Annotated in this window: 49 protein-coding genes (2 of these 49 cut by a window edge); 23 read left to right on the top strand and 26 right to left on the bottom strand. The window is 67.0% G+C overall.

The window, feature by feature from the left end:
* Both L5G28_RS10000 and L5G28_RS09995 read left to right on the top strand, forming a co-directional pair.
* Window positions 1-740: the 3' portion of an AraC family transcriptional regulator gene (locus tag L5G28_RS10000; protein ID WP_237001409.1), read on the top strand. 175 nt of this gene lie to the left of the window's left edge; 740 of the gene's 915 nt are visible here — the last part of the coding sequence; its start codon lies off the left edge, out of view; the stop codon is at window positions 738-740.
* Window positions 741-924: 184 nt separating this feature from the next.
* Window positions 925-1,887: an alcohol dehydrogenase catalytic domain-containing protein gene (locus L5G28_RS09995; protein WP_237001408.1), complete on the top strand. Its 963-nt coding sequence runs from the start codon at window positions 925-927 to the stop codon at window positions 1,885-1,887.
* Window positions 1,888-1,957: 70 nt separating this feature from the next.
* Here the strand turns inward: L5G28_RS09995 and L5G28_RS09990 are convergent, their stop codons facing one another.
* From L5G28_RS09990 to L5G28_RS09980, 3 genes are all read right to left on the bottom strand, one after another.
* Window positions 1,958-3,385 carry an MFS transporter gene (locus tag L5G28_RS09990; RefSeq protein ID WP_237001560.1) on the bottom strand — a complete coding sequence of 476 codons (1,428 nt, stop codon included), beginning with the start codon at window positions 3,383-3,385 and terminating at the stop codon, window positions 1,958-1,960.
* 209 nt (window positions 3,386-3,594) lie between these two features.
* A complete protein-coding gene (locus L5G28_RS09985; RefSeq protein ID WP_237001407.1) occupies window positions 3,595-4,128 on the bottom strand; it encodes a GNAT family N-acetyltransferase in 534 nt (177 codons plus the stop codon).
* Window positions 4,129-4,209: 81 nt separating this feature from the next.
* A complete protein-coding gene (locus tag L5G28_RS09980; protein WP_237001406.1) occupies window positions 4,210-5,739 on the bottom strand; it encodes an acyl-CoA carboxylase subunit beta in 1,530 nt (509 codons plus the stop codon).
* A 127-nt stretch (window positions 5,740-5,866) separates the two neighbouring features.
* On the opposite strand from L5G28_RS09980, the gene L5G28_RS19425 reads away from it, so the two are divergent.
* On the top strand, window positions 5,867-6,412 hold the full coding sequence (locus tag L5G28_RS19425) for a sugar O-acetyltransferase (RefSeq protein WP_308191965.1): 546 nt from the start codon (window positions 5,867-5,869) through the stop codon (window positions 6,410-6,412).
* Between the two features lie 219 nt (window positions 6,413-6,631).
* Here the strand turns inward: L5G28_RS19425 and L5G28_RS09970 are convergent, their stop codons facing one another.
* On the bottom strand, window positions 6,632-7,453 hold the full coding sequence (locus tag L5G28_RS09970; protein ID WP_237001405.1) for an ABC transporter permease: 822 nt from the start codon (window positions 7,451-7,453) through the stop codon (window positions 6,632-6,634).
* On the bottom strand, window positions 7,453-8,394 hold the full coding sequence (locus L5G28_RS09965) for an ABC transporter ATP-binding protein (protein ID WP_237001404.1): 942 nt from the start codon (window positions 8,392-8,394) through the stop codon (window positions 7,453-7,455). The genes L5G28_RS09970 and L5G28_RS09965 overlap by 1 nt, the downstream gene beginning before the upstream one ends.
* Window positions 8,395-8,532: 138 nt before the next feature.
* On the opposite strand from L5G28_RS09965, the gene L5G28_RS09960 reads away from it, so the two are divergent.
* Window positions 8,533-8,853 carry a hypothetical protein gene (locus L5G28_RS09960; RefSeq protein WP_372477207.1) on the top strand — a complete coding sequence of 107 codons (321 nt, stop codon included), beginning with the start codon at window positions 8,533-8,535 and terminating at the stop codon, window positions 8,851-8,853.
* A gap of 18 nt (window positions 8,854-8,871) precedes the next feature.
* On the opposite strand, the gene L5G28_RS09955 is transcribed toward L5G28_RS09960, so the two are convergent.
* Both L5G28_RS09955 and L5G28_RS09950 read right to left on the bottom strand, forming a co-directional pair.
* Window positions 8,872-9,483: a class I SAM-dependent methyltransferase gene (locus tag L5G28_RS09955; protein ID WP_237001403.1), complete on the bottom strand. Its 612-nt coding sequence runs from the start codon at window positions 9,481-9,483 to the stop codon at window positions 8,872-8,874.
* A gap of 149 nt (window positions 9,484-9,632) precedes the next feature.
* Window positions 9,633-10,256, bottom strand: coding sequence for an LGFP repeat-containing protein (locus L5G28_RS09950; protein WP_237001402.1), 624 nt, complete (start codon window positions 10,254-10,256; stop codon window positions 9,633-9,635).
* Between the two features lie 225 nt (window positions 10,257-10,481).
* Between L5G28_RS09950 and L5G28_RS09945 the strand changes: the two genes are divergently transcribed.
* Window positions 10,482-11,342 (top strand): alpha/beta fold hydrolase, encoded by an 861-nt coding sequence (locus L5G28_RS09945; RefSeq protein WP_237001401.1) that lies wholly within the window; start codon window positions 10,482-10,484, stop codon window positions 11,340-11,342.
* Between the two features lie 136 nt (window positions 11,343-11,478).
* A complete protein-coding gene (locus L5G28_RS09940) occupies window positions 11,479-12,921 on the top strand; it encodes an MFS transporter (protein WP_372477206.1) in 1,443 nt (480 codons plus the stop codon).
* A gap of 76 nt (window positions 12,922-12,997) precedes the next feature.
* On the opposite strand, the gene L5G28_RS09935 is transcribed toward L5G28_RS09940, so the two are convergent.
* The 6 genes from L5G28_RS09935 to L5G28_RS09910 form a co-directional block, all read right to left on the bottom strand.
* Window positions 12,998-15,232: an NADP-dependent isocitrate dehydrogenase gene (locus L5G28_RS09935; protein ID WP_237001399.1), complete on the bottom strand. Its 2,235-nt coding sequence runs from the start codon at window positions 15,230-15,232 to the stop codon at window positions 12,998-13,000.
* Window positions 15,233-15,589: 357 nt separating this feature from the next.
* On the bottom strand, window positions 15,590-16,330 hold the full coding sequence (locus L5G28_RS09930) for a MerR family transcriptional regulator (RefSeq protein ID WP_237001398.1): 741 nt from the start codon (window positions 16,328-16,330) through the stop codon (window positions 15,590-15,592).
* Between the two features lie 9 nt (window positions 16,331-16,339).
* Window positions 16,340-17,839: a flavin-containing monooxygenase gene (locus L5G28_RS09925; protein ID WP_237001397.1), complete on the bottom strand. Its 1,500-nt coding sequence runs from the start codon at window positions 17,837-17,839 to the stop codon at window positions 16,340-16,342.
* A 12-nt stretch (window positions 17,840-17,851) separates the two neighbouring features.
* Window positions 17,852-18,775, bottom strand: a complete 924-nt coding sequence (locus L5G28_RS09920; RefSeq protein WP_237001396.1) for a ferritin-like domain-containing protein — start codon at window positions 18,773-18,775, stop codon at window positions 17,852-17,854.
* Between the two features lie 30 nt (window positions 18,776-18,805).
* A complete protein-coding gene (locus tag L5G28_RS09915) occupies window positions 18,806-19,711 on the bottom strand; it encodes an SDR family NAD(P)-dependent oxidoreductase (RefSeq protein ID WP_237001395.1) in 906 nt (301 codons plus the stop codon).
* Window positions 19,708-20,709, bottom strand: coding sequence for an alpha/beta hydrolase (locus tag L5G28_RS09910; RefSeq protein WP_237001394.1), 1,002 nt, complete (start codon window positions 20,707-20,709; stop codon window positions 19,708-19,710). The genes L5G28_RS09915 and L5G28_RS09910 overlap by 4 nt, the downstream gene beginning before the upstream one ends.
* A 146-nt stretch (window positions 20,710-20,855) precedes the next feature.
* Between L5G28_RS09910 and L5G28_RS09905 the strand changes: the two genes are divergently transcribed.
* The 3 genes from L5G28_RS09905 (at window position 20,856) to L5G28_RS09895 (ending at window position 23,264) form a co-directional block, all read left to right on the top strand.
* Window positions 20,856-21,392: a hypothetical protein gene (locus L5G28_RS09905; protein ID WP_237001393.1), complete on the top strand. Its 537-nt coding sequence runs from the start codon at window positions 20,856-20,858 to the stop codon at window positions 21,390-21,392.
* Window positions 21,389-22,648, top strand: coding sequence for a flotillin family protein (locus L5G28_RS09900; RefSeq protein WP_237001392.1), 1,260 nt, complete (start codon window positions 21,389-21,391; stop codon window positions 22,646-22,648). The genes L5G28_RS09905 and L5G28_RS09900 overlap by 4 nt, the downstream gene beginning before the upstream one ends.
* Window positions 22,649-22,802: 154 nt before the next feature.
* Window positions 22,803-23,264 carry a carboxymuconolactone decarboxylase family protein gene (locus L5G28_RS09895; RefSeq protein ID WP_237001391.1) on the top strand — a complete coding sequence of 154 codons (462 nt, stop codon included), beginning with the start codon at window positions 22,803-22,805 and terminating at the stop codon, window positions 23,262-23,264.
* A gap of 15 nt (window positions 23,265-23,279) precedes the next feature.
* Here the strand turns inward: L5G28_RS09895 and L5G28_RS09890 are convergent, their stop codons facing one another.
* The 4 genes from L5G28_RS09890 to L5G28_RS09875 are packed head-to-tail and all read right to left on the bottom strand — an operon-like array spanning window position 23,280 to window position 25,929.
* Complete coding sequence (locus tag L5G28_RS09890) at window positions 23,280-23,615, bottom strand: GNAT family N-acetyltransferase (protein ID WP_236996990.1); 336 nt, start codon at window positions 23,613-23,615, stop codon at window positions 23,280-23,282.
* Window positions 23,608-24,597, bottom strand: coding sequence for a pirin family protein (locus L5G28_RS09885; protein ID WP_236996989.1), 990 nt, complete (start codon window positions 24,595-24,597; stop codon window positions 23,608-23,610). Before L5G28_RS09885 ends, L5G28_RS09890 begins: the two co-directional genes overlap by 8 nt.
* Window positions 24,598-24,625: 28 nt before the next feature.
* Complete coding sequence (locus L5G28_RS09880) at window positions 24,626-25,255, bottom strand: LON peptidase substrate-binding domain-containing protein (protein WP_237001390.1); 630 nt, start codon at window positions 25,253-25,255, stop codon at window positions 24,626-24,628.
* A complete protein-coding gene (locus L5G28_RS09875) occupies window positions 25,252-25,929 on the bottom strand; it encodes a VOC family protein (protein WP_237001389.1) in 678 nt (225 codons plus the stop codon). The genes L5G28_RS09880 and L5G28_RS09875 overlap by 4 nt, the downstream gene beginning before the upstream one ends.
* Window positions 25,930-26,010: 81 nt before the next feature.
* Between L5G28_RS09875 and L5G28_RS09870 the strand changes: the two genes are divergently transcribed.
* Window positions 26,011-27,810, top strand: a complete 1,800-nt coding sequence (locus tag L5G28_RS09870; protein ID WP_237001388.1) for an alpha/beta hydrolase — start codon at window positions 26,011-26,013, stop codon at window positions 27,808-27,810.
* Window positions 27,811-27,865: 55 nt separating this feature from the next.
* A complete protein-coding gene (locus tag L5G28_RS09865; RefSeq protein ID WP_236996985.1) occupies window positions 27,866-28,723 on the top strand; it encodes a crotonase/enoyl-CoA hydratase family protein in 858 nt (285 codons plus the stop codon).
* 137 nt (window positions 28,724-28,860) lie between these two features.
* Here the strand turns inward: L5G28_RS09865 and L5G28_RS09860 are convergent, their stop codons facing one another.
* Both L5G28_RS09860 and htpG read right to left on the bottom strand, forming a co-directional pair.
* A complete protein-coding gene (locus tag L5G28_RS09860) occupies window positions 28,861-29,316 on the bottom strand; it encodes a nitroreductase family deazaflavin-dependent oxidoreductase (RefSeq protein WP_236996984.1) in 456 nt (151 codons plus the stop codon).
* A 4-nt stretch (window positions 29,317-29,320) separates the two neighbouring features.
* Window positions 29,321-31,198, bottom strand: coding sequence for a molecular chaperone HtpG (gene htpG / locus L5G28_RS09855; RefSeq protein ID WP_237001559.1), 1,878 nt, complete (start codon window positions 31,196-31,198; stop codon window positions 29,321-29,323).
* Window positions 31,199-31,333: 135 nt separating this feature from the next.
* Here htpG and L5G28_RS09850 point away from each other — a divergent pair, with 135 nt between their 5' ends.
* Window positions 31,334-32,107, top strand: a complete 774-nt coding sequence (locus L5G28_RS09850; protein WP_237001387.1) for a PIG-L family deacetylase — start codon at window positions 31,334-31,336, stop codon at window positions 32,105-32,107.
* Between the two features lie 16 nt (window positions 32,108-32,123).
* On the opposite strand, the gene recD is transcribed toward L5G28_RS09850, so the two are convergent.
* The 4 genes from recD to L5G28_RS09830 form a co-directional block, all read right to left on the bottom strand.
* Entirely contained in the window at window positions 32,124-33,989 is a 1,866-nt protein-coding gene (gene recD / locus L5G28_RS09845) for an exodeoxyribonuclease V subunit alpha (RefSeq protein ID WP_237001386.1), read from the bottom strand.
* Window positions 33,986-37,369 (bottom strand): UvrD-helicase domain-containing protein, encoded by a 3,384-nt coding sequence (locus L5G28_RS09840; protein ID WP_237001385.1) that lies wholly within the window; start codon window positions 37,367-37,369, stop codon window positions 33,986-33,988. Before L5G28_RS09840 ends, recD begins: the two co-directional genes overlap by 4 nt.
* Entirely contained in the window at window positions 37,366-40,746 is a 3,381-nt protein-coding gene (gene recC, locus L5G28_RS09835; protein ID WP_237001384.1) for an exodeoxyribonuclease V subunit gamma, read from the bottom strand. Before recC ends, L5G28_RS09840 begins: the two co-directional genes overlap by 4 nt.
* Before the next feature lie 93 nt (window positions 40,747-40,839).
* On the bottom strand, window positions 40,840-41,295 hold the full coding sequence (locus tag L5G28_RS09830) for an acyl-CoA thioesterase (protein WP_237001383.1): 456 nt from the start codon (window positions 41,293-41,295) through the stop codon (window positions 40,840-40,842).
* Between the two features lie 60 nt (window positions 41,296-41,355).
* Between L5G28_RS09830 and L5G28_RS09825 the strand changes: the two genes are divergently transcribed.
* The 3 genes from L5G28_RS09825 to L5G28_RS09815 all read left to right on the top strand — a co-directional run bounded on the left by L5G28_RS09825 (window position 41,356) and on the right by L5G28_RS09815 (window position 44,235).
* Window positions 41,356-41,973 (top strand): GNAT family N-acetyltransferase, encoded by a 618-nt coding sequence (locus tag L5G28_RS09825; protein ID WP_237001382.1) that lies wholly within the window; start codon window positions 41,356-41,358, stop codon window positions 41,971-41,973.
* Between the two features lie 68 nt (window positions 41,974-42,041).
* Window positions 42,042-43,472: an NAD(P)/FAD-dependent oxidoreductase gene (locus tag L5G28_RS09820; RefSeq protein WP_237001381.1), complete on the top strand. Its 1,431-nt coding sequence runs from the start codon at window positions 42,042-42,044 to the stop codon at window positions 43,470-43,472.
* Window positions 43,473-43,650: 178 nt separating this feature from the next.
* On the top strand, window positions 43,651-44,235 hold the full coding sequence (locus tag L5G28_RS09815; protein ID WP_237001380.1) for a type IV toxin-antitoxin system AbiEi family antitoxin: 585 nt from the start codon (window positions 43,651-43,653) through the stop codon (window positions 44,233-44,235).
* 69 nt (window positions 44,236-44,304) lie between these two features.
* Here L5G28_RS09815 and L5G28_RS09810 read toward each other — a convergent pair whose 3' ends face one another.
* Together L5G28_RS09810 and L5G28_RS09805 are read right to left on the bottom strand one after the other, a co-directional pair.
* The gene (locus L5G28_RS09810) at window positions 44,305-46,080 is read right to left on the bottom strand and encodes a BCCT family transporter (RefSeq protein ID WP_265744038.1); all 1,776 of its coding nucleotides are present in this window, start codon (window positions 46,078-46,080) and stop codon (window positions 44,305-44,307) included.
* A 194-nt stretch (window positions 46,081-46,274) separates the two neighbouring features.
* The gene (locus L5G28_RS09805; RefSeq protein ID WP_237001378.1) at window positions 46,275-46,694 is read right to left on the bottom strand and encodes a PaaI family thioesterase; all 420 of its coding nucleotides are present in this window, start codon (window positions 46,692-46,694) and stop codon (window positions 46,275-46,277) included.
* Window positions 46,695-47,019: 325 nt separating this feature from the next.
* On the opposite strand from L5G28_RS09805, the gene L5G28_RS09800 reads away from it, so the two are divergent.
* The 8 genes from L5G28_RS09800 (at window position 47,020) to L5G28_RS09765 (ending at window position 56,816) form a co-directional block, all read left to right on the top strand.
* Entirely contained in the window at window positions 47,020-47,412 is a 393-nt protein-coding gene (locus tag L5G28_RS09800) for a BlaI/MecI/CopY family transcriptional regulator (RefSeq protein ID WP_237001377.1), read from the top strand.
* Window positions 47,413-47,466: 54 nt separating this feature from the next.
* Window positions 47,467-48,408 (top strand): M56 family metallopeptidase, encoded by a 942-nt coding sequence (locus L5G28_RS09795; protein WP_236996972.1) that lies wholly within the window; start codon window positions 47,467-47,469, stop codon window positions 48,406-48,408.
* A gap of 48 nt (window positions 48,409-48,456) precedes the next feature.
* Window positions 48,457-49,896, top strand: coding sequence for a GMP reductase (gene guaB1, locus L5G28_RS09790; protein ID WP_237001376.1), 1,440 nt, complete (start codon window positions 48,457-48,459; stop codon window positions 49,894-49,896).
* 10 nt (window positions 49,897-49,906) lie between these two features.
* The gene (locus L5G28_RS09785; RefSeq protein WP_237001375.1) at window positions 49,907-51,289 is read left to right on the top strand and encodes a hemolysin family protein; all 1,383 of its coding nucleotides are present in this window, start codon (window positions 49,907-49,909) and stop codon (window positions 51,287-51,289) included.
* A complete protein-coding gene (locus tag L5G28_RS09780; RefSeq protein ID WP_237001374.1) occupies window positions 51,282-52,358 on the top strand; it encodes a hemolysin family protein in 1,077 nt (358 codons plus the stop codon). The genes L5G28_RS09785 and L5G28_RS09780 overlap by 8 nt, the downstream gene beginning before the upstream one ends.
* Window positions 52,358-53,257, top strand: coding sequence for a 3-methyladenine DNA glycosylase (locus L5G28_RS09775; RefSeq protein ID WP_237001373.1), 900 nt, complete (start codon window positions 52,358-52,360; stop codon window positions 53,255-53,257). Before L5G28_RS09780 ends, L5G28_RS09775 begins: the two co-directional genes overlap by 1 nt.
* Before the next feature lie 107 nt (window positions 53,258-53,364).
* The gene (locus L5G28_RS09770) at window positions 53,365-55,527 is read left to right on the top strand and encodes a malate synthase G (protein ID WP_237001372.1); all 2,163 of its coding nucleotides are present in this window, start codon (window positions 53,365-53,367) and stop codon (window positions 55,525-55,527) included.
* 113 nt (window positions 55,528-55,640) lie between these two features.
* Entirely contained in the window at window positions 55,641-56,816 is a 1,176-nt protein-coding gene (locus L5G28_RS09765; protein WP_237001371.1) for a hypothetical protein, read from the top strand.
* A 19-nt stretch (window positions 56,817-56,835) separates the two neighbouring features.
* Here L5G28_RS09765 and L5G28_RS09760 read toward each other — a convergent pair whose 3' ends face one another.
* Window positions 56,836-57,671, bottom strand: the 3' portion of a protein-coding gene (locus L5G28_RS09760) for a DUF7373 family lipoprotein (RefSeq protein ID WP_237001370.1). The gene runs 325 nt beyond the window's last position; the window shows 836 of its 1,161 coding nt (coding positions 326-1,161); the start codon falls outside the window, past its right edge — the gene reads right to left on this strand; the stop codon is at window positions 56,836-56,838.

The following is a 57,671-nucleotide window of genomic DNA, read 5'->3' as shown; positions in this document are numbered from 1 at the left end:
CGTTGGCCCTGCACCAACTGGGCGCCGTCCGACAGTTCGAAGCCGGAAACTACGTCGTATCCGAGGTCCAGACGCCGACAATGGCCGACGCAACAGACTCGTGGCTCGCGCTGATTGTCGACTTCTCCATCGACGAGATCGGCTCTGTGCTCCTCGAGCTGGACGAGGGACCCACCGGCGGCGGTCCGTCAGGCGACGCGTCGCCTGACGGAGATGCGCAACTGCTGGACGCCCTAGCTCGACTCGTCAAGGTCAGCACGCAAACGGACAGCACGTTCATGTCCAAACACCTGCGCCGCGAGATCGTCTATCGACTCTTGATCGGCCGCCACGGTCACGCAGTCGCCGGCACCGTCGTCAACCTGCACGGTGCGTCCGACATCTACCACGTCAACAGCTGGATCAAGCAGAACTACCGGCAGTCGTTCACGGTCGACGAACTCGCGCGTGCGAGTGGGTTGAGCCCGTCGGCCTTTCACCGGAAGTTCCGGAGCGCCGTCCAGATGGGCCCGTTGCAATGCCAGAAGGTGTTGCGGCTCAGCGAAGCTCGTCGGATGTTGCTCGAAGGTACTAGCAGTGTCGCCGACGCGGCCGTCTACGTCGGATACGAGAGCGTCTCCCAGTTCACGCGCGAGTACAAGCGAGAGTTCGGCAGCCCGCCACGCCAGGATCTCGCCCGCGTCCAGGAGCGTTTGCGTGAGATCGCCCAGCGGGACGACCCGGTACCGCCCGCCGATTGAGTGGCTGACTGACTGACTGACGGCAGGGACCGGTCACGACGAGAATGGCGCGGCGGCACTATCAGGCAGATTTCGGCCATGATCGGGCAACCCGCCGGCGGTGCCGGGCTGCGACGGTGTACTCACCGGCCGCACGGTCGGCTCAACTCGCGCGCGGTGCGCGATGGAGCACGAGGAGATTTCGGTGACGAGCAAGACGATGAAGGCTGTCCATGTTCCCGCGGTGGGACAGGCATTGGAGCTCATCAGCGTTCCGGTTCCCGAACCGGACGACGAGCAGGTGCGGATCAAGGTCGAGGCGTGCGGCGTGTGCCATGGCGAGGCGAAGATCGTCGACGGGTGGGCATCGTCGTACCCGAGAATCCCCGGCCACGAGGTCGTCGGTGTGATCGATTCCGTCGGCGCCGGGGTCGACGGGTGGCAACCCGGCCAGCGCGTCGGCGTCGGCTGGCATGCGGGCCACGGCGAGACGACCGGCATGACGATCGACGGCGGCTACGCCGAATACATGACGGCCTACCAGGACAGTGTGGTCGCGATCCCTGACGGCATCAGCCCGGAGGAAGCCGCACCGATCTTGTGTGCGGGCGAGACCGTCTTCAGCGCTTTGAAGAACAGCAAGGCACGCATCGGCGACCTCGTCGCCGTCTCCGGCATCGGTGGCCTGGGCCACCTCGCCGTGCAGTACGCCGCGAAGGCCGGATACGAAGTCGTGGCGATCTCTCGCGGCACGGATAAGGCCGACCTCGCGCGCGACCTCGGCGCCCACCATTACATCGACGCTGCGGCCGACGACGTCGCCGAGCGCCTGACCGAGCTCGGCGGGGCCACCGTCATCATCGCGACCGCCCCGCACGCCGACGTCATCAATCCCCTGCTGGGTGGTCTGGCCACCGGCGGCGAGCTGGTCCTCGCCGCCGTCTCCGATGACCCGATCGGCTGGTCCGCACTCGACTTCCTCGGTGGGCAAGCAACGGTCAAGGGCACCTTCACCGAGGCGGACTCGATGGCAGATGCGATCAAGTTCAGCATCCTCACCGGCGCCCGGCCGGTCATCGAGGTGTTCCCGTTGGAGAAGGCGCCCGAAGCCTACGACAAGATGATGGCGGCGACCGTGCACTTCCGTGCAGTTCTCAAGGTGTCATGACGTCGAGCCTGCGAATAGCCACGCGATCGTTCGCCTGCGACGATCTCTGATGTCGGCCACCGGCCACGGTTCATGCCGGGGCCGGTGCGGCGTCGGTCGGTTCGTTGAGCGTACCGATCGGCTGACGGACATTGATCAAGAGACCCGTGATCACAGCGACTGCGGCGAGAATACCCGCGGCGACATAGAAGCCGACGCTCTCGCCGTGCACCAGGGCGAGAGCCTGCATGTGTGCGACGTCGTCGGGCCCTCGTATAGATCCTTTGTTGCTGGTGATGTAGGCACTCGCCGCATTGGCGGCCAACGTGTTCAGCAACGCGGTGCCGATGGCGCCGCCCACCTGCTGCGACGTGTTCACCATGGCCGAAGCGACACCGGCATCATGCGGTTCCACACCGAATGTCGCCAAATTCATCGCGGTCATGAACACGGTGCCCATCCCCATGCCGAGCATGAGCAGGGCCGGGAAGATCACACTCCAATATCGGGTGGAATCCGCCGATATCTGGGTGAAGAGCAACATTCCGCACGCGGCGAGAAGGGCGCCGGGGACCAAGAGATTTCTCGGCGGAACCCGCGTGATCAGCCGTGCCGCGATCTGCGTGGACCCGATCAACATACCGAGCACCATCGGAAGGAAGGCGACGCCCGCACTGAGCGGCGAATAGTGGTGCACGGTCTGCATGTACAACGTCAGGTACAGGAAGGAGCCGAACATCGCGATCACTGACAATCCGACGGCGAGGTATGCGCCGCCGCGAGCCCGATCGGTGATCACCCGGAGCGGTAGCAATGGATAGCTGCTCCTGGTCTGCCACGCGACGAACAGCGCCAGCAGGACCACAGCGGAGACGAGGCTCGCCACCGTCCCGGTGTCGGTCCAGCTGGTCTCCGACGCCCGACTGAACCCGTACACCACCGCGGCGAGGCCTGCGCCCGCCAGAATGACGCCGAGGATGTCGAGTTTCACCACGTGATCGTGATCTCGCGGTGGTTCCTTGATCTCCATGATGGCCCCGGCCAACGCAACGGCGGCGAACACGACGTTGATGTACATGGTCCAGCGCCAGTCCAGCACCTGCGTCAGCAGTCCGCCCAAGAGAAGGCCCACGGCCGCGCCGCCACCGGCGATGGCACCGAAGATGCCGAACGCACGTGCACGTTCTTTCGGAGTGGTGAACATGACGGTCAGCAACGACAGCGCGGCGGGAGCCAGCAACGCCCCGAATGCGCCCTGGAGCGCCCGCGCCCCGAACAGCATCGCTTCGTTGACTGCGGCGCCGCCCAGAGCGGAGGCGAACGCAAAACCCACGAGTCCGATCATGAGCGCACGTCGTCGGCCCCAGAGATCGGCGATCCTGCCGCCGAAGAGCAGCAGCGCGCCGAAGGCGAGCGCGTACGCGGTGATCAGCCACTGCTGATTCGCATCGCTGATGTTCAGATCGTGCTTCGCATACGGCAGAGCGATGTTCACGACGGTGCCGTCGAGCACCACCATCAATTGCGCAAGGCAGATGAACACCAGCGCCTTCCACCGCCGAGGGTCCGGACCTGCTCCGACTGGTTCGCTCGCAGACGTCACTGGTCTACTCGATTCTGTCGTCGTTGTTGAACTCGCCTGACGACGGTAGCGCTACCTCGGGCCAGGCGACAACACTTTTTCAACAACTATGGAAATTGTCCGATAATCAGAGCGGTATCGATGGGTCACACGTCGTCGAACGCCGCCGCGTAGCGGAAACCTCCAGCCTCGCCGTGGTACGCGGACAGCGTCCGCACCTGGAAGTAGTCGCCCCAAGACGCATCCGGAGCGACGACTCCCGTCGTCGCAGCCGGGACGAAGCCGAACCGGCCGTAGTATGCCGGTTCGCCGAGCAGCCCGACGATCGGGTTGCCCAGAGCGTCGGCCGCGCCGAGGACAGCGTGCATGAGGGCGCTGCCGACCCCGGAACTCTGCCGGTCGGGAGCCACGCTCAACGGGCCCAGGCCAGCGGCCGGCCTACCGTCCACCCACGCACGGGAGCACACGACGTGACCGATGACCTGTTCGCCGTCGACGGCTACCAACGACAGTTCTGGAATCCACTCGGACCCAGCGCGCAGGCTGTCGATCAGGGCCACTTCGCCCGGGTCCGCCCCTGGACCGCTGGGCGGTGCGCTGCGCTCGGCCTTCGTGAACGCTGCGGACGTCACCGAACGGATGGCGGGAACATCGGCGGTACGCTCTCTACGAATGATCATCCGAGGATCGTCGTACGACGGCGTCCGCCGGTCAACGCATTTACGCCCCACGAACGGGCGGCGCCGGTAGCGTGACGGCCGTCACGCGCGACTGATCGTCGCAACGATCAGGGCTCGCGTCGCGATCGGGTCGATCACGTCATCGATCTCGAAATGCCGTGCGGCGTTGAGCGCTTTCGCGTGGTCGCGCATCTCCGCCGTGGCACGGTGGACGACGTCTTCACGCTCGTCCGGTGGCATCGCCGCGAGTTGTTTGGCCATGCCGAGACGGACCGCGCCCTCCAACCCCATCGGCCCCAGGTGAGCGGTCGGCCACGCCGCGGTCATCAGGGGCCGATGGGTGCTGCCACCGAGCATCGCCTGCGCGCCGAGACCGTACCCGCGTCGCAGCACGATGCCGATCAACGGCGTCGTCAACCGAGCTCCCGCATTCACCATGCGCGACGCCTCCCGCACCAGTCCCCCGCGCTCGGCGTCGGGCCCGACCATGAACCCCGGGGTGTCGACCAACGACACCACGGGCAGACGCCACCGCTCGCACAGTTCGAGGAAGTCGGCCGCCTTGCGGGACGCATCCGCGGTGATCGCGCCTGCCTCATGAGTCGATTGGTTCGCGACGACCCCGACCGGGTGGCCGCCGATTCGCGCGAGCGCCGTGACCAGTTCGGGCGCGTACGCCGGACGCAGCCATGTGACGGTGTCCTCGTCCGCGATCGTCTCGACCACCGGGCAGACGTCGAAGGCTTCGCGGTCGTTGGCGGGCAACGCATCTCGCAGCAAGCCCTGTCGGCGGTCGTCGAGGACGGTCGTCGGCGCCGTCTGATCGAGGTATCCGATGATCCGTTTGACGACGGCGACCGCGTCGGCCTCGTCGTCGACGACGACGTCGAGCACACCGTTGGGCTCCTGATCGGAGACGGGCCCGATCTCCTCTGGCGCGAAGTCACCGAGTCCGCCGCCGGAGATCATCGCCGGGCCCGCCATCCCCAGATTGGCGTCCGGGGTGGCGATCCGCAGGTCCGCCGAACCCGCGAGCACCGCATTGCCCGCGAAGCATCGACCCGACACCACGGCGATGCGCGGCGTGGTCAGGGCGCCCCACAACGCAAACGATCCGACATCGAGCGCCGACACCATCGGCCAGTCGACGTCGCCGGGCCGTCCACCGCCGCCTTCGGTGAAGAACACCGTCGGCAGACTCATGCGGGTCGCGACCTCGATAAGCCGATCCGATTTGCGGTGACCACGCATGCCCTGCGTCCCGGCCATCACCAGGTAGTCGTACGAGAGAACTGCGCAGGCCCGGGCGCCGATGGTCGCAGTGCCGCCGATGATCCCGTCCGCCGGGCCGTCGAGGACCAGGTCCATGAGCCCCCGCGTACCTTCCTGAGCGGGCGTGACGAACCTCCCGTACTCGACGAACGACCCCTCGTCGACGAGATCGGCGATGTTTTCACGCGCCGTACGACGCCCCTTCGCGTGCCACGCCTCGACCTTCGCCTGCCGTGCCGCATCCGTCGTCAGATATCGGCGTGCCAGTACCTCGGACACACCGCTCGCCGGCTCCCAGTCCGGCAGGTTTCCCGTTTCGAAGTCTCGTCGCACGCTCATCCTCGCACTGTAGGACAGACCGACCCGGCCAGCCCGTCGTTGGTGCCGCGACGCGGCCGGGCGGAGTGTCGTCGCGCGTAGGTCGCGCGCGGCTGGCATCCTCGTCGGCATGCGCGAGGAACAACGGATGCCGACCCGAACTCCCGAATCCAAGGCGTTCGCGGCGCGCGTTCAGACCGTGATGGCGTTGTGTGCCGAACTCAACGCGTTGGCCTTCACCGACACGGCCGGCCGCGCCGCGAAGTTCACGCAGATCTTCGGGCGACCGGCCCCGGACTCGCTGTCGATTCTGCCGCCCTTCTACTCCGACTACGGCCTCCACACTTCGTTCGGCGACCGCGTGTTCATCAACCAGGGCTGCTTCCTACTCGACTACGGCGGCATCACCATCGGCGATCGGGTACTGATCGGCCCGCGCGTCACGCTGAGCACCTCCGGGCACCCCGTGGAGCCCGACGAACGATTCGACTACATCACCCACGCGCCGATCGTCATCGAAGACAACGTGTGGATCGGTGCGGGCGCCACCATCGCACCGGGTGTCACGATCGGCCACGACTCCGTGGTCGGTGCGGGCACGGTCGTCGCGAAGGACGTCCCCCCGTTGAGCGTCGTGACGGGCACGAACACAGTGGAACGACGGAAGCTGAACCCTCCGTCGTCTCGGCACTAGTGTCGCGTGTCGTTAATTCCTCGACGGTTGGTGGTGTTCCGCTGTGCAGCTGGCAAGGCGGAGGAGGAAGGGATACCGGTGGGTATCGCGACCGACGACAACGCCGCCAGATGTGCAGCGGGGCGCTGCCAACCATTAAGGAATTAGCGATACGAGGCACTAGCACACGTTGGCACTCGAACCGCTCCCCAGGAGCGGTTCGAGTGCCAACGCTGCGGCTTATACGTCGCGCCGGCGGAGCATCACCCACGCGACCGCTAGGACGGCAGCCACTTCGGCGGCGAACACGCCGAACCCGGGCCACGCCGACAGGAGATCCGGTGTGAACGGGACGGGAGTGGAGATGGCCTGCCCCGCGTTGCCCGGCATCAGCTTGCCGAGCCATTCTCCGAAAGCGCCCGGCACCATCATCACCATGTTGCCGAGGATCAGGATGACGGCGAGCACGACGGTGATGGTTCCCGCGGTGTGTCGCACGAGGAATCCGACTGCGACACCGAGCAGGGCGATGCCCGCCAGGAACAGGCCGCTGCCGTACATGGACCGCGCGACTGCGCCGTCGAACGACAACCCGATGCCTTGAGCATCGAGGAAATAGTTGCCCCCGAAGTATCCGAGCAGTGCGGTGTAGGTGCCGACGACGAACATCAACGAACTGACGAGCAGCGATTTCGCGAGCATCACCCGGCCTCGCGACGGGACGGCGGCGAATGTCGCCTGCACCATGCGGGTGCCGTACTCGTTGGTCACACAGAGCGCACCGATGACCACGGCGCAGATCTGGGCGACCATCATGCCCCACGTGATGAACGAACCGGGTGCCTCGTCGGCGGTGTCCGAGGCGAGCCATTCGGCGTTCGCGGCGCACAGGACGATGGTGAGACCGGCTCCGAGCACCACAGTGGCGCCGAGCGTCCACCAGGTGGAGCGGACCGAGAACAGTTTGATCCATTCCGCACGGAGCACGGCTCCGAATCCGGGAGCGGCGGACTCGGCGAACGTCGCGTCGACGCGCCGGGCCGGCATGGTTGCGGTAGTCATCAGAAGGCTCCTTCGAGCGTCGGTTCGGCTGCGGATCGGTCCAGGTGCGCGTGATATTCGACGGCGTCGGCGGTCAGGGTCATGAAAGCCTCCTCGAGTGAGGACTGCACCCCCGACAGTTCGTGGACGCGGACGCCCGCGTCGTACAGCACGTCGCCGACCGACGATGCGTTCACGTTGTCGATGCGCAGTTCGTCACCGACCGGGGCAGCGTTGAGTCCGGCCCGTGCGAGCGCTCGCCGGGCGTCGGCGGGTTCGGGAGTCCGCAGCCGTACATAGCTGGGGGCGTGATCGGTCATGAAGTCCGTCATGGACGCGTCCGCGAGAATCGTTCCCTGCCCGATGACGATGAGATGGTCAGCCATCAGGGACATCTCCGCCATGAGATGGGAGGAGACGAAGACGGTACGTCCCTCGTCGGCGAGTTGCCGACAGAGTCGCCGCACCCACCTGATGCCTTCGGAGTCGAGGCCGTTGACCGGCTCGTCGAGGATCACCACGGGCGGATCGCCGAGGAGCGCCGCCGCGATACCGAGTCGCTGACGCATGCCGAGAGAGAACTTGCCTGCCCGCGTCGCAGCCACGCCTTCGAGTCCGACATGGTCGAGGATCTGTCGTACCCGTGCATGCGAAATGCCGTTGCTCGCGGCAAGCCACCGCAGGTGTCCGAGCGCGGATCGGCCGGGATGCACCGCGTGAGCTTCGAGCAGTGCGCCGACTTCGCGCAGCGGCGCGGCCGACTCCGTGTACGGGTGACCGTTGACGGTGACCGAGCCGGAGGTGGGGCGATCCAATCCGAGGATCATCCGCATCGTCGTCGACTTACCGGCGCCGTTCGGTCCGAGGAACCCGGTCACCTTCCCCGGTTTCACCGTGAAGTCGATCCCGGCGACGGCGGCCTTATCGCCGTATCGTTTGGTCAGTTCGTGTGCTGAGATCATTGCCGGGCTCCGTCGTCGAGGTTCATCATCACGATGAAACTAACGCTGACCAGCAGGTACGCACATCCGGGAGCGCCCTGACCCCGACCCTGGTTCACATATCAGGGGTTTCCCGGGGCCGGTGGGCCGGATCATCTCGTGAAGGCTGCCAACAACGTCATCAGTCCCGGCGGCATGCGCCGCGACTGCGACGGGTTCGCCTGCACCGTCCGCGTACGCGTCATCCACGCTCACGTCCGCGTGGAAGATCTCTACCGGCTGACCTCCCCCGGGCCTGGCGCAGACGACATTGAGTTCGTCACCGCGCTCTCCTCGGGCGAGAAACTCCGCGTCATCGCGGCGAGCGGGCGTGACGAACTCGTCGCCCGCGGGTACCGGCAGCGTGACATCGAGATGGGACGCATGCGCTCTGCGTACGACGTTCGACACCAACTGGTCGACGACGCGCCCCAGGCCTGAGACCCGCAGTCCGGGACTCTAGGCACGACCGGGCGGACCGTAGGGTCTCCGCCAGAGCACCGAGTACCGGAACATGGGCAGACGCTGCCACGTCGCGCCGGGCAACTCGTCGAGAACGTCGCCTCTGACCTGTGTATAGGTCTGCGGTGGCGGCCAGACGGTCGGAGCTGAATGCTCCCAGTATCCGTTGCGCCAGGACAGCCAACGGTGTTGGAAGACTCCGGCGACCGCGTATGCGTAGTCGACTGGATTCGACGGCCGCGCGAGTCCCAGGATAACCAACACACCACCCGGCGCGGTCAGGTCCGCGAGGCGTCGGAGCGCCGCCCGCGGATCCGGCAGATGATGGAACGTCGCCACCGAGGCGACCACATCGAACGTGTCGAGCTCGTAATCCATGACGTCGCCACAGATCCAGCGCACCCCGTCGATCTCGTCGCGTGCCGACCCGAGAACATGCTCGTCGACGTCGATCGCGGTGACGTCCCCGATCCGTGTACGAAGATCGGCGGCGAGCAGTCCGTTACCGGTCCCGACGTCCAACGCCGACCGAGCATCGTCGGGTACTGCGTCGAGCACCACGCGGTGATAGTGGATGTTGTGGTTCCATCGTCCGTGCGCACCGGTCACGTGGCCGACGGTACACCAGCAATTTCACCAGAGTCGTTGGCGCATCTCCCCAATTCGCGCACAACCGCGATAAACCCCACCCGACTGGGATAAGCACAGAAATACCCCGCCTGCGGTCGCAGACGGGGCATTCCGGAGTCGAAATCCGATTACTCGGTGTCGACGACCTTACCGTCGACGGTGACCTCGACCTTCTGAGTCTTGGTGTTATAGGTGATCTCACCGTGCTCGAAGGTCGACTTCTTCATGTCGCCCTCTTCGGTCTCGTCGCTGGTCGGTGCGCCCAACGGACCCGCCGAGCCGCCTTCGCCGTCGTCGGACGGCTTGCCCGACTTGTCGCGGTCGACGTTCCACGCGTCGCGGATCTTGCCCCACGTGACGTAAGCGTTGTCGCCCTTCGCGGTGATGACGCCGCCGTCGAACTGCTGGAACGAGACGCCGTTCTCGCCCTTACCGGACGCATCTTCGCCGGTCATGGGCTTGCCGAGGTCCGTCTTCTGCTTCTCGGTCGCCGACGAGTACTTCGCGGCGATCGGGCCGGTCAGCGTGACCTTCGATCCGTCCGCAGCGTCGAGCGAGACATCCTCACTGTTCTCAGTTCCCGATGCCGAAGCCGACTCCGAACCGCTCATGTCGGCGGACTGCTCGGTGGCGGTGCCCGACGCCTTCGAAGCGTCGTCGTCCTTGTCGTCACTGCATCCTGCGGCGACCAGAGTCGTCACGGCCAGAGCCGCGATGATGCCGGCCGAGCGACGGCGCACGATCTTCGTCATTTGATCCCCTTCAATTCTCTGTCACATCCGGTTCAGGTGAATGCGTCAGCATTGACCCCGCAATGAGGATAGCGGGTATTACCGACCTCGTCACCGAACTACTAGGTTTCGATTTCGAAACATATTCAATCGAGGACCTCGCAAACCGGTCTCACCACCCCAAACAGGAGGCTATTCCGCCTATGTGTAGGTTTGAAATATCGAATGACAACTGAAGGAACACGAATGTCTGACATCTTGCCTGAGCCGTTTGTTCTCGACCGCGGGTCGATGCGGATAGCCGGCGACCGATGGGTCGCTCAGGCATCGTCGAAGGCTCCGATCATGCTGCTCCACGGCGGCGGACAGACACGCCATTCGTGGGATCGAAGCGCATCCGCACTCGCGGCGCGAGGCCGCGACGTCTACACGATCGACCTCCGAGGGCACGGCGACAGCAGTTGGGCGGCCGACGGCGACTACGGCATCGACGCGTTCGTCGGCGACCTCCGCCACATCATCGAGACGATCGGGCGGGCGCCGGTCCTCATCGGCGCGTCCCTCGGCGGAATCACCAGTCTGTGCACGGCGGGCGAACATTCGGGCACCGCTGCCGCCCTCGTGATGGTCGACGTCGTCGTCCACGTCGAACCCGAAGGCATCGACCGCATCAAGGCGTTCATGACCGACCACATCGACGGTTTCGCGACACTCGACGAAGTCGCCGATGCGGTCACCGACTACAACCCCGGGCGTGAACGCCCCAGGAACCTCGAAGGCCTCAAGAAGAACGTCCGACTCCACGACGACGGACGCTGGTACTGGCATTGGGATCCACAGTTCATCATGGCGTCCGGGAACGAACCCCGCCGCCACACCGATCCCGAACGACTCGGTGCCGCCGCACGACAGATCGACATCCCGACGCTGATCGTCCGGGGCGGACAATCGGACGTGGTCAGCGAAGCAGGCGTCGCCAAGATGCGTGACCTCGTCCCCCACGCCGACGTAGCCGACGTCAGCTCGGCAGGCCACATGGTGGCAGGCGACGACAACCAGGTGTTCGCCGCCGCCATCGACGACTTCCTCGACAAGTACGAGTTCTGACCTGCCCGTCCCCGCACCCCAGCGGAATCGAGACTCCTCGAGCCGGTGACGAGAGACACTGCCGAATCGGCGGATCGAGCGGCATGGAATGACGCGGGCAGGCCATAGGGTTGACGATGAATAGTTGTCTAGAAAGTTGAAAACCCTGACTACGTCACAACCGTACCCTCGGATCGCCGTCATAGTCCTGTGCGCGACAGGCATTGTCGTCTCGCTCATGCAGACGATCATCGTCCCGCTCATCCCCCAACTTCCCTCGCTCGTCAACACCACGTCGAACAACGCCTCCTGGGCGCTGACCATCACCCTGCTCGTCGGCGCTGTCGCGACACCGATCGCGGGCAGGCTCGGCGACATGGTGGGCAAACGGCGCGTGATGATCACCAACATGGGGTTCGTCGCGGTCGGCTCGATCATCTGCGCGTTGTCGACCGCACTGATTCCGTTTCTCGTGGGCCGAGCCCTCCAGGGCATCGGTATCGGCACGATCGCCGTCGGCATCAGCATCCTGCGCGACATCGTCCCGGCCAACCGACTCGGGGCGTCGGTCGGTGCCATGAGCGCGTCTCTCGGTGTGGGCGGTGCGCTCGGGCTGCCGTTCGCCGCGATCATCGCCGAACACGTCAGCTGGCACGCGCTCTTCTGGGTCAGCGCGGCGACCGCCCTCGCCGGCGCCGCCGGGCTTCGCCTGTACGTCCCGGAGAGCCCCGAACGTTCCGGCGGACAGTTCGACATGCTCGGCGCCGTCGGACTCACCGCGGTCCTCACGTTCGTGCTCCTGCCCGTGTCGAAGGGCGCCGAATGGGGTTGGAGCGCACCGATCACTGTCGGGCTGTTCGCCGCGTTCGTGGTCGCCTCCGTCGTCTGGTGGCGGTGGGAGCGACGCGCGAGCAACGCCCTCATCGACCTGGACGTGCTGACGAGCAGACCGATCATGTTGACGAACATTGCTTCGATCGCGACCGGCTTCGCGTTCTATGCGTCGCAGATGGCGCCGATCCAACTCCTGATGGCACCCACCGAGACGCCGGGCGGGGTCGGCATGAGCATGGTTCTCGCGAGTCTCGTCCTGATGCCGATGGGCGTGGTCATGTTCGGGTTCTCCTATGTCAGCGCATGGCTCACCGACCGCAGCGGCGCCCGCATCTCCCTCGCCCTCGGGGGCCTCGTGATCGGCGCAGGCTACGTGGTGTTCCTGCTCGCGTTGCAAGGCCCGTGGACCGTCAACTGGCTGTCCGTCCTGTTGTCCGGCGCGTTGGTCGGCGCGGGACTCGGTCTGGCCTACTCTGCGATGCCCGCCCTGATCATGCAGGTGGTCCCGACGTCGCAGACCGGCGAAGCCAACGGTGTCAACGCCCTGATGCGCGCCATCGGCACGTCGACGTCCACCGCGGTCGTCGGCATGGTGCTGACCGCGTCGACCGTCACGACGCACACGCGTGCGGGTGTCGTCGTGACACCGACGATCACCGCGTACTCGATCACGGTGCTCGTCTGCCTGGCGGTCTGTGTGGTCGCGTTCGTCAGCTCGATGGCCATCCCCAAAGCGAAGGGTCTCGTCGTCGACGACGTTCTCTGAGTCGGCCCCTGGCCCACGCGCGACACTACGAAAGCGACCCCCGAGGATTCTCGGGGGTCGCTTTCGTGGTGACAGGTCAGCCGCGAACCGATTCGAAGTCCGCGTTCAGCGTCGCACTCGGACGCATCGCGGCAACCATCTTCTCGACGTCCGCCTCGTAGTATCCACCGAGATCGACCGGGTTGCCCTGCACCGCGGACAGTTCGTCGATGATCATCTGCTGATCTGCGGCGAGCTTCTCGGCGAGCGGGGCGAAGTGCGCCGCCAGCTCGGCGTCGGCGGTCTGCGCGGCCAACTCCTGCGCCCAGTAGAGCGCGAGGTAGAACTGGCTGCCGCGGTTGTCGAGCTCACCGGTGGTGCGCGACGGCGACTTCCGGTTCGTCAGCAACTTGCCGGTCGCCGCGTCCAGGGTCTCGGCGAGAACCTTCGCCTTCGGATTGTCGTTCTTGCGGCCGAGGTCCTCCAGGCTCGCCGCGAGCGCGAGGAACTCACCGAGCGAATCCCACCGGAGGTGGTTCTCTTCGACGAGCTGCTTGACATGCTTGGGCGCACTGCCGCCCGCACCGGTCTCGTAGAGGCCGCCGCCCGCCATCAACGGGACAATGGACAGCATCTTGGCGCTGGTGCCCAGTTCCAGGATCGGGAAGAGGTCGGTGAGGTAGTCACGCAGGATGTTTCCGGTCACCGAAATCGTGTCGAGGCCGCGCCATGCGCGCTCGAGCGTGTACCGCATCGCGCGAACCTGCGACATGATCTGAATGTCCAGACCCTCGGTGTCGTGGTCCTGCAGGTACTTCTTGACCAGGGTGATCAGGTTGTTCTCGTGCGGGCGGTACGGATCCAACCAGAACACGGCAGGCATGCCCGACTCGCGCGAGCGGGTCACGGCGAGCTTCACCCAATCGCGAATCGGCGCATCCTTGACGATGCACATGCGCCAGATGTCACCCGCTTCGACGTTCTGCGACAGCAGGACCTCGCCGGTCGACGCGTCGACGATGTTGGCGATGCCGTCTTCGGGGATCTCGAAGGTCTTGTCGTGCGATCCGTACTCTTCCGCCTTCTGCGCCATGAGACCGACGTTGGGGACGGTGCCCATGGTGGTCGGGTCGAACGAGCCGTTGGTCTTGCAGAAGTTGATGATCTCCTGGTAGATGCGGGCGAACGTCGACTCCGGCATCACCGCTTTGGTGTCCTTCTTGCGACCGTCGGCGCCGTACATCTTTCCGCCGATGCGGATCATGGCGGGCATCGAGGCGTCCACGATCACGTCGCTCGGCGAATGGAAGTTCGAGATGCCCCGCGCCGAGTCGACCATGGCCAGTTCCGGCCGGTGCTCGTGGCAGCGGTGGAGGTCTTCGATGACCTCTTCCTTCTTCGACGCCGGCAGGGTCTCGATCTTCTCGTACAGGTCGGCCATACCGTTGTTGACGTTGACGCCGAGCTCGTCGAAAAGGTCACCGTGCTTGGCGAACGCGTCCTTGTAGAACACCTTGACGCAGTGACCGAATACGATCGGATGCGAGACCTTCATCATGGTGGCCTTGACGTGCAGCGAGAACATGACGCCGGTCTCCTTGGCGTCGTTGAGCTGCTCTTCGTAGAAGTCCAGGAGCGCCTTCTTGCTCATGAACATGCTGTCGATGACGTCACCGTCGTCGAGCGGCACGGTCTTCATGAGGTGCGTCTGACCGTCGGGCGTCACCACCTCCATGCGAGCCTCACACGCATGGTCCATGATCATCGACTTCTCGCCGGCGTAGAAGTCGCCGTGCGTCATGTGCGCGACATGCGACTGCGACGCCATCGACCACTTGCCCATGCTGTGCGGGTTCTCACGCGCGTACTCCTTGACTGCCTTCGGCGCGCGACGATCCGAGTTGCCTTCGCGCAGAACCGGGTTCACGGCGCTGCCGAGGCACGCCGAGTAGCGGTCGCGGATCTGCTCCTCTTCGGGAGTCTTCGGATCCTGCGGGAAGTCCGGTACCGCGAAACCCTTCTCCTGCAGTTCACGGATCGCGGCGTTCAACTGCGGCACCGACGCACTGATGTTCGGCAGCTTGATGATGTTGGTTTCCGGGGACTGCGTGAGACGACCCAGTTCGGCGAGGTTGTCGGGAACCTTCTGCTCGTCGGTCAGATAGTCCGGGAAGGTGGCCAGGATCCGAGAGGCGACCGAGATGTCGCTCGTCTCGACGTCGATTCCGGCGGGTTCGGCGAAGGTGCGGATGATCGGCAGGAACGCTTCGGTCGCCAGGCGAGGAGCCTCGTCCGTCAGCGTGTAGATGATCGTCTGCTTCGTGGAGGTCATTGGTGTCGCTGCCTCTTCTCGATCGTGTTCTTGTGGAACTCGTTGTATTCGTCGCTGACATTGTCCCGCTTGTTGTGACCTGGTGCGCCCGCTCCTCGATATTGCGAGGCAGCACACACACCGTTCGGTCACTGACCTGCGTCGCTTGCGGTAGGCAGCGGTACAGATCTGTCAGCGGATGTCAGATCGGTGAAATCGACTGGCGTCAACCGTCGATTCGCAGTGCCCGGGACGGCGTTGTCGAGCCGGACACTTCCACGAGAATCATACCCGCGAGACCGAACGATCCCTCGGCGGGTGAGCCGTGTCCGCGCGAGTCGGACCCCTGACCAGCCGGGCGTCACTGACCAGCCGCGCCTACGGGCGGATCGGCCGGTCGGCCGTCTCCTCGTATTCGCGGAGTTGCTCGTCGAGCGCGGCATCGAGAGCACGGTCCAGCGCGGTGTACGCGTTGTCCGTGGCGGCCTGACGCATCGCTGCCAGGAGGTCGGTCACCCACGCGAGCTCGTCGGGCGTCCGCGGAACCCAGCCGACGCCTTCGCGGCGGATGAATTCGTCGTGGCCCGCACGCATCAGGACACGCACCGCGTCCGACAGTTTCTCGGTGAACTCGGCGTGTGTGCGAACGACCGCCTCGAACGGCATCCCGCGGTCGATCAGGGTCGCGAGGTTGTCGACGATTCGGGCGTCGACGGCTTCGACGTCGGTCGTACCGTCGATCCTGCGCACGATGCCCGCACGCACGAGTCGGTCGATCGTCGCGTCGTCGGCCGACCCCAGTTTCGCCGCCACCTCGCGCGTCGTCATCCGACGACGCGGCTCGCGCGACCAGTGTTCGCCGAGCACGTCCGGGAGCTCCAAGGCCTCACCAACCCGCGCACGAGGGTTCGTCAGGAACGTCGCGATGTGTTTGAGGTTGAAGCCCTTGCCGAGGAGGTCGTTGATCGCCCGAAGATTCGCCAGATGCCGTTCGGTGTAGATCGCCACTCGGCCGCGACGCAACGGCATCGGCAGCAGCCCGCGCTCCTGGTATCCGCGGATGTTCCGAGTCGTGGTGCCAGACTCCCGTGCGAGGTCGTCGATCCGGTACTCGGTCATCGGTCGAGCTTATCCCGACATGGCGGGCGCAGCGGCCCCGTGGGGAGCCGATTCATGCACGAGAATCCGATAATCGCGAAGATCCACGCGTGCCAACTGGTTGGTGAACTGCGTCGCGAAACCCGGGAACATGGTCGCGTTGAATCCGTCCTCGGTGAGGTACCAGCTCTGGCACCCGGAGTTCCAGGTGGTGGCGCCGAGCCGCTTCTGAATGTTGCGGTTGTACTCGGTCTGAACTTCGTCACGGACGTCGAGCGCCTTCCACCCATTCTGTTCGAGCGTTGCTATCGCCTCCGTCAGATACTCGATCTGCGCCTCCATGTAGACGAGCGCCGAGTTGTGCCCGGGCCCCGAGTTGGGACCGAACGTGATGTGGAGGTTCGGGTATCCGGCGACGTTCACACTGCGATACGCGTACGCGCCGCCCCGCCATTCGTCGGCGAGTATCCGGCCACCGATCCCGGAGACGGGGAACGGCGTCGACTGCTTGCCGACCTCGAAGCCGGTGGCGAACACGATGACGTCCGCCTGATGTTCGACGCCTTCGACCGTGCGGACGCCCTTCGGCGCGATGCGCGCGATCGGCCACGTGACGAGTCGGCAGTTGTCCGCTTGCAAAGCCGGATAGTAGTCGCTGGTCATCAAGAGTCGTTTGCATCCGGCCGAGAAATCGGGTGTCAGCTGTCGCCGTAGCCACGGGTCCTTGACCTGGAGGCGGAGGTTGAGCTTGCTCACCGCTTCGACGACACGCGTGAGCGGTGTGTCCCACACGACGCCGAGGGCGACCGACTCGTGACCCCAGAACCACGCGGCTCGCGCGAGCCGCTGCGCACCTGGGATCCGTCGATAGATGCTCTTCGCGAACTCGCCGGTCTCCATGTCCACGCGCGGGAGGACCCACCCGGGCGTTCGCTGGAAGACTTTCACCGACGCGGCCTGCCGCACCAGATGCGGGACGATCTGCACCGCGCTGGCTCCGGTGCCGATCACAGCGACCTTCTTACCGGTGAAGTCGTAGTCGTGATCCCATCGCGCGCTGTGGATTCGGTGTCCCTGGAAATCGTCGAGTCCGCGGATGCCCGGGAACGACGGGTTCGCGAGCGGTCCGGCCGCCATGATCACCGACCGTGCTTTCACCGCGCGCCGGCGGCCGGTGAAATTGACCGTCCACTCCCCCGCCGTCTCGTCATAGGAGAGCCCGCTCACCTCGCGGTTGAAGCGGATGTGGTCGGCGACCCCGAACTCGGCGACCATCGTGTCGATGTAGTCCAGGATCTCGGCACTGCCGGAGTAGGTGTGCGTCCATTCCGGATTCGGCGCGAAACTGTACGAGTACAGCTGGGACGGGATGTCGCACGCCGCTCCCGGATAGGTGTTGTCCCGCCACGTCCCGCCGACGCGTTGCCCGCGTTCGAAGACGACGAAGTCGTCGATCCCCTTCTGCTTCAACTTGATTGCGGCGCCGATCCCCGCGAATCCGGCTCCGATGACAGCTACTGCGATCGCCATGTGTCGCCTCTCTCAGGCTGCCGGTTCGTAGGTGAGTTCCTGCGACCAGGTGGGGGTCCGGTGGACGAGTTCGAACGGAATCTTGTCGGTGATCTTCACTAGTCCGTCCGCGACGAAGTGGTACGGGAGGTTGTCTCGGTTGATCACCCACGAGCCGTGCAACGAAACCAGCCGGAACATCGGGAGCCGGTTCACATACTTGCTGCGCTCGCCGACCGCACGGTACTTCTTCATCGCCGCGTAGAGCTTCTGCTCGTCGACTCCCATCGCGACGATGTTGTCGCGCATCTTGTTCAGCAACGGCATGTAGCTGAGGAATCCGATCATCAGCGACGGGTTGATCCAGCCGCCGACGAAGTCGGCGATCAGCTTGCGCACGTCCGCATGGCCCAGCATGTCCATCACCTCGTAGTCGACGGCGAGGTGCCGCGACTCGTCGGCGTTGATGTGGCGGAACACGTCCTGCGCGACGGGGTCCTTGACCTCGTCGGTGATGAACTTGATGAGCGCGCCGTCCAAGGCCACCTCGAGCATCGGGATCACCGTCCCGAGGAACGACAGGGACATGCCGTCGGAATGCTTGTCCAAGAAGTTGATGATCAACTGCACGTTGACGTTCGGCGATGGGATCTCGTCGCCGTCGAGCATCCCCCACCGACGCATCAGGGCCAGTTCGGCGTTCGCATGCTTCTGCTCCTCGGCGTGGAAGTGCTCGTAGATGCTCTTGAGCGTCGGGTTCGGAGCCTTCTTGGCCATCGCCGCGAAACCCCGCGCGCCGACATTCTCGATCCACATCAGGTCCGAGAGGAACGGCTTGAGCTTGGCCCAGAGTTCGGGTTCGATCAGTTCCGCGCCGGGGGCGTCCCAGTCGATGTCGGCGAGCGCCCACTGGCGATCCTTGATCATTGTGAGCATGCGGTCCATATCCATGGCCATGACGAGTCTCCTTCGATGCGTCTGAACAGGTCAGTGCTGGTCTGCGTATGCGGTGTCCGGTTGCGACGACGTGTCGGTGTGCTGCTCTTCGGGCAGCAGCCGGTTCAGCAGCCCGGCGCCCCAGGTGTAGGGCGTCGGGAAGTGGCGTTTGAGGTGCCAGATCACAGTGGCGTCGACCTGCGGCACCACGTAGAGCCTGCCGAGGTCGTTGGCGTCGAGCGTGGCCGCTGCGACGCTCTCCGGGGAATGCCCGGTCTTCTCCATGAGCCAGCCGGCCAGCCCTCGGCCGTTGTCGGTGATCCGGCCGTCGCGGGCGACGTTGGTCTTGACGAACGTCGGACACAGCACGGTGACGGCGACTCCGGTACCGCTCATCTCCGCCGACAGCGTCTCCGACACCGACATGACGCCTGCCTTGCCGACGTTGTACGGCCCCATCGTGGGGGCGGCCGCGAATCCGGCGGCCGACGCCACATTGATGATCCCGCCGCGACCCGCGCCGCGGACGAGCGGTGCGAATGTCTCGCACCCGTGGACCACTCCCCACAGGTTGATGCCGAGCGCCCAGTTCCAGTCGTCCATGCCGATCTCGCCAACCGGCAGGCCGCCGATGCCGACGCCGGCGTTGTTGATGACGAGGGTCGGCGGGCCGTCGAACTCGCGTCGTGCGACATCGGCGAGCGTGACGACGTCGTCGTGCACCGACACGTCGCAGACCTGTGCGAGGGCACGACCGCCGGCAGCGGTGATCAGGCGGACGGTCTCGCCGGCCCGGTCCGGGTCGATGTCCGCGCAGACGACGTGACCGCCCCGGGCTGCGAGTTCGAGGGCGAAGGCTCGTCCGATACCGCTGCCCGCACCGGTCACCACGGCGTTCGCGCCGTGGCTGCGTCGGTTTCGGACGAGGCCGGCCAGCAGTGAGTCGATGGCGGTCATGATGTCGCTCCTTGAACGGTCCGACGCGAATCCAGTGCGTCGGTGATGAAGTCGCGCACTCGGAGGAGTGCCGCGTCGGGTTCGGGCCCCAGCCGCGGCAGCGCCTGGAACACGTGCATCTGTCCGGGCCATATCTCGGTGGTGACCTCGCCGCCCTGAGCGGCGAAACAGGAGGCGAAGTGCCGTGCGTCGGCCTGCAACATCTCCGCGCCGCCTGCCTGCACGAGCACCGGTGGACAGTCGGCCGCAGCGGCGTAGTCGAGAGTCAGCCGACGGTCGCTCATGTCTGCACCGACCGTGTACAACTCGACGAGGCCGCGCGCATTGGCCGCGGTGATCATCGGATCGCGGCGGACACGTTCGCGCTGCGCCGCGAGCCCGAAGGTCAGGTCGATGACCGGGGAGAACAGAACGACGCCTGCAGGCAGCGTCTGCTGCGCGGCAGCACGATTCAAGATGAACGTCGAGGCGAGGTGGCCGCCGGCCGAGTCGCCTGCGACGACGATGTCCGACGGGTCGTACCCGCGGCCGACCAACCAGTCCCACCCCGCGTCGACGTCGTCGGCCGCAGCCGGGAAGCGGAACTCGGGGGCGAGCCGATAGTCGAGCACGAATACGGGCAGCGCGGTGATCGCCGACAGCCGCGCCGCGAAGCTCCGGTGCGTCGACGGTGAGCACATCATGTAGGCGCTGCCGTGCAGGAAATAGATGACGCGTCTGGACGCGCGATCGGCGCCGGGGCCGTACACCCACTCCCCGCGCACGGGTCCGTCTGGCCGGGTGCGCTCGTCGATCTTCTCGACGGTCGTGCCCGACGGCGTTGATCCGAACGCTCGCATGAGCGCGGCGATCGTCCGGCGCGACAGGCGGACCCCTGCGGCGTCGGTCCGGAGATGTCCGGTGAACGTTCCGACGCCGTATCTGGTGGCGACTGCGGCCAGCCGCGACCGCGTGGACGCTGTCGTGGGGACTCGCTGTGCGGTCCGCGTTTCAACCATGCCTGAATGTCACCACCAATCGTGCCAGTTGTCAATGGCACGATTGGTGGTGTCAGAGCCGGAGTGGACGGCGAACGCCCGAATGGCGTCGTTCACCCCGTGTGACAGAATGGAATCACGCCAAACACTGCAGAAACGGGGTGCCAGTGCTCGGAATCGTTCTTCTCGCCATAGGCCTGGTCGGCCTGTTCCTGACTCTCCTTTCGCTGATCGGCTTCGAGTTCGGTTCATTCGACATTCATCTCGGCGACTCGGGTGCAGGACTGGTATCCGTCGCGACCCCGTTTCTGACCGGCTTCGGTCTGCTGTCCGGTGGACTCATCGTCTTCGACATCACCGGCACGCCTCTCGCGTTGCTGTCCGGTGCGGTCGTCGGCATCCTGCTGGGCCTGGTGGCATTCGCGCTCCTCGGCTATCTCGTCGGTTCCGAGGAGGAACTGCCGTCCTACGACCTTGTCGGGTCGACGGTCCGCATCGTCGAACCCGTCGTGCAGGGCCGGTTCGGCACCGCCGAGGTCAGGACCCCGTTGGGCGCGCGACAGATCACCGTCACGTCCGATGAATCACTCGCCCACAACGAACACGCGGTCGTCGTCGACAAGATCGATGGGCGCGAGAGTTTCCACGTCTCGTCGATAACGTTCGGCGAGACCACCCACCCCGAAGGGAATGAACACCTATGACCGCGATCATCACGGCTGTAGCCGTCGTCGCCGTCCTGCTCGTCCTCGTCGTGCTCCTGCTCTTGTCGCGCTACCGCGTGCCCGGAGCCGAGGAGGCCTTCATCGTCACCGGCACCGGCAAGGGCCACCAGGGCAAGGTGTACCGCGGGACCGGTACGTTCGTCCTGCCCGTCGTACAGCGCGCGACGCGTGTCCAGCTGTCGTCGATCAAAGCCGATCTGGACACGTCGACGCCCGCCAACGACGGCATCGAGTTGAAGGTCCGCGGCGTCGCCGTGGTCAAGGTCGGCGACACCCCGGAGGACATCCTCAAGGCCGGTCCGCGTTTCGGCGACGACCTGAACCGCGTGAAGACTCTCGTCACCGAACAGCTGTCCGGTGAACTCCGTTCCATCGTCGGCACGATGACCGCCAAGAGCATCCTCGTCGACCGCCAGCAGCTCGTCGACCAGGTCGCGCAGTCGATCAAGGAGATCCTCGGGAACCAGGGCCTGCTCTTGGACAGCTTCTCGATCAACGACGTTCAGGACTCGGACGGCCAGTACTTCAGCGACCTCGCCGCCAAGGAGAGGTCCGATCAGGCCGCCATCGCCGCGCAGTCGCGCGCCGAGGCGCACCGGGTGGCCGAGCAGAGCCGCATCGCCAACGAGCAGGCGATCATCGAGCAGCAGCGCGAACTCGACATCCAACGTGAAGCCGCACGTCAGGCCACCGACCGCGCTGCGGCCGAAGCCGACGCCGTGCGTCCGCTCGTCGAAGCCGAGCGTCGCCGCATCCAGGTGGAGAAGGACAACGAGGTCGCCGAGCAGAGCGCACGCCTGCGCGACACCCAGCTCGACGCCGAGGTCCGTCGCCCCGCCGAAGCCGACCTGTACGCCGCGCAACAACGCGCCGAGGCCCGCAAGGCCGAGATCACCGCGGAGGCCGAAGCGAACGCGGCAGGCATCCGCATCACCGGTGAAGCCGAAGCGGAGGCTCTGGAGAAGCGCGCCGACGCGCTCGGCAAACTCGACAAGGTCGGTCAGCTCGAACTCGTCCTGAACAAGCTGCCCGAGATCGTCAGCGCTGCGTCGCAGCCGCTGGCCGACTCCAACATCACGCTGGTCGGCGATTCCGTCAGCCCGCTGACGCAGAGTGCCGGCACCGGCGTCGCGAGCACGCTCGAGGTGATCCGTTCGACCACCGGCATCGACGTCGCCTCGATGCTGGCCAACCTCGGCGAGTCGTCGGACGTCAACAAGTCGCTCGACGACTGAGTCTCCCGTCGGTCCAGTCCCCTGGCGGGTCCCGGACGAGAATCGCGTTGCACAACGGTCGTGCTGCGACCGTTGTGCAACGCGATCCCCAGGATGAGGGACAGGCCCGATGCGCACGAGACGTACGACGGGTTGAACGCACTACCCTGAACGCATGCCGACTCCCCGTGTGAAGCTCGACAAGCAGAATCCCGACATCTACAAACAGTTCGTCGCCACTTCCGTCGCGGTCGCCGCGGCCGCGGCCGCCGCCGGACTCGATCGACGCGTTGTCGAACTCGTCAACCTGCGATGCTCTCAGCTCAACGGGTGCGCCTTCTGCCTCAGCCTCCACCACGAGGACGCGATCACGGCCGGAGTCACCGAACAGCAGATCGCAGTGCTGCCCGCCTGGCGCGAAGCACCGTACCTGTACGACGATCAAACGAGGGCAGCTCTCGAACTGGCGGAGGCGGTGACCGAACTCCCTGGTCCCGGCGATGCGAACTGCGCCTACGAGCGTGCCGCGGACATCCTGGATGCGGCGCAGATCGCGGCCGTCACCTGGGCGTCGATAACCATGAACGCATTCAACCGGGTGTCGATCATGAGCGAGTACAACGTGCGCCCACGGTGACGGCGCGTCCGTGACCTACCGAGACTTCAGGAACGCGAAGATCTCGGGAGTCGGTTTGTCGACGATATCGCCCACCTCGTCGGCGTGCTTGTCCACATAGTGCGCGACGAGCGGGCACACGGCGACTACGCGCTGCCCCGCGGCACGAGTATCGGCCAGTGCGTCGCGTACCAGAGTCGAGCTCAGACCGCGGCCGGAGAACTCGTCGTCCAACTCAGTGTGTGGAAAGATGCGCTGCCGGTCACGGTCGACAAACTCGGTGAAGCCAGCGAGCTTCCCGTCGACGGTGATCTCGTATCGCCCGGCCTCATCGTTCCGGGCGACTGCGACCTGCTCAGTGGTCTCACTCATGGCGTGGTCTCCTTCTCGGCTTCAGCCGACTGGTGGGGAGCGGCGGTGCGGGAATCCGGTCATCGGGTTCCCAGCCACCCACTGATCCGAAACGCTGTGCGCCGCTCTCCCATTCCGTGCGGTAGGCGACGATCTCGTCGTGGTCGCGGCCGACGAAGTTCCACCACATGACGATGTCCTCGCCGAACGGGGTTCCACCGAGCAGAACGAGGCGAGCCGGGACGTCCGTTGGATTCTCCAGCGTCAACGTCGACGATCCGGGTCCGACGTAGGCAAGGCTTCCGTGTGAGATCTCGACGCCGGCGACGACGAGCCGTTCGGTGTCCAGGATCGCGCCGTGTTCGAATGTCGGATCCACCGCCAGGTCTGCCTTCGCGCGAGGCTCCAGGAGGATCTCGGCGCCGAGGAGCGGCGTCGCGGTGACAACCGGAGACCGCGAGCCCGCGAGCTCCCCGATGAACACCCGCATGCTTCCGACGGTCGTACCGTCGGCGGCCGTCAACGTCGTCGTGTCGGGTACGTGATGCTGGAATCCGTTCGGTTCGTCGCGTACGTCGTCGGGCAGCGCGAGCCACAACTGCAGACCGTGGAGGATGTCGGTGGAGTGGGTCGACACCTCGGAGTGGCTGATGCCGTGGCCCGCGGACATCAGGTTGATCTCGCCCGGGCGGACCATCGCGTTGACGCCTGCGCTGTCGCGGTGCTCGATCTCGCCCTCGAACAGCCAGCTCACGGTCTGCAGACCGGTGTGCGGATGCGGCAGCACACGCATCCCACCGCTGGTCGACACCGGCTCGGGGCCGTAGTGGTCGGCGAAGCACCACGCGCCGACCATCGAACGATCGCGAGTGGGCAACGTGCGTCGGACGAGCATCGCGCGGATGCCGCCGAGCGGCACCTCACGCGGGGTCACCACCTCGACCCCTGCCGACGCTGTTCCCGAGCAGCTGATCTCTTGGGGCCGACTCTCGATATTGCTCATGCCGCCGAGGATAGCGGCCGATGAGGGTTCAGGCCTGGAGTCGGAATCGGAGTGCGGCGATCAGATCGTCGACAGCCGAGACGATGTCGTCGACTCGTGACGCGGCGTCGGGCGCGGTCAGTGCGCGTTGCCGATCGGCGGCCCCGAGCGGCAGGTCCGAGGTCGCCCGGAAGCTCGCCTCCGTCGAGTCGAGCCCGGAGTAGTCGACGGGGTCGGCGAGCCACGACGCGGTCCGCCGGAGGTCGCGATCGCGACGGCCGCCCTGGCCGCACAGCAGTTGCAGCTGCGCTCGCCTCTCCATGAGCGCCGTCCAGTCTGGGTCCTCGCCGGGCGTGTCGGGGAGCCGCCGTGTCCGTGCGTTCGGATACGGCTTGTCCGGCAGCCATTCGTCGACGACGATCCGGTGGACGCCGACACAGAGCAACGAGTGTCGGCGGGGACCGGTCGGTGTCCAGTCGTCCACGCGGGCGAGCGTCCCCACGGCGGACCGGGTGTCGCCCCCGCCCACTTCGGAGCCGCGTTCGATGAGCACGACGCCGAACGTCGAGTCACCGGCGAGCACCTCGTCGAACATCGTCGCGTATCGCGGTTCGAACACGCGCAGCGGCACCTGCTCACCCGGCAGCAGCACCGACCCGAGGGGGAACATCGCGGTCATGACGGATCGTCGGACCTCGGTGACTGCTCGATGAGCAGTGTCGGCGTTCCCAGGACCCGTTCGCGGACGGTGCAGACGCGAGTCCCGGGTTTGCGGCCGACCCGCACCTCACTGGTGTCCAGCCCTGCTTCGACGAGTCGCTCCTGCTCGGCGTCGATGTCGTCGGTCAGCCATGCGATGCCGCCGAAAAGCTCGCGCTCAGCCATCGCCGGCCCGGCGACCACTTCGACGACGAGCGTCGACGTCCGGAAGAAGAGTTGCACCAATTCGTCTCCGAGCGGACGGACACGCCGCAGGCTCATCCCGAACCTGCCCGCGTACAACGCGATCGCGGCGTCCTCGTCGCGGTGGGTGAGAACGATGTGATCGAGCACCGGGCCATCCGGTCGCGGTCGAGTCGATTCGGTGACCCCGATCGACACCTCTCCAGTGGGCGACAGACCCCGGCGTGCGAGTTCCGCCCGTGCCCGGGCCTCGTCGGCGACGACGAAGTCGATCGACAGATCCGCGTCGGCGTCGCGCAGGAGGACAGTTCCGTTCGCCGCCGCCCATTCACCATCGGATACCGGAGCACCGAGCAGGATCTGGTAGGCGCGCGTCGAGGCCCGCTGGTCGGCGACGGGGATCCCCAGGCGGACGTCGGACACGCCGATCGGATCGTTCGAATTGCTCACGGCCCCATGGTTGCACACTGCTTGTGACCTGAAGTGCCCGTTCTGTCTCCGCTCCCCGTAGCGTTATGACCCTCGTACCGTATGACCAGCGTGCTCACCCGCACACTCACAGGAGGCGACGTGCCCGTTGACACCCAGGCTGTACCGGACGGCCCCGATCCTATCGAGGCGGGCCCAGGCGAGGCGGGTCCAGGCGAGGCAGACACAGTCGAGGCCGGAGCCGGGCGGTCCCGAGTCGCACGGTGGGCAGTGACGTACGGGTCGCGCCTGTCGTTCACCGGGGCGGTGATTGCGACCGTCTTCCTGTGGCTGTCGGCCACGCCGTCTCTTCTGCCGCGCGGACCGTTGTTCCAAGGTGTCGTGAGTGCGGGCGCTGCCGCCGTCGGATACATGATCGGTGTGTTCTTCGCCTGGCTGGCGCGCTACCTCGTCTCGCGCACGGAACCGTGGCCGCGGCCGCGCCGCATCGCGTGGGTCGCACTCGGCGCGATCGCTGCGATCGGGACCGCGGTGATGCTCTACTGGTACGCCCGGTGGCAGGACGAACTCCGCGATCTGATGGGTGTGGCGCGCCTGTCGTGGGGAGCATATCCGCAGATCCTGGTGATCGCACTGGTGGCGTTCGCGCTTCTGATCGCGGTCGGTCAGGCGTGGGGCGCGCTGGTCCGCATGTTGACGCGACGCTTGAGCAGGCATGTGCCGCCGCGGATCTCGGCGGCAGTGTCCGTCGCCGTGGTCGTGGTGCTCAGCATGGTGTTCGTCAACGACGTCGTCGCCAAGAACACCATGCAATTGCTCAATTCGACGTTCGCCGCCGTCAACGAGGAGTCGACCCCCGATTCGGAGCCGCCGACGTCACCGCTGCGGTCGGGCAGTCCCGAGTCGCTGGCGAGTTGGGAGAGTCTCGGCAGGATGGGGCGGGCGTTCGTCTCCACGGGGCCGTCCAGGGAGGAGATCAGCGAGTTCAACGGCTCCCCGGCCGAAGAGCCGATACGCGTCTACTCCGGAATCGAGTCGGCGCGCGACATCACCGCGGCCGCCGACCTGGCCGCGCGGGAACTGGTGCGGGCCGGCGGGCTCGACCGGAAGGTGATCGGTGTCGCGTCCACGACCGGGACCGGGTGGATCAACCGAGCGAATCCGGACTCACTCGAATACATGTACAACGGCGACACCGCCATGGTCTCGATGCAGTATTCGACGTTGCCGAGTTGGTTGTCGTTCCTCGTAGATCAGGAGCGCGCGCGAGAAGCAGGCCGCGCCCTCTTCGAAGCGGTCGACGAGGTGGTGCGCCGACTTCCCGAAGCAGAGCGCCCCAAGGTCGTCGTGTTCGGCGAGAGCCTCGGATCGTTCGCAGGCGAGTCGCCGTTCGGTTCCATACCGACGATGGCTGCTCGCACCGACGGCGTCCTTCTGACCGGGCCCACGTTCAGCAACACCTTGTGGCGGGACACGACGGACGATCGTGACGACGGCTCGCCGGAGTACCTCCCGGTGGTCGACGACGGCGAACGAGTTCGTTTCATCTCCGACGCATCCGATCTCGACGAGCCTGCGGGCCTGCCGTGGGCGAGCCCCCGCATCGTGTATCTGCAGCACGCGTCCGACCCGATCTCGTGGTGGTCCCCGGATCTGATCCTGTCCGAACCGGACTGGCTCGACGAACAGCGCGGCCCCGACGTCCTGGCCGCCACCCGGTGGATTCCGTTCGTCACGTTCCTACAGGTGGCCGCGGACATGGCCGTGTCCGTCGACGTCCCAGACGGCCACGGCCACAATTACCTCGCCGCGATCCCGAAGGCGTGGACGAAGATCCTGCAACCGGACGGTTGGACCGACGCAGACACCGACCGTCTGCTTCCCCGCCTGTCTCGCGACTGAGCTATCGGAGCGAGCTGACGAGGCATGACATCTACTAGCGAGTAACATACGAGGAATGAGCAACGAAGTGAGCGCAACCGATTACCGCGACAGCGACCAGTATCAGGCCTTCGACGTGGCCGTCGCCGACCACGTCGCCGAGGTGACGTTGATCGGACCCAACAAGGGCAACGCCATGGGCCCGGACTTCTGGTCTGAACTCGTCCCGCTGTTCAACGGCATCGACTCCGACCCGGACGTGCGGTCCGTCGTCGTCACCGGATCGGGCAAGCACTTCTCGTTCGGGCTGGACCTGCCCGCGATGAGCGGCGACTTCGGCCCCGTTCTGGGACCCGACGCAAAGGCCGGTCCCCGCACTGACTTCCACAACATGATCAAGCGCATGCAGACCGGCATCAACGCGGTCGCCGACTGTCGCAAGCCTGTCGTCGCCGCGATCTCCGGATGGTGCATCGGCGGCGGCGTCGACTTGATCACGGCCGCCGACATTCGAGTGGCGAGTGCCGACGCCAAGTTCAGCGTGCGTGAGGTCCGCGTTGCAATCGTCGCCGACATGGGCTCGCTGGCTCGTCTGCCGCGGATCATCGGCGACGGCCACATGCGCGAGCTCGCCCTGACCGGTAAGGACATCGACGCCGCACGCGCCGAGAAGATCGGCTTGGTCAACGACGTCTACGACGACCAGGACGCGGTGCTCGCCGCGGCCCGACAGATCGCCGCCGAGATCGCCGCCAACCCGCCGCTCGTCGTCCAGGGCGTCATGGACGTGCTCGACCATTCGCGTAGCGCCGCAGTCGACGACAGTCTCCGCTACGTCGCCGCGTGGAACGCCGCTTTTCTACCGAGCAACGACCTCACCGAAGCCATCACCTCGGTGTTCGAGAAGCGTCCGCCGCAGTTCAAGGGCGAATAAGCGCGAGCTGCCGAACCCGCCTGTGCCCTGGGCGCGAGTTTGTGCCCAGGGCATCGGTTTGTGCCGAGGCCCCGGACCTGAGCACAAACTCGTGCCCAGGGCGCAACCCCACCACGGCCCCGGTGACGCTCCGGGGCTCAGCCCGGCGACAGCCGGAAGACAGGGATGACGCGGGCGGTGCGCTGCTCGTACAGGTCGAAGTTCGGCCACACCGACCGCAGAGTCTCCCACGCGTCGGCGCGGGCGTCGCCGCTGAGCTCGACGGCGGCGAACTCCCGGCCGTCGATCGTGACCGAGCCCGCGCCCCGCACGTTGTACACCCAGGCGGGGGCCTTCGGGCCACCGAAGTACGAGCCGGCAATCAGCCAGTCGTCGCCCTCCGGAACCGCCAGCAGCGTGGTGGTCCGCGGTGCACCGCTCTTGCGCCCGACGACCGTCATCGTCACGCTCGGGAGCCCCGCGATCCACAACAGATCGCGGCGTCCACCGCTCGCCTTCTGGATCAGTCCGTCCGTCTTCACGATGGTCGGCAGAAGCTTCGGCATCCATGAGATGGACCCGATCTTGATGGCGAGCGGTGTCAGCAATCCCACGATGTCAGCCCAACGACTCGGTGAGTTGATCGGCGATCAGCCGAGCGACCGACGCCGGATCCTGCAGCTCGCCGCCCTCGGCCAACACCGCCGAGGCATAGACGAGCGACGCGGCCGAATCGAGGCCCGCCCGTTCCTCCGACGCGGCCGCCTTCTCGAGCAGACGCGTGACCAGCGCATGATTCGGATTCAACTCCAGAATTCGCTTACTGTGCGGGACCGGCTGGCCGGACGCACGGTAGAGCTTCTCCAACTGCGGCGTCATCGAGAACTCGTCCCCGACGAGGCAGGCGGCCGAGTCGGTCAGGCGAGACGTGAGCCGCACCGACGAGACCTCGTCGGCGAGAGACTCGCCCAACCAGTCGAGCAGCGGTTTGAACTCCTCGTTCTGCGCGTCGTCGATCTTGTCGGCGTCATCGCCTTCCAGATCGACGACGCCCTTCGCGACCGACACCAGCTTCGTGCCGTCGAACTCGCCGACGGTCCCGACCCACACCTCGTCCACCGGGTCGGACAGGAGCAGCACCTCGATCCCCTTGGCGCGGAACGCTTCCAGGTGGGGGCTCGACTCGATCTGAGTGCGCGACTCGCCGGTCATGTAGTAGATGACGTCCTGGCCGTCGGCCATCCGGGTCACGTAGTCGGCGAGGCGCGTCTGCTCGGTTTCTGACTGCGTCGACGCGAACATCGACGCCTTGAGGATGGCCTGCGCGTTGTCGGCGTCGTTGACCAGGCCTTCCTTGAAGGCGCGGCCGAAGTTCTCCCAGAACGTCTTGTAATCGTCGGGCCGGGTGTCGGCGATCTCCTGGACGGTGGAGATGACCTTCTTGACGAGGCGACGACGGATGGCGCGGATCTGCCTGTCCTGCTGCAGAATCTCACGAGACACGTTCAACGACAGGTCGGCGGCGTCCACCACGCCCTGCACCCACCGCAGGTACTCGGGCATCAGTTCGTCTGCGTCGTCCATGATGAACACGCGCTTGACGTACAGGTGGATGCCGCTGGACCGTTCGCGCATGAACAGGTCGAACGGTGCCTGCGTCGGAATGAACAGCAGCGCTTGATATTCGAAGGTGCCTTCGGCGTGCAGGGAGATCGTCTCGAGCGGTTCGTCCCACGCGTGCGAGACGTGCCGGTAGAAGTCGGCGTACTCCTCGTCGCTGACCTCACTCTTACTCTTGGACCACAGCGCCTTCTGCGAGTTCAACGTCTCGTCGACGGGCTCGGCCGGTTCCGGCGTGTCGTCGCCGTCAGTCGGCTCGGTCGGCTCGGTCGGCTCGGGTGCCTCGCTCAGCATCCGGATCGGCCACGCGATGAAGTCCGAGTACTTCTTCACCAGCTGCCGCAGCACGAAGCGATCGGTGTAGTCGTTGACCGCGTTCTCCTCGTCGACCGGGCTCAACGCGAGGGTGATGCTCGTCCCCTGCGGCGCGTCGTCGACGTCGTCGATCGTGTAGGTGCCGTCGCCGGTCGACGACCAGCGGGTGCCGACGCTCTCGCCGGCCTTACGCGTCACCAGGGTGACTTCGTCGGCGACCATGAACGTCGAGTAGAAACCGACGCCGAACTGTCCGATGAGTTCCTCCGACGCCGCCTTGTCAGCTTCGGCGAGGGTACGGCGCAGTTCCGCCGTCCCCGACTTGGCGACCGTGCCGATGAGGTCGATCACCTCGTCGCGCGACATGCCGATACCGTTGTCGGAAATCGTCAGCGTGCACGCCTGCGCGTCCGGCGTCAATCGGATGTGAAGGTCGGAGATATCAGCACCGAGGTCCTTGTCGGTCAACCCCTCGATTCGCAGTTTGTCGAGCGCGTCCGACGCGTTCGAGATCAGCTCCCGCAGGAAGCTGTCTTTGTTCGAATAGATCGAATGGACCATCAGGTCGAGCAGTTGGCGTGCCTCCGCCTGAAACTCGTGTACCTGTGACGACAACGCTGTTCTCCTCTCTCGGCCCGAAATGGGGCCAGTACCGCCGATCGGCAGATCCGAGTTTACCTTCGACCTGCGCGTACGATGGACGCTGTGTCCGACATAGTCCGCGCAGTGTTCGTCCACGCCCACCCCGACGACGAGTCACTGTGGACCGGTGGTGCGATAGCCGCGCACATTGCGCGCGGAGGCGACGCCGACCTGATCACCGCCACATGGGCTCCGGGAACCCACCGTCACCGCGAGCTGCTCGACGCGGCACGCGAACTCGGTCTACCGCGCCCGCCGATCACCCTCGGGTACGCCGACAGCATGGTGCCCGAGTCCGCACCCGATGCGCCGTCGGTGCTCGAGGTTCCATTCGATGAGCAGGTCGCGCTTCTCGTCGCACAGATCCGCCTGCTCCGACCCCAGATACTCGTCACCTACGACGCCTTCGGCATCTACGGCCATCCGGACCACATCCACGTCAACCGACTCGTGTGCGCGGCGGCCGATGCCGCACCGCTCGTGCACTACCGGCCCGAGAGCGGCCAGCCGTGGCAGGTGAAGTCGTTGTACTTCGCAACGATCCCGGTGACCGTCGTCAACCTTCTACGCCCCTACCTGCCCGACGAACGACACCTGCCGATCATCGGAACCCCCGATGCCGACATCGACCTGGTCCTCGACGTCCAATCCCAGCTGGGCGCCAAGATCCGCGCAATCTACTCCCACAAGACGGAGATGAAACGCAGCGCCTCCATGCGCAACTTCGCCTCCGTGCCCGCCGATCCGCAACGCCAGTTCCTCGGGCGGGAGGCGTACACACGTCGCGACCTCGTGCCCGGCGGCGCAGAGCTGGCGCCGGAAGCCTAGGGTCCGGCGGGAACGCCTAAGCGCCGACCTCGCGCAGCTGGGTGCGGAGGCCGCTGGCGCGGGCGACGCGGCGACCGACAGCGGCGCGCAGTGCGTCAGGTGTGCCGACGATCCGCACCCGGTCGCGAGCACGGGTGATCGCGGTGTAGAGCAGTTCGCGCGTCAACAGCTCGGCGTCCGCGGGCGGCAGGACGACAGTGACCTCCGAGAACTGACTCCCCTGGCTGCGGTGAATCGTCATCGCATACACCGGAACGACGTCGCCCAATTGGCTCGGGTGAAGCTTCTTCACATCGTCGCCCCGCTCGAACACCGCGGCGAGCGAATCGCCATCGGCGATCACCACGCCGGAGTCGCCGTTGTACACGCCTTGTGCACGGTCGTTCGCGGTCACCAGCAGCGGTTCCCCGGCGTACCAATCCCCATTCGACGACACCCCGCCGAGTTCCTCGGTCGTCCATCCCAGGATCCGCCGCGACCAGCCGGCCACCCCGAACCGACCGTCGCGGTGCGCGCACAGCACCCGGTGCGACCTCAGCGCGGCGACCGCGGCCGCCGCGTCCCCCGTCCTGGCGGCCGCACGCAGATCACGCGCCCAACCGACGAGACTCGACCGCACTCCGTCGATGTCGGCCGGGTCGACGAGTGTCACCGTCGGGTCATCTCCCGGCTCGCCGTCTCCCGCCCGGCGTTCGCCTGCGACCAGTTCGAGCACGCGGTCCGCGTCGCCCGCGTTGACGGCTTCGGCGACGTCACCGATCCGGTTGCCGAACCGGTGGCCGCGCCGCAATGTGATCACGCCGTGCGCGAGAGCCGTCCGCTCGGAGTCAGTGAAGTCTCCGTCGTCGATCGACGCCGCCTCCCGGAACGCTGCGGACAGTTCGGCGGCCTCGGTCACCTCGACGCCTCGGTCGACGAGATCGGCCAGGACGGCGCCTGCCTCGACCGACACGAGTTGGTGCGGGTCGCCCACCAGGATCAGGCGGGTGTCACTGCGCAACGACTCCAGCAGACGGCACATCATGGTCACCGGCAGCATCGACGTCTCGTCGACGACGACGACGTCGAACGGGAGCCGATTGCCCGCCCCGCGCACGAACGTGCCGTCCGGACGGGAACCGAGAAGGCGGTGGACCGTGACCGCCTTCGGGTCACTGTGCAGCCTGCGGTGCGTCTGACTGTACTCGCCGATCACCGTCTGCAGCTGGGCGGCGGCACGCCCGGTCGGCGCGCAGAGTCCGATCCGCACATCGTCACCGAGCAACGTCTCCATCATCGCGAGTATCCGCGCGACGGTGTACGTCTTTCCGGTCCCTGGTCCGCCCGCGAGCACCGTCGTCCAGCTCGTCGCGGCGAGCGCAGCCGCCGCCCGCTGCCGGTCGTAGCCGGAGTCCTCGGTGGCACCGAAGGACGCTTCGATCGCGCCGCCAACCGCGGCCGCGTCCACTTCGGGTCGACCGGACGCCCGCGCGTCCAGAATCCGTCGGACGCTCTGCTCCTGTCGGAAGTACTTGCGCAGGTACAGGAGCGGGCCGTCCGCCGACTCGGCGAGCGCGAGCGGCTGCAACGGCCCGGTCGGGGCACCCGTCACCAATTCCGACGCGGCGAGCGCGCGGACCATCCGGTCGACCGGCGGCCACGGCAGCGCGCGCGCCTCGTCGTCGCCGCGGTCTGCGATGGTCTCGGTGATTCGGTCGAGCTGAACGCACGTCGACCCGGTGCGCACCGCGCGAACGGCCAACGCCGTCGCGAGCAGCACGTCGTCGGCCACCGTCGTCCCGGACAGCGCGGCCACCCGCCGTGCCACATGAACGTCGGACGCGGTCAGCACGCCTGCCGCGTTGAACGATGCGAGGATCCCGTCCTCGGAGGCGACGATCATGCCCGATCCTCCTTCTCTCCGGCCAGGAGCTTGCTCATGGCGACGACGAGGCCCGGCGACATCGTCCACTCGAACACGCCACAGCCGGGCGGCGTCGATGGCCCGGCCATGCCACGCACGAAGTGGTATTGGACCGGGCCCAGATGTTCGGCCGGACGGTAGCCAGGTAGCCGACTCGTCAGATACCGATGCAATGCGACCGAGTACAGGAGCGCCTGCAGTGGGTAGTGCGCGCTCATCATCTCCTGCGCCATCGCGTCGCGGCCGAAGTCTTCGACGGCGAGATCGCCCGGCCGCAAGCGGTTCGTCTTGTAGTCGACCACTACGAACCGCCCCTCCGGCGTCCGCAGGACCGAATCGATGCTGCCGGTGAGGAAGCCGCGGAAGCGGTCGCCGGAGACCGTGCGGACCAGGTCCGCGTACGGCGCGAGCAGATCGTCGGCGGGCAGGTGCCGCGCCAACAGGTCGCCGACCGCGTCGAGGCCGAAACCGCCGTCGACCGACGACAGCGGCAGCTCGAAATCCATCTCGGCGAGACGGTCCCGGGGCCCGATGCTCCACAGGTCCCCGAAACCGAGCGGGGTGGTCAACACGGCGACGAGTGCCGCGGCCAGCACATCGACGTCGATGTCGACGCCGCGCCTGGCCGCGCCGGCGACGGTGAGTTCGTGGACGTGTACGTCGATGTCGGCGACCGAGGTGTCGACGTGTTCGAGGACCTCGTGCACCAGGGTGCCGAAACCGGCGCCGAACGGGAGCCCGTTCATCGGAGACGGCGTGCCGATCGCCGAATCCGTCCCACTGCCCGACGGGTCTGCGTCGCCGACTGTCGGATCCGGTCCGTCTGCGGGCTCGTCGGACCGCTCGTCGACGTCCGGTTCGCTGCCGGTGCCGATCACGCCGGTCCCGGCGTCCGGGTGGGCCGCCGCGTGCGCCGCCGCCACGATCGCCGAATACGAGGTACGGCGCCATCCGTCGTCGATCCGTCGGGTGAACCGGGCGACGGCGAGTGTGGGCGCCGGCCCCGTGTCGGCGGCGCGCGGCGCACGCCCTCCGCCGTGCCTGCCCGCCGGCTCGACGACGATCGACCGGTCCACCGCGGCGACCTGCCGGAGAACCCCGACGCAGTCGATGTCCTCGGCCGGGACAGACACGGTGTCCGGGATCGGCGAGTTCCCGCCGTCGCGCGCGGCGATCTGTCGTTCTCCGACGGTGAACAACAGACGATGCAACGCGCCGCGCGGCGTCGTCGTGCTCGGCGCCCACCACAACACGAGCTGGGAACGCGCACGGGTCGCCGCGACGTAGAGCAGCCGCAGGTCCTCGCCCGCGCTCTCGGACCGCGCTCGGCCGTCGCGCCGGGCGTACCCGCGTGCCTGTTTGCCCGCCACGTCGAGATACCGTTCGTCGTCGTCCTCGTGATAGACGAAGGTCGCGGGATTGACGCGGGTCGCGCCGTCCCAGCCGAACGGCACGTAGACGATCGGGAACTCGAGCCCCTTGCTCGCGTGAACCGTCATGATCTGGACCGCCGCGGTGTCCCGGTCCAGACGTCGGGTGGCGTCGCCGCGCCCGGACCACTGAGAGCGGCCCGCGACCTGCTCGCCGAGCCAGTCGACGATCGACGACAGCCCGCTGCCGGTGTCGGCGACGCGCCTGTTGCACACGTCGGCGACCTGCCGGACGTCGGTGAGCAGCCGTTCGCCGCCTGCGGACCCGAGGATCCGCTGCGCAGTGTCGAACTCGTCGAACAGTCGGGCGGCCATCGCCGCGAACCCGCCGTCGACGAATACGCGGCCGAGTTCGCCGAACTGGCCTGCCAAGGTCCCGATGCCGGTGTCCCCCTGTGATTCCAAGCTCTCGGCGGTGTGACCGATGAGGGGGGTCAACGCGGCGAGCCGCACCCGCGGTTGCCGCGACGGATGGTCGATCGCGGTCAATACGTGCCACCAGTGGCGCGCCGCGTCGGTCGCGAACACCGAGGTGCCCGAGGTGACGACCGACGCGACGTCCCGCTCGGACAGCTTCCGTTGCAGCGGCTCGATCGTCCGGTTGGCGCGCAACAGCACCGCGATGTCGCCGGGCTCCACTCGCCGTGTCCGTCCGTCGACGTCGATCGTGGTGTCGGACGCGAGGAGTGCGGCGATGTCGGCCGCGACGTCGTCGATCACGTTCTCCCGCACCTGCGCGACGCGCGGGGTGGTCCCATCCTTCGTGAAGTCGGTGAACTGGTTCTTCGTGAACCCGCGGATGCGGACGGCGGGCGCACCGTGGATGCGGCTGCCCGCGTGATGCGCCTGCACCGGGTGGAACGCGATGTCGCGGTGCCCGAACGTCGCGCCGCCGAACAACACGCCGAGACCGTCGACGACCGACTCGTCGGACCGGCGGTTCACAGTCAGGAGACGACGGTCCTCGGCCGTTTCGACGGCGTTCAGATAGCTGAGCACTTCGGCGCCGCGAAACGCGTAGATCGACTGTTTGGGGTCGCCGACCAGGACCAACGGCAGATGCCCGTGAAAGCAGCGGCGGACGATTTCCCACTGCTGCGGGTCGGTGTCCTGGAATTCGTCGATCAGGACGACCTCGAAGTGGTCGCGGATGCGCGCGCACGCGAGTTCGCCGATGTCCGGGTCGGTGACGATCTCGAACAGCGTGTTCTGCAGGTCGTCGTAGGTGCGGAGCCGCGCGCGGCGTTTGCGCCGCTGGGTCTGCCGACGTACGTGTTCGGCCATCCGCACACGCAGGTCCGACTCGTCGGTCCGCTCGTCGTCGCGGGTGGGCGCGAGGATCGCGTTCGCGTTCCGGACCGCGGCGCGCGCGATCTCCACCGACTCGTCGAAGCCCGGAGCGTCGTCGGGGTCGCCGGCGAACCGGGCCAGGTAGGCGTCGCGGGCCACGTCGTCGACGATGTCGTCGACGTCCTCCACGATCGGATACTGCTGTTCGCGGCCGCCGAGGAAGCCGAGCGCCGCCAGCATGCGGTTGCAGAAGGTGTGCGTCGTCGCCACCGTCGCCGCGTCGAAGTCCGACAGCGCCGCGACGAGACGCCGCCGTCGAACCGCCACCTCGTCGTCGGGGGCGTCGAACAGCCAGGCGACCAGATCGTCCTCGAGTGTCCGGTCGTCCGCGCGCTCACCGCCGGCGGGGAAGGCGGCCAGGCATTCGGTGAGCCGGGTTCGCATCCGGTCGCGGAGTTCGGCGGAGGCCGCGTTCGAGAACGTCGCCATCAGGAGTCTCGAGGCCGGTACGCCTTCGGCGATGTGACGGACGGCGACCGACACGATCGCGTACGTCTTACCGGTGCCGGCGCTGGCCTCCAGGACGGTGGTGCCGCGCGGTAGCGGCGCCCGTAGGTCGAAGGCGGTCGGCGCGGTCATCGGTCCTCCTCGTTGCGTCGGAGCGGCCCGAACACGGCAGCGGCCAAACGCACGTACATCGGCGTCGTAGGCGTTCCCGGCAGCCATTGCTCGACGCTGCTCAACGCCGACGGATCCGGTAGGGAGACGCACAATTCGTCGAAGCTCACATGTGCACCGGGGTCGCCGTGGAACACCAGACCGGCGTACCGGTTCGGATCGCTGTACGACGAGCGGTACGCCCACGACGCGCGGTTCATGGCGCGTCGCTCGTTGCCGGCTCTGTCGAACTCGGCCGCCGCGGCCTCGGCGGCCTCCAACGTCAGCCCTATCGGCGCGGTCAGACCGGCGTCGCGAATCGCGACCAGGACCGCGAGGATCTCGCTCGCGTCGCGGGGCGCGGCCAGTCTGCTCATGCGGGCGGACGGGCGGAAGCCGCCCGCGCCGCCGACGACCACGGCTTCGGGGTCGACGACCGCCCCGGACGCGGCCATCGCCAGCACCCGGATCCACGCGGCGAGACGATGTTTGGCGCCGAGCCGCGAATAGCTGACCGGGACCAGGCGCCCGTCGAACACGTCGCCGACCGTCCCGTAGAGCCGTCGTCCGCCCGGCAGGTCGACGCGGACGTCGACGGCGTCGGCCGAATCAGACCGGTAGCCGTGCGCTGCGGTCGCGACGGCTTGGGCCTTGTCGCGGACGGGTCCGAACACCGCGGTGCCGAACGCGAACGGCGGCAGAGTGCCGCGACGGAGTTCGGCGCCTTGTGCCGCGACGGGGTCTCGCCCGTCGAGCAGCGCCTGCAGATACCGGTTGCCGACCCCCCACTTCTCAAGCCCGTCCAGCGAGACCGCGAGTTGGTCTGGGTACTCTTCGGCCTCCTCCGGGATGCCGAGCCCGAGGCGTTGGCGGGCGAAGCCCTCCACCGGCGCGGACAGGAAGGCGATCAGTTCGTCAAGGTCGACGTCGCTGAGTGCGGGCGGGCCCGGCCGCGCGTCGGAGACCCGCGGCAGCGCCGGGGCAGGCAGCTCCGATCTGGTCGCGTCCCGTAGCGCGCTGGCACCCGACAGGAGCGTCGGGTCGAAGCTCAGCGGTCCGCGGCCGTCAGCGTCCACGAAGTTCCGCTCGTCGAACGCGTGCAGTGTATGCCGGTGCACCACCGGCGACTCCGCGTCTGACTCACGGGAGTCGTGGCCGACGACGACGTCGACGGCGTCGAGGAGTTCGCTGACGACGACGGCGGGCGGCAGTCGGGTTCCGGTCAGCGGGTCGGCGCCCGTGTAGAAGACGAGCAGGTGCTCACCGGCTGCGCACACTGCGTCCAAGAAGGTCTGGCGGTCCTCGTCCCGCCGGTCCCGTTCCCCGACAAGCGGGCGCACGGCGAGCGCGTCGTCACCGTCGAGGGCGCCCGGACGGGGGTAGACGCCGGTGTCCATGCCGAGCAGGGCGACCACCCGGTGCGGCACCGATCTCATCGGCACCATCGAGCACACGGTGAGCTCGCCGGTGCAGAAGTTCGACCTCGTCGGCCGGGCCGCCACCAGTCCCGCGATGAGGTCGCGCACGTCGCCGAGTTCGAGTTCGGTGCCTGCTCCGTCGTCGTCGACGGTGAGCGCGTCGCCGATCATCCCGACCGCTTGGGCGCGCTGCCATTCGCCATCGTCGGTGACATCGGTCAATGCGTCGACCGCGCCGTTCAGCAGGTCGGCCCAGTCGCCGATGGTGTGCCGGTCGGCGACGGCGCTGACGATCGTCGCGAGGCGGTCGCACAGTTCGGCGAAACGTCCCACGAGGTCGGTGTCGGTGGAGTCGATCCCCGCGAGCGGCAGCGCGGTGGCCAGCCACTCGTTCTCGGACTCTTCGGCGACGACGCCCAACAGCATCCGATCCAGGCCGGTCGCGACGGTGCCCTGCGGGAAGCCGCCAAGGCCGAACCGTTCGCGCTGTGTCGAATCGAGCCCCCACCGGACACCGGATCTGCGGATCCAGCCCGCGAGGGAGTCGATGTCGGCGTCGGTGAATCCGAAACGTGCCCGCACCGGCGGCGAGGACGCGAGGTCGAGGAGTTCGCCGGACCGGACGCGACCGGCGGCGAGGTCGAGGGTCCGTGCCACGACGTCGAGGACCGCATTGGACTCGCGGAGCCCGCGGTCGGCGAGTCGGACGCGCAGCTTGTATGCGGGATGGTGCATCCCGGTCTGACCGAACGCGCCGCGGATGAGCGGTGCATACGATTCGACGTCCGGGCACATGACGAGCACGTCGCGGGGTTCGAGAGTCGGATCGTCGGCGAACAGGTGCAGCAGACTGTCCCGCAACACTTCGACTTGCCGCTCGGGTCCGTGGCAGGCGTGCACTTGGACCGACTCGTCCGGCGGTGTCGTCATCGGAGCGAGGCGGTCGTCACGGAGTCCGTCCTGCAGCGCGCCCAACACGGTGTCCGGGCGCGGACTCCCGTCGTGGTGCACGTCGTCGCCGATCGACGGCGCCAGTGTCTCCTGCATCTCCTGAACGTCTCGGGAGAGCGCGGCGAGCAGAGGGTGGCCGGCTGCGGCCCCGTCCCGCGTCTCGCGTGCGAGCCGTAGCCCCGGCCGATTCGGACCAGCCGACTGCTGCCCCGAACTGCTCTTGGCGATCGTGCGCCACAGCGCGTCCGACGGGTGCGGGAGGTACAGCGAGACGTCCCGGTGGACGGCGAGCGCGTCCAGCACCGCGTGCAGGGTCTGCGGGATGCGAGTCGGCCCGAACAGGGACAGCCGTTCGGGGAAGTCGACGACGCCCGGGTCTTCGCGTAGACGCTCGGTGAGTCCGGCCAGGTCTTCCGCCGGATGCGGGCGCCCCACCTGTTCTCGGACCAGGCGCCAGAACCACGGTTGCCACCGCAGGTGGGGAGCGAGCTCGGCGCCCGCGCCATCCGTGTCGCGGCCTGCGGCCCAGTCGGCGATCATCGACGGCCGCTGCCAGCCGTATGCGCCGAACAGGCCGGCGATGGTCGCGGCGGTCGAGAAGCGTCTGCCGCGTCGTAGGTCCGCTCGTTCGGCGTCGCCGGTGACTCCGATGTGCGCGGCGAGCACCGCCAGGCGCTCGTCGCCGATGTGCTCGTCGAGGACCCGCAGGACGGGCCACCTCAGCCGATCGGCGTACCAGGCCTGTGCCTCGTCGGGGTCGTCGGCGAGGACGGCGGTCGCCTGCCGGAGCAGTGACGACGGCGAATCGAACGCGATGTTGGCTGCGATCCCCAACCGCAGCGACAACTGTTGCCCCAGCCATCTCTCCACGCCGCGCTCGGGAACGGCGATCACCTCGGTCGCCATCGGATCGGCCAGCGGGGTGGTGAGGACGTCGGCCAGCACCGCCACCAGAGTGTCGGCCCGCTCGGCACGGTGCACCGTCAACATGTCAGCTCCTCCCCGCCTGTCTGTCGTTACCGACTATCTGTCGTTACCGGCTATCTGTCGGTCCTGGCTGCCTGTCGACGCTGACGCCTCAGGTCATCGACGGCGACGGAACGGCACCGGGTCCCCGACGTGTTCGCGCAGTCCTCGGACGGCGGCGTCGGGCAGCGGGACCGTCGCGCCGGCCTTCGGGTCGAGCGCAGCGAGCGTGGTCTCCGTCAGGGCTGCGACCTCGCCGGTCGGTGCGAGCACACGGCAGCCGAAGTCGAAGGACGACGTCCCGATGCGCGTGATCCAGACCTGAACCTGCACGGGTTTCGGGTCATAGTGCAGGATGCTCACGAACTCGATCTCCTGGCGTGCCAAGACTGCCCAGAACGTGTCTTTCCCGCCACCGAACCAGGTGTTCATCGCGCGGATGCGGGCCTCTTCGACCACTCGCGCGATCTGCACGTTGTTGATATGCCCGAGCGAATCCTGATCGCCCCAGCGCAACGCGATCTCCACCGCGAACGGAGTCTGCGGTGCATTCATGTTCTCTTCATCCGACACGGGTCGACCATATCGTCGACGTCCGACACGTCCTCCACGCGCGTCGCTAGACTGCCGGGCGTGGCCATCGACTCCGAACGTCTGCGACTGCGGCCGGTGTCGCCCGACGACGTCGACCGCCTGTACGTGCTCGACGCCGACCCCGACGTGATGCGCTTCGTCAGCGGCGGCGAACCCACTCGACGGGACACCATCGCCGACTGGGTGGTTCCCCGTTCGCAGGCGCAGTTCGCGTCGCACGGGACCGGGATGTGGACGGTGTCGCTGCGGCGTCACGACATGTTCGTCGGCTGGGTCCATCTACGGTTGCCCCGACACAGCGCCGAACACGAGCTCGAACTCAGTTACCGCATCGCCCGCGAACACTGGGGTGCGGGCATCGCGACCGAAGCCGCAGCCGCGTTGATCGCCGTCACGTTCCTGTCGACCGACACTCGGCGTGTGTTCGCCAGCGCGCACCCCGGCCACTCCGCGTCGCACCGGGTGATGCGCAAGCTGGGCATGCGTCTGTCGCCGCTGGCTTTGTCCGCAGCACGGCTGTCCGGCGAGCAGATCGATGACGACGTCGAGTACGAACTGCTGCGCGATCAGTGGGCCGCCACGCGCGGCCGACACACCGTCGACCGGGCCGCCGGCCGGCACCGTAGAGCAAACGGGACCATCGGTATGACCGGGTGACCGGCAGGTACTAACGTTGAACGGTAAGCGCAGGACGCAATGATTCTCGACAACTCTGGAGACAACCGATGAGCAACACCATTGCCACCGATCCGATGCGGCGCCGACGGGTCGTCATCATCGGTTCGGGCTTCGGCGGGCTGTTCGCGGCGCAGCGCCTCAAAAAGGCCGACGTCGACGTCACTCTGATCGCCAAGACCACCCACCACCTGTTCCAGCCGATGCTGTACCAGGTCGCGACCGGCATCGTCGCGGAGGGTGAGATCGCTCCCGCGACCCGCCTCATCCTGCGCGATCAACGCAACGCCAACGTCATTCTGGGCGAGGTCTTCGACATCGATCTCGAGTCGCAGACAGTCAAGTCGCAACTCCTCGAACGCACCACCGTCACCCCGTACGACGACCTGATCATCGCGGCGGGCGCCGACCAGTCGTATTTCGGCAACGACAGTTTCGCCGAGTACGCGCCAGGCATGAAGACGATCGACAACGCCCTCGAACTGCGTGGCCGCATCCTCGGCGCATTCGAGCAGGCCGAACTCTCGGACGATCGCGCCGAGCAAGAGATGCTGTTGACCTTCGTCGTCGTCGGTGCGGGTCCGACCGGCGTGGAGATGGCAGGCCAGATCGCCGAGATGAGCGACAAGACGCTCAAGGGTGCGTTCCGAAACATCGATCCGACCACCGCGAAGGTGATCCTGCTCGATGCCGCGCCCGCCGTCCTGCCGCCGTTCGGTGAGAAACTCGGCAACAAGGCAAAGGCGCGACTGGAGAAGCTGGGCGTGGACGTCCGTCTCGGCGCGATGGTCACCGACATCGACGACGACAGCCTCACCGTGAAGTACCCGGACGGCGAGATCGGCCGTATCGAGAGTCAGTGCAAGGTGTGGTCGGCAGGCGTCCAGGCGTCGTCGCTCGGCAAGATCCTCGCCGAGCAGTCGGACACCGAGCTCGACCGCGCAGGCCGGGTGAAGGTCGGAGCGGATCTGACGATCCCCGGCCACGACAACGTATTCGTCGTCGGCGACATGATGGCCGTCGACGGTGTGCCGGGCGTCGCGCAGGGCGCGATCCAGGGCGGACGCTACGCGGCCGACGCGATCCGCGCCTCGCTCAAGGGGCACACCCCCGACCAGCGCAAGCCGTTCAGCTATTTCGACAAGGGCTCGATGGCGACCATCTCTCGTTTCAGCGCGGTGATGCAGGTGCCGATCCCCGGCACCAAGCGCAAGTTCGAGACCGAGGGCTACTTCGCGTGGCTCGGCTGGCTGGCATTGCACCTGGTGTACATGGTCGGCTTCCGCAACCGTCTGAACACCTTCGTCAACTGGTTCTTCGCGTTCAGCACGCGGGGCCGCACCCAGTTGGCGGTCACCGAGCAGCAGGTGTACGCGCGCCACGCCCTGACCGAGCTCTCCTATCTCGAGCGTCTGCGTCTGGCCGACGACGAGCGCGCCCGCGCGAAGAAGGAGCTCGAGGACCGCAACAGTTCTGCCTAGCTCTGGCCTAGCGCGCGCCTAGCGGCTGGTTAGAGTTCCCGCGTCAGGCGTGCGTTCCCGCTTATTGTCCGGACTATAAGCGGGAACGCGTGCCTGACGCGGGAGACGAGGCTGTGGAATTCTGGGGAGACATATCGCGCACGGTGGGGTTCTGCCCGAGCATGGCACGGCCGACGCGGTGTACCGGCTGAAGGTCGTCGCCGCGGCTCAGGACAGCGACACTCCGCTGAGCATTGAGTCCGCTGCCGCAATACACGGGCTGGACCTCCTGCATCCGGATCGGCGGACAGTACACTTCGCGACGTCGAAGTCTGGTGGCGGCCGTCGGATGGCGACTCGACACATCCACAGCGGGTTGCCGCACGACGCGATCGTCGAGGTCGACGGCGTCGCGGTCTCCACTATCGCACGGACCGCAGTCGACGTCGCCGCCGGTGGAACCTTCGAGCAGGCCCTCGCCGTGCTCGACAGCGCGCGCCGCGTCGGCGTCAGCACGGACGAGATCGGTGACGAACTGGGCCGACACCGGATCCGCGGCTGTGCCGTGGTCACCGCGGCACTGCGCTACTGCGATCCGCGATCAGCCAACGCGGGCGAATCGTGGGGCCGAGCACAGATGATCACGGCAGGTCTGCCCGTCCCCGAACTCCAGACCAGATTCGACCTGCGCGACGGCAGCGTCGCCTTCACCGACTATGAATGGGACAGGCGCCTCGTAGGCGAGTTCGACGGTCTGCGAGTCGGGCTTAGCGTGCCCCGCTAACGCAGGACGCGTCGGTTCCCGCTCATCGTCCGGACGATAGGCGGGAACCGACGCGTCGTGCGTAGACGGCTACGTCGTCGGCTCGGGAGACTCCTTGCCCGTGTCGACGGTGCCGGTGTCGACGTCCTCCTCGACACCGGCGTGGACGATCGGATGTGCGCCGGTCTCGCTGTAGCGGGTGACGAGGTCGAAGTCGTCGCCGTAACTTCCCTCGCCGATGGCGACGGCCCGTTCGACCAGCAGCGAGCTGCGACTCTCGATCAGCATCACCTTGTCCGAGCGCAGATCCTTGTACAGGGCGACGCACAACAAGAGCATGACGACCACGAACGGCACCGAGGCGATGATGGTGATCGACTGCAGGCCGTCCAACGCGGTACTCCCGCCGACGGCCAGCATGATCGCCGCGACCGCGCCGGTCAACACACCCCAGAAGATGACGGTCTGTTTCCGTGGCTCGTGCGCGCCCTTCTCCGACAGCGACCCCATGACGATCGACGCGGAGTCGGCGCCCGACACGAAGAAGATCGCGACCAGCGCCATCACCAGGACTGCGGTGACCCCGGACCACGGCATCGTGTCCAACAGGTCGAACAGGGCACCGGTCGAGTTGACCGACACCACTTCCTTCCCGTCCTCGATCGTCCTGGTCACCATGTCGCCGACCTGATCCTGTCGACGGATCGCCGCGCCACCAAAGACACAGAACCACACGAGGCTGACCATGGTCGGAACCAGCAGCACACCGGTCACGAACTGTCGGATGGTGCGTCCGCGGCTGATGCGCGCGATGAACATGCCGACGAAGGGCGTCCACGAGATCCACCAGGCCCAGTAGAAGATCGTCCACGTCGAGAGCCAGTCGGCGAGCGCCGCGTCGCCGTCGGCCCCCGTACGGGAGCTCATCGCGACGTACTCCTCAATGTAGTCGCCGAGCGCACTCGGGATCAGATTCAGGATCAGCAGGGTTGGTCCGACGACGAACACGAATACAGCGAGCAGCAACGCCAACACCATGTTGATGTTCGACAGCCACTGGATACCGCGGGCGATACCCGAGACGGCGGACAAGATAAAGCAGCACGTCAACACCGCGATGATCACCACGAGGATCGGGGTGCCGACGTCGCCGACCCAGCCGGCGAACTTCATGCCGTCGCCGATCTGCAGCGCGCCGAGGCCCAACGATGCCGCCGAGCCGAACAGGGTCGCGAAGATCGCGAGGATGTCGATGATCTTTCCGGCCGGGCCGTTCGCTCGGTCACCGAACAGTGAGGTGAACGCCGCCGACAACAGCTGCGAGCGGCCCTTGCGGTACATGCCGTATCCGATGGCCAGACCGACCACCGCGTAGATCGCCCACGGCTGCAGCCCCCAGTGGAACATCGTGGTTCCCATGGCGGTCTTGAACGCCTCGACGGTCTCCGGCGGCACCGTGCCCGGCGGCGGCGACACGTAATAGGTCAGCGGCTCGGCGACGCCGAAGAACATCAGGCCGATGCCCATGCCCGCGCTGAACATCATCGCGATCCACGAGCTGGTCCGGAACTCCGGCCCCTCGTCGTCCCGGCCCAGCCGGATGCGGCCGTACTTGCTGATCGCCAACCAGATCACGAACACCACGAAACCGGTCGTCGCGAGGACGAACAACCAGCCGAGGTACTTGATGACTCCGCCCTGCGCGTCTGCGGAGATCGTCTTCAGGCCCTCCTTGTCGAGGAACCCCCACACCACGAAGGCGATCGACAACAACGCGGTGATCGAGAACACGACCCAATCGCGCTTCGGTGTATCTCTGGCTTTACTCGGCGTTGACACAGGTCTCCTTCGCCACAAACTCCACATGTCTTTCCGAAAATCAGTCGTCTCAGGAAAGCCACGTCGTCTCTAGTTCTTCAGACAACGACCCCCGTGCCGTGAGCTTCGGGTAGGCGTCGTCACAGCTGTTCGACCGTAACAGGTCAGGACCACACGACATGGACCGCAGCGGAAAGGCGCCCTACGGCCGCGGATGCCGTCGATATTCGCCGCCGGGGTCGTCACATCGCGATATTCTGCATCCGCACCCGCGACTGCGCGACCAGTCGTCCCTGCTCATCGACCATATCGACCTGCCACAGCTGCTGACGCCGTCCACGGTGAATCGCCGTCGTCGACACCGTGATCACGCCATCGGAGACGGACCGCAGAAAGTCCGTCGAGTTGTTGACGCCGACTGCGGTGCCGCCGATGCCCGTCTCCCGTACCCAGCAGAACGCGCTGATGCTCGCCGCACTCTCGGCCAACGCGCAGTACGTCCCGCCGTGCACAATTCCGAACGGCTGGTGGTGGTCGGGGGTGATCGTCAGCGAACCCGTGATTCCGTCGCCGGACGCCGTGTCGACGACGAACCCGAGTAGCTCGTCCAAGCCGGTCGCCTTCTTGGCCTGCGCCAACGCCTCATCGAGATGTTCAGTCATACGGCCAGAATGCCACCGAGCCGGTCGGCGACCGGCAGGTGCCCCCAAAAGGGGCGACGCCGACAGGGTCGACGCCGGACAGGCAGCGAACACATCAGTGACCCCCGCACTCGAGACGAGCGCGGGGGCCACTGCGGCGGATCGGAGGTCTCTGCAGCCCTCAGGACACTCAGACGATCCTTGCGATTGAATGTAGGCTATCCTTACCTCCGAGTCAAGCGTCTTCTTGGTGAGACCCGGACCGCAGCGGGAACTGATCCGCGACCGACCGCGTTGTCCATAACGGACAGGGCAGTACACGACCTTCGACGGGAGTCGACGTAAGATGAAGAAGATGAACGGCCTGGGAGAGCTCGAACGTGCAGTGATGGACACTCTGTGGGCGTCGGCGACGCCACAGACGGTCCGTCAGGTCCATGCCGAGCTGTCGAATTCTCGGGCACTCGCGTACACCACCGTCATGACCGTGCTCCAGCGTCTGACGAAGAAGGAACTGGTCACCCAGATCCGCGACGACCGCGCCCACCGTTACACGGCAGCGCGTCCGCGCGAAGACCTCGTCGCCAGCCTGATGGTCGATGCGCTCAAAGGCGCGGAGGCCCCCGGATCGCGCCACGCAGCTCTCGTGTCCTTCGTCGGTCAGGTCGACGCCGACGAGATCGCCGCCCTTCGCGAAGCGTTGGACGAACTCGAATCGTCTCGCAGCTCGAAGCACTAGAGTCGACACCGAACCGCGGGCAACCGCTCGCACCGCACTACCAGAGGGAAGCCGATGACCGCGCTGCTGTTCGGCATCCTCACCATTGCACTCGTCGGCCCCATCCCGCAGGCTCTCGCACACGCGTCCTGGCCGCTGTACGCCCCCCGCGCCGCGATGACGCTGTGGCAAGCCGTCGCCCTGGCCGCCGTCCTGTCCGCGTTCAGCACCGGTCTGGCCATCGCCGCCAACTTGCTCTCCCCCGGCGTCAACGGCGCACCGACGACGAATCCCTTCGACGAGGTCGAGCGTCTCGGCTGGTTCCTGTGGACCGTGTACGTCATCGTCTTCGCACTCACCCTGCTGGTCGGCGCGAAACTCATCTACAGCATCGTCCGAGTCGGCGTCCGCACTCGTGCACGACGTAATCAGCACCGCATGCTCATCGACCTCGTCGACCGCGTCGATCGACATCGCGAGCGCGGTCGCGACATCCGCGTGCTCGACGTCCCCGCACCGCTCGCCTACTGCCTGCCCGGCCTCCGCGGCAGTCGCGTCGTCCTCAGCGAAGGCGTGCTGAACCGGCTCACCGACGACGAGTTGTCGGCGGTCATCGAACATGAGCGCGCGCATCTACGCGCCCGCCACGATCTCGTTCTCGAAGCGTTCATCGCATTGCACGAGGCCTTCCCCCGCTTCGTCCGTTCCCGCTCGGCGCTCGGCGCGGTCGAACTGCTCGCCGAAGCCCTCGCCGACGACCAGGCCGCGCACGCGACCGCCCCCGCCACCGTGGGACGAGCACTCGTCGCCTGCGCGGATGCGACCGCGCCGCGCGGCACGATGGCCGTCGGCGGCCCGACGACGTTGGTGCGCGTGCGTCGACTCTGCGACGTCCGACCCCTGCCGCTCGTCTCCACGACCGCGTACCTGCTCGCCGTGGCGATCCTCGTCGTCCCGACCCTCGCCGTCGCCATCCCCTGGCTGACCGAACTCCGGCGACTCGTGGCGCACATGTGAACCCGAACCATCCCCGCTACGAACATCACCGTTGAAAGGCGAACCGACGTGCGCTTCCTGGACGGGCATCGGCCCGACCACGACCTGACCTACGACGACCTGTTCATCGTCCCCAACCGGTCGGCCGCGACGTCCCGGTTCGACGTCGACCTGTCGACCGACGACGGGAGTGGGACGACGATCCCGCTCGTGGTCGCCAACATGACGGCGATCGCGGGCAAACGGATGGCGGAGACGGTCGCACGGCGCGGCGGACTCGTCGTCCTCCCCCAGGACGTGCCCCTCGACGCCGCCGCCCGCACCATCGAGCACGTCAAGTCCCGCCACCTCGTCGCCGACACCCCGGTGGTGCTCGGCGCCGACGATCTGATGGCGAACGCGCAGGCGCTCATCCCCAAACGTGCACACGGTTACGCCGTGGTCGTCGACCACGATGCGCGGCCGATCGGGTTGATCGCGCGAGCCGCCGCGGGTCACGACATCGACATGTTCACCGATCTGCGGTCGGCGATGACTCCGATCCCGGTGACGCTCTCCGCCGACACCGACCCGCGGAGCGTGTTCGACACTCTCGTCGACGCTAACGCCGACCTCGCCGTGCTGACCGACGCCGACGGACGGCTCGTCGGCGTGCTCACTCGAACCGGCGCACTGCGCGCAGGCATCTACCAGCCGAACGTCGACTCCCGGGGCCGCCTGCGCGTGGCCGCAGCCGTCGGCATCAACGGCGACGTCGTCGCGAACGCGCGTGCCCTCGTCGAGTCGGGCGCCGACCTGCTCGTCGTCGACACCGCACACGGCCACCAGGAGAAGATGATCTCCGCGTTGTCGGCCGTCGCGGCCGCAGACCTCGGCGTTCCGCTCGCCGCAGGCAACGTCGTCTCGCGGCGCGGAGCCCTCGATCTGATCGATGCGGGCGCAACCATCGTCAAGGTCGGCGTCGGTCCCGGAGCCATGTGCACCACGCGGATGATGACCGGAGTCGGCCGGCCGCAGTTCTCCGCGGTCGTCGAATGCGCCGCCGCGGCACGCGAAGGCGGCGGACACGTGTGGGCCGACGGTGGCATCCGCCACCCGCGCGACGTCGCGCTGGCCGTCGCCGCAGGCGCGTCGAACGCGATGGTCGGTTCGTGGTTCGCGGGCACATACGAGTCGCCCGGCGATCTCCACACCGACGCGAACGGGGAGTACAAGGTCAGCTTCGGCATGGCGTCAAAGCGTGCCGTCGCTGCCCGATCGGCAGGCGACAACGCCTACGACCAGGCCCGCCGGTCGTTGTTCGAGGAAGGCATCTCGTCCTCGCGCATCCGCATCGACCCCGAACGTCCCAGCGTCGAAGACCTGATCGACCACATCTCGTCCGGAGTCCGGTCCACCGCCACGTACACGGGTGCGACGACACTCCCCCAACTGCACGAGAAGGTAGTGCTCGGCGTGCAGTCGGCCGCCGGATTCGCCGAGGGCAGACCGCTGCCCGGGGGATGGTGACCGACCGCCGATGGACATCCTCATCATCGTCGCGAGCCTCCTCGGCTTCGTGGCCCTGACGTTGGGCACCGCGTTGTTCGTGGCAGGCGAGTTCTCGCTGACCGCGCTGGAGCGGTCGACCATCTCCAACGACCTCGCACGTCGCGGCGACCGTCGAGCACGGGCAGTCGACCGCGCGCATCGCTCCCTGTCGTTCCAGTTGTCGGGCGCCCAGCTCGGCATCACCATCACCACACTGGTCACCGGCTACATCGCCGAACCGGTGCTCGCGAAGATCTTCGATCCGGTGCTGGACGCCGTCGGCCTGCACGGTTCGCTGAAGAGCGGGGTCTCGCTGGCGCTCGCGCTCGTCATCGCGACATCGCTGTCGATGGTGCTCGGCGAGCTCGTGCCGAAGAACCTCGCCATCGCCAAACCGTTGGGCGTCGCGCGGGCCACCGCGGGCCCCATGATGATCTTCTCGAACGTCTTCAAGCCCGCCATCAACGGACTCAACGGCAGCGCCAACGCACTCGTTCGCAGGCTCGGCGTGGAGCCGACCGAAGAACTGCAATCCGCACGGTCGGCCGCCGAGCTGGTCGCGCTGGTCCGCAACTCCGCGCAGCGTGGCGAACTCGACGCCGACACCGCGCGACTCGTCGACCGGTCGCTCCGGTTCGGTGAGCTGACCGCCGAAGACCTGATGACCCCGCGCGTCCGCGTGGAGAGCCTCGAACCCGGTGACACCGTGCGCGATCTGATCGCCGCGTCGTCGCGGACCGGGCACTCACGTTTCCTCATCGCCGAGGACGGCGACCTGGACAACCTGGTCGGCGTCGTCCACATCAAGCAGGCGTTCACGATCCCCACGGCGACGCAGTCGACCACCCCGTTGCGTTCGATCGCGCGTCCGGTGACGCGAGTCCCCGCGTCCCTGGACGGCGACTCGCTCCGGGACCGGATCTCCGCCGACGGACTCGAAGTGTGCGTCGTCGTCGACGAGTACGGCGGCACCGCCGGTCTGGTGACGAGCGAGGACCTCATCGAGGAGATCCTCGGCAACGTCACCGACGAGCACGACAACGAGGAGTCCGAGGTAGCGCGCGTCGGCAACGGGTACCGCTGCTCGGGCCTGCTCCGTCTCGACGAGGTGCACGACGCGATCGGCTATCGCGCCCCCGACGGCGCTTACGAGACACTCGGTGGCCTACTCATGTTCCAGCTCCGGCGGATACCCCAGGTCGGCGACGTCGTCGACCTGCCGGTCCGTGAGAGCACCGGCGACGACGAGCACAGCGCAGCGGTCCAATGCTGGCGCGGCACGGTGGTCCGCATGGACCAGCGACGAGTGGACCAGGTGTGGATGACGCAGGTCGACGGGTCGACGGCGGAACGGGGTGAGCAGCGTGGGTGACCTGTCCGGCGTCCTGCTCGCCGTCCTGCTGTTGGCGGCGAACGCCTTCTTCGTCGGCGCCGAATTCTCGTTGATCGCCGCGCGACGCGACCGTCTCACCGCGTTGGAGGACGCGGGCAAGAAGCGGGCGCGGACCGTGATCCACGCGTCCGAGCACTTGTCCCTGATGCTGGCCGGATGCCAGTTGGGCATCACGATCTGTTCGATCCTCCTCGGCCGCATCGCCGAACCCGCCATCGCGCACATCATCGAGAAGCCGCTCGGGCTCGCGAACATCCCGGAGGGGCTGCTGCATCCGATCGCGTTCGCGATCGCCTTGATCATCGTCGTCGTCCTGCACATCCTGGTCGGCGAGATGGTCCCGAAGAACATCGCGCTGGCCGGCCCGGAGAGCGCCGCCATGCTTCTGGTGCCGATCCACCTGTGGTTCCTGCGGATCGCCAAGCCGGTCATCTGGGTGTACAACGCACTCGCCAACGGCGCGCTCCGCTTGATGCGAGTCGAGCCGAAGGACGAGTTGGCGGCGACCGTCACCGAGACCGAGCTCGCGCAGATGATCGGCGAGTCCCGTGAGTTCGGGCTGCTCGACGCGGGCGAGCACGATCGGCTCACCCGCGCCCTCGACACGGTGAGACGCACCGTCGATGAGGTCATGATCCCGTTGTCGGGTGTGCACAGTGTCCGGTTGCGTCCGGATCCGGCGACCGGCGGACTCGGTCCACGTCTCGGGTCCGTCGAAGACGCGGTCCGCGAGACCGGGTTCTCGCGCTTCCCGGTCCGCGGCCTCGACGGCTCGTACATCGGTTACCTGCACCTCAAGGATGTGCTCGACGACGTCTTCGACGAGACCGTCGACGCGGACTCGTTGGTCGCAGTCGACCGGATCCGTCCGTTGCCGAAGATCAGCGCCACGGTGCCCCTGGACGAGGCGGCGACGCAGTTGCAGAAGGCCAGCGCCCACCTGGCCGCCGTGGTCGACGACACCGGCACGATCATCGGCATGCTCGCCCTGGCCGACCTCGCGGAGGCCTTCGTCGGCGATGTCCGCGATTCAACACATCGGATCTGATGGGCGAGGGTGGCCGAGTCCTCGACCGCACCGACTGGACGGCGCGAGCTCGAGCGCACGGTGCGCGGATCGAGGCGCTGATCGGACCATATCTGCGGGCACGCCGGGCCGGGGTGAAGCACCCGGTGATCGACTTCCTGTTCACCTACTATTCGGCGCGTCCGGCACAGTTGACTCGCTGGCATCCCGGGTACGGAACGGTTCTGCTCGACGCCGCCGAGTACGACGGGATGCGCGGCTACCGGGTCGACGGCTCCGCCGCCACGGTCTCCGACGAACACCTCGCCGACCACAGCCATCTCGTGGCGGGGACGCTGCGCATCCTGGAGGCGACGGCGTCCCGCCCGCCGCGGCTGGGCTGTTTCGGGCTGCATGAGTGGGCGATGGTCTATCGCACCGGCGAGAAGAGGCATCCGCATCCCCTGCGTCTGGGCGCGGCGGGCACCGACGCCGTCGTCGAGGAGAGTCGCCTGCTGTGCACGCATTTCGACGCGTTCCGCTTCTTCACCGACCCGGCCCGTCCGAGGAATTCGATGGAGTTGACGCGAGCCGACACGGTCGCCAACGAACAGCCCGGCTGTCTGCACGCGACGATGGACCTCTACCGGTACTGCCTCCGGTTGTCGCCGCTGGTCGGCTCGGATCTGCTCGCCGACTGTTTCGATCTCGCGCTGACCGCGCGCGAACTGGACATGCGGGCCAGCCCCTACGACCTGTCCGGCGTGCGCGACGCCGCAGGCCGACCGTACGTCGCGGTACCGGTCGAGACCGCGGACGGGCGCGCGCAGTATGTGAGCGAGCAGACTGCCGTTGCGCGACGTGGCTCCGCACTGCGAGATAGGGTCATCGATGTCGCTCGCGCATTGGACGAAGCGTCACAGACCGCCGGAGACCGGTAGGTTACCGGCGCGTATAATAGCCGACGCAGGGTGCACCCGTACCCCGAATGAACCAGAAGCGCCACGCGCCGGGATTTGTTCGTGTCATTCGCACAGGAAAGGTCGTCATGTCCAACCGTGTCACCGTCAACGGCTTGCAGGTCGCTGAGGTCCTCTACGACTTCGTCAACAACAAAGCTCTTCCCGGTACCGGCGTAGACCCCGACAAGTTCTGGGCGGGCGCCGCAGACGTGATCAACGATCTTGCGCCCCGCAACCGCGAACTGCTCGCGGTCCGCGACGACTTCCAGACCAAGCTCGACGCGTGGCACCGCGACCACAAGGACGCCGACTTCGCCGAGTACAAGGCGTACCTGACCGAGATCGGCTACCTGGTTCCCGAACCCGCCGACTTCGAGATCACCACGACGAACGTCGACGACGAGATCACGTCGGTCCCCGGTCCCCAACTGGTGGTCCCGATCCTCAACGCCCGCTTCGCGCTCAACGCGTCGAACGCCCGCTGGGGCTCGCTGTACGATGCGCTGTACGGCACCGACGCCATCAGCGAGGCCGACGGCGCCGAGAAGGGCTCGTCGTACAACAAGGTCCGCGGCGACAAGGTCATCGCGTTCGCCAAGGCGTTCCTCGACAAGGCCGTCCCGCTCGAGCAGGGCAGCCACGCCGATGCCACCTCGTACGTCGTCGACGGCGACAAGGTGACCGTCTCCCTCGCCGGGAACACCACGACCTTCGCCGACCCGACCGGGTTCGTCGGGTACACCGGGGACGCCGCGACGCCGACGGCGATTCTGCTCCGCCACAACGGACTCCACCTGGAGATCCAGATCGACGCCGAGTCCCCGATCGGCTCGACCGATCGCGCCGGAGTCAAGGACGTCCTCGTCGAGTCCGCCGTCACCACGATCATGGACTTCGAGGACTCGGTCGCCGCTGTCGACGCCGAGGACAAGGTGCTCGGATACACCAACTGGCTCGGCCTCAACAAGGGCGATCTCGCCGAAGAGGTCAGCAAGGGCGGCAAGACCTTCACTCGCGTGCTCAACCCGAACCGCGTCTACACCGCACCGGACGGCTCGACCTACGAGGTCCACGGCCGCAGCCTGCTGTTCGTCCGCAACGTCGGTCACCTGATGACCAACCCGGCGATTCTCGACGCCGACGGCAACGAGGTTCCCGAGGGCATCCTGGATGCGCTCATCACCTCAGCGATCGGCGTCCACGGCATGTCGTCCGAGGGCCTGCAGAACTCGCGGACCGGCTCGATCTACATCGTGAAGCCGAAGATGCACGGCCCCGACGAGGTCGCCTTCACCTCCGAACTGTTCGGCCGCGTCGAAGACGTCCTCGGCCTGGACCGCAACACCCTCAAGGTCGGCATCATGGACGAGGAGCGCCGCACGTCGATCAACCTGAAGGCGTCGATCAAGGCTGCGTCCGAGCGCGTCGTGTTCATCAACACCGGATTCCTCGATCGCACCGGCGACGAGATCCACACCTCGATGGAGGCCGGTGCATTCGTGCGCAAGGCCGAGATCAAGGGCCAGACCTGGTTCAACGCCTACGAGGACTCGAACGTCGACGTCGGCCTGGCCGCCGGTCTCGAGCACAAGGCACAGATCGGCAAGGGCATGTGGGCCATGCCGGACCTGATGGCCGACATGCTCGAGCAGAAGATCGGCCACCCGACCGCGGGCGCGAACACGGCGTGGGTGCCGTCGCCCACCGCTGCCACGCTGCACGCGCTGCACTACCACGAGGTCGACGTCTTCGAACGCCAGGACGAGATCGCCAAGCGCCAACCGGCGTCGGTCGACGACATCCTGACCATCCCGTTGGCGAAGACGACCGACTGGAGCGACGAGGAGAAGCGCGAGGAGCTCGACAACAACGCGCAGTCGATCCTCGGCTACGTGGTGCGGTGGATCGATCACGGTGTCGGCTGCTCGAAGGTCCCCGACATCCACGATGTGGCGCTCATGGAAGACCGCGCGACTCTGCGCATCTCGAGCCAGCTGCTCGCCAACTGGCTGCGTCACGGCATCGTCACCGAGGACGACGTGGTGGCCGCGCTCAAACGAATGGCTCCGGTGGTCGACCGCCAGAACGCAGGCGACCCGGAGTACCGTCCGTTGGCCGCCGACTTCGACTCGAACATCGCGTTCAACGCGGCGAAGGCGCTGATTCTGGAAGGCACGACGCAGCCGAGCGGCTACACCGAACCGATCCTGCACCGGGCGCGCCGCGAGTACAAGGCGGCCAACGCCTGATATACCCGAAGGTGTGAACGCCGAGCCCGGGCCGGATTCGGTCCGGGCTCGGCGTTTCGCGGAGGACACATCACGAGTGATCCAGCAGGGTCGGGACGACTGGAGGGGATGGCGTGTCGAAGCATTCGACCGGCGGACAGAGGCAGTTCATCGCGCGGCCGTTGGTAGCGATCGTGCTGGCCGTGATCTTGGTCGCCGGCGTGATCACCGCATGGACCAAGCTCGGCGATCGGATCGACGACTCGGCGACGACCGACGCCGCGACGTGCGTCGAGGGGAAGGCGACCGTCCCGATCGTCGCCGATCCGGCGGTCGCTCCGGGGCTCCAGCGGATCGCCCAGAACTACAACGCCACCTCCCCCATCGTCCGAGACCACTGTGTGACGGTCCAGGTCCGTCCCGCGGACGCGCGCGCGACGCTCGAAGGACTGACCGCCCGCGACTGGGACACGAAGGCGTTCGGCGCCTTCCCCGGAGCGTGGGTGCCTGAATCGTCGGTGTGGGCGGCCGCGTTGCAGACCGCGAAGGCGAAGGCACTGCAGGGGCCACCGGAGTCGTTGGTCTCCTCCCCTGTCCGCCTCGCCGTCGAACCCGAGGTCGCCGAGGCGGCGAACGGGCGGATCGCGTGGACGGGTCTTCCCGATCTGACGTTGGCCAATTCGCTGAGCGCGTTCGGGCACCGGAGTTGGGGATCGTTGCGAATGGCGATGCCGAACGGACCGCAGTCGGATGCCACGGCACTCGCCGCGCAGGCCGTCGCGGCCGGGACAGCCGACCAGAAGGGCCAGCTCACACTCGACCAGATGAACAACCAGCGGGTGCGGGGCGCGGTCGAGCAGTTGATGTCGGCGCCGCCGCGCATCGGCGACGGCTCGACCGAAGCGGCCGTCGAGGCGGTCGCCTCCGCGAACGATCCGGAAGACGCCGAGGTCCGCGCGGTCCCGGTGACCGAGCAACGGCTGTACGCGCTCACGAAGGACGATGAGAGCGCGCGCGTCGCCGCTGTCGCGCCCACCGGTTCGACACCGGTCGCCGACTACCCGATCGTCCGGCTCGCCGGCGACCACGTTCCGGCGCATGTCGGCGACGCGATCGCCGAGTTCTTCACGTTCGTTCGTAAGCCTCCGCAGATGAAGCTCCTGACCGGAATGGGATTCCGCGGCTCCGGCCCGCTGCCCGCGGCCACCGCGACCGTGAAGTTCGGCGACGTCACCGACCCGCTCCCGGCGCCGGAGCCGAAGGCTGCGGTCGAGATCAGCAAGATCGTGCTTCCCGCCGCAGCGCCGTAGTCTGCGACGAGTCGGACGATTAGGCGTTCTGCAACAGGACGACCTGTGCGGAGATCCGCTGCTGTGCCTCGGTGAGGTCCTCGCCGGTGGCACGCGCGACATATCGGTCGTCGGCGAGCACGCACTCGACGGTGCTCGACTCGGCCACCCTGTAACACGGGACGTCCGGCAGATCTTGGGGAGACGCGAGACGCGAGGATCCGGCGTCTGACGCCGCAGCAACGAAGTGGTCACGCAACGTGACCGCCTGTTTCGATGATTCTGCGCGGTACAGCACCGTCGCACGGTTCGCGACAGCGTCGACGCCCGCCGCCCGAAGCGCGTCGTAGTCGACGCTCGAGTCGTCGGCCAGCTGTGCCTGCGTCTTCGGCCCCGCGACCGTGCCGTCGTACAGGTACGTCTCGGTCTTGAGATAGGGCACCGCGAGCGCGTACAGGTCCACGTTCGGCTGCTTCTGGTCGACGGTGACCCCTCGCCCGGCGTCGCCGGCGTCGGCCAGTGTGGTGAAGGTCGACCTCAGCAAGGCCTCCGTCCGGCTCCCGGACAGACCGTCGAACACCGCGACGAGCACGTCGGAGCCGTGCGGCGCCAGTGCCAGCGAGCGGGTGGTCCCAGGTTTGATCCACGCTGCGGACACCACCGTGTTGCCTTTTCCGAGCCCGGGCAGCGGGGCTGCCCGCGGCCGCGTCTTCTTACCTGCTGCCGTCAGAGTCGCGCGCCATTCTGCGGCGACGCGCCGGGCCATCGCGGGGACGGCGGCGGCCGCCGCGTGGGCATCGGAGTATCGGAGGACTCCCGCGTAGACGCCGACGGCCCGTCCGTTCAATTCACCTGCTCCGCTCGTGGTGTACCCGA

It is taken from the genome of Gordonia liuliyuniae (assembly GCF_021739025.1).
GTDB lineage: Bacteria > Actinomycetota > Actinomycetes > Mycobacteriales > Mycobacteriaceae > Gordonia > Gordonia liuliyuniae.
This window is presented reverse-complemented; position numbering and strand designations above follow the sequence as displayed.

What these genes read in the sequence shown, in the direction of transcription:
- L5G28_RS09990 (WP_237001560.1), bottom strand. Translation starts at nt 3,385, where the DNA reads ATGGTGGTGCTCGACGGCACCGTCGTGAACATCGCTCTGCCGTATGCG.
- L5G28_RS09985 (WP_237001407.1), bottom strand. Translation starts at nt 4,128, where the DNA reads ATGATCATTCGTAGAGAGCGTACCGCCGATGTTCCCGCCATCCGTTCG.
- L5G28_RS09980 (WP_237001406.1), bottom strand. Translation starts at nt 5,739, where the DNA reads ATGAGCGTGCGACGAGACTTCGAAACGGGAAACCTGCCGGACTGGGAG.
- L5G28_RS19425 (WP_308191965.1), top strand. Translation starts at nt 5,867, where the DNA reads ATGCCGACCCGAACTCCCGAATCCAAGGCGTTCGCGGCGCGCGTTCAG.
- L5G28_RS09970 (WP_237001405.1), bottom strand. Translation starts at nt 7,453, where the DNA reads ATGACTACCGCAACCATGCCGGCCCGGCGCGTCGACGCGACGTTCGCC.
- L5G28_RS09965 (WP_237001404.1), bottom strand. Translation starts at nt 8,394, where the DNA reads ATGATCTCAGCACACGAACTGACCAAACGATACGGCGATAAGGCCGCC.
- L5G28_RS09950 (WP_237001402.1), bottom strand. Translation starts at nt 10,256, where the DNA reads ATGACGAAGATCGTGCGCCGTCGCTCGGCCGGCATCATCGCGGCTCTG.
- L5G28_RS09945 (WP_237001401.1), top strand. Translation starts at nt 10,482, where the DNA reads ATGTCTGACATCTTGCCTGAGCCGTTTGTTCTCGACCGCGGGTCGATG.
- L5G28_RS09935 (WP_237001399.1), bottom strand. Translation starts at nt 15,232, where the DNA reads ATGACCTCCACGAAGCAGACGATCATCTACACGCTGACGGACGAGGCT.
- L5G28_RS09930 (WP_237001398.1), bottom strand. Translation starts at nt 16,330, where the DNA reads ATGACCGAGTACCGGATCGACGACCTCGCACGGGAGTCTGGCACCACG.
- L5G28_RS09925 (WP_237001397.1), bottom strand. Translation starts at nt 17,839, where the DNA reads ATGGCGATCGCAGTAGCTGTCATCGGAGCCGGATTCGCGGGGATCGGC.
- L5G28_RS09920 (WP_237001396.1), bottom strand. Translation starts at nt 18,775, where the DNA reads ATGGCCATGGATATGGACCGCATGCTCACAATGATCAAGGATCGCCAG.
- L5G28_RS09915 (WP_237001395.1), bottom strand. Translation starts at nt 19,711, where the DNA reads ATGACCGCCATCGACTCACTGCTGGCCGGCCTCGTCCGAAACCGACGC.
- L5G28_RS09910 (WP_237001394.1), bottom strand. Translation starts at nt 20,709, where the DNA reads ATGGTTGAAACGCGGACCGCACAGCGAGTCCCCACGACAGCGTCCACG.
- L5G28_RS09900 (WP_237001392.1), top strand. Translation starts at nt 21,389, where the DNA reads ATGACCGCGATCATCACGGCTGTAGCCGTCGTCGCCGTCCTGCTCGTC.
- L5G28_RS09895 (WP_237001391.1), top strand. Translation starts at nt 22,803, where the DNA reads ATGCCGACTCCCCGTGTGAAGCTCGACAAGCAGAATCCCGACATCTAC.
- L5G28_RS09890 (WP_236996990.1), bottom strand. Translation starts at nt 23,615, where the DNA reads ATGAGTGAGACCACTGAGCAGGTCGCAGTCGCCCGGAACGATGAGGCC.
- L5G28_RS09885 (WP_236996989.1), bottom strand. Translation starts at nt 24,597, where the DNA reads ATGAGCAATATCGAGAGTCGGCCCCAAGAGATCAGCTGCTCGGGAACA.
- L5G28_RS09880 (WP_237001390.1), bottom strand. Translation starts at nt 25,255, where the DNA reads ATGACCGCGATGTTCCCCCTCGGGTCGGTGCTGCTGCCGGGTGAGCAG.
- L5G28_RS09870 (WP_237001388.1), top strand. Translation starts at nt 26,011, where the DNA reads ATGACCAGCGTGCTCACCCGCACACTCACAGGAGGCGACGTGCCCGTT.
- L5G28_RS09865 (WP_236996985.1), top strand. Translation starts at nt 27,866, where the DNA reads ATGAGCAACGAAGTGAGCGCAACCGATTACCGCGACAGCGACCAGTAT.
- htpG (WP_237001559.1), bottom strand. Translation starts at nt 31,198, where the DNA reads ATGGTCCATTCGATCTATTCGAACAAAGACAGCTTCCTGCGGGAGCTG.
- L5G28_RS09850 (WP_237001387.1), top strand. Translation starts at nt 31,334, where the DNA reads ATGGACGCTGTGTCCGACATAGTCCGCGCAGTGTTCGTCCACGCCCAC.
- recD (WP_237001386.1), bottom strand. Translation starts at nt 33,989, where the DNA reads ATGATCGTCGCCTCCGAGGACGGGATCCTCGCATCGTTCAACGCGGCA.
- L5G28_RS09840 (WP_237001385.1), bottom strand. Translation starts at nt 37,369, where the DNA reads ATGACCGCGCCGACCGCCTTCGACCTACGGGCGCCGCTACCGCGCGGC.
- recC (WP_237001384.1), bottom strand. Translation starts at nt 40,746, where the DNA reads ATGTTGACGGTGCACCGTGCCGAGCGGGCCGACACTCTGGTGGCGGTG.
- L5G28_RS09820 (WP_237001381.1), top strand. Translation starts at nt 42,042, where the DNA reads ATGAGCAACACCATTGCCACCGATCCGATGCGGCGCCGACGGGTCGTC.
- L5G28_RS09810 (WP_265744038.1), bottom strand. Translation starts at nt 46,080, where the DNA reads ATGTGGAGTTTGTGGCGAAGGAGACCTGTGTCAACGCCGAGTAAAGCC.
- L5G28_RS09805 (WP_237001378.1), bottom strand. Translation starts at nt 46,694, where the DNA reads ATGACTGAACATCTCGATGAGGCGTTGGCGCAGGCCAAGAAGGCGACC.
- L5G28_RS09800 (WP_237001377.1), top strand. Translation starts at nt 47,020, where the DNA reads ATGAAGAAGATGAACGGCCTGGGAGAGCTCGAACGTGCAGTGATGGAC.
- L5G28_RS09795 (WP_236996972.1), top strand. Translation starts at nt 47,467, where the DNA reads ATGACCGCGCTGCTGTTCGGCATCCTCACCATTGCACTCGTCGGCCCC.
- L5G28_RS09785 (WP_237001375.1), top strand. Translation starts at nt 49,907, where the DNA reads ATGGACATCCTCATCATCGTCGCGAGCCTCCTCGGCTTCGTGGCCCTG.
- L5G28_RS09775 (WP_237001373.1), top strand. Translation starts at nt 52,358, where the DNA reads ATGGGCGAGGGTGGCCGAGTCCTCGACCGCACCGACTGGACGGCGCGA.
- L5G28_RS09770 (WP_237001372.1), top strand. Translation starts at nt 53,365, where the DNA reads ATGTCCAACCGTGTCACCGTCAACGGCTTGCAGGTCGCTGAGGTCCTC.